Origin of the sequence: Amycolatopsis sp. cmx-11-12, from assembly GCF_046269425.1 — a bacterium.
GTDB lineage: Bacteria > Actinomycetota > Actinomycetes > Mycobacteriales > Pseudonocardiaceae > Amycolatopsis.
Genome location: NZ_JADNQM010000023.1, coordinates 1 through 56,984 on the forward strand (window position 1 = coordinate 1; position 56,984 = coordinate 56,984).

Consider the following 56,984-nt stretch of genomic DNA (forward strand, 5'->3'; position numbering starts at 1 on the left):
TCGCCCGCGACCGAGCCCACGACTCCAAGACCGCCCGATCCTCACCACTGATCACCAAACCCGACGAAGGCATGACCCATCATCGCAAACCCACGACCGTAAACCAACTAACGACGCGCGACACTAGTTGCGATGGCAACTACCGCAACTAGAGGACTACTTGCGTCAGGCCACTCACGACATCCTTCAACTCGGCACGGGACTTCACGCCCAGTTTCGGGAAGATCCGGTGCAGATGCGTGCCGACCGTCCGGTGCGACAGGTAGAGCCGCTGCCCGATCTCCCGGTTCGTCAGGCCCTCCGCGGCCAGTTGCACGATGCTCAGCTCGTGCGGGGTCAGTTTCTCGCGCGCGTCCGGGCCGCGGTTGGGGCTGGACTCCCCCGCGCTCCGCAGCTCACGACGGGCACGTTCGGCCCACGCGGTCATACCGAGCGCGTCGAACGTCTCGCGCGCGGTGCGCAGGTGCGCACGCGAGTCGACAACTCGCCGCTGCCGCCGCAGCCATTCGCCGTAGGCCAGGTGCAGCCGCCCGCGTTCGGCGGGCCATCCGTCCAGTTCCGCTCGCAAGGCGGTCTCGAACAGCTCGTCGCTCGGCTCGAGGACGGCGCGGGCGTAGCGCAAGCCGATGTGCAAGGCGGGCGCCGGGGTTACCAATGCCAGCTGTTCCATCTCCGCGACGACCTCGCGCAGGGCCTCGACCTGTCCCGCCCGGATCGCGGCTTCGGTGAGTTCCGCGACGAAGTAGACGCGCAGGGCCAGCTGGAAGGCGGGATCGGCGGGGTCGAACAGTCGCCGCAGGTCGGCGAACGCGTCGTCGAAACGGCCCTCGCTCGACGCCGCGATACCCCTGGCGAGCTGAACGGTCGCCAGTACCGGACGGGCACCGGCGGCGAGCCCGGCTCGTTCGGCCTCGTCCGCGAGCGCCTTGGCCTGTTTGTGCTCGCCCCGCAGTGCGGCGATCTCGGCCTGGACCGCGGTGGCGAGCCCGTACATGAAGGGCTGCCCGGTCTCCTTGGCGAATTTCGCCGCCTCCGCCGCGACCGGCACGGCCGCCGCGAGGTCACCGAGCCGGACCCGGCTCCACGCCTGGACCGCCAGCGCTCGCGGCAGCAATCCGAGCCTGCCTTGCGCACGCAGCCCCGGTGCCGCCGCCGCGGAGAATCGGGCGGCCAGATCGACCGCCCCGACCTGCAACGACGCGCTGCCGAGAAAGCGGTCGACCTCGGGGTCTGTCCCTGCGGTGGCGGCGAGTTCGCGCAGCTCGCCGAGGACGGACTCGGCCCGTTCGAACGGCGCGACATAAGCGGCGACGGCGACCAGACGAGGGTCCGAGTTCTCGATCGGGAGCCGGTCCGCGACGGCCAGCAGCGTTCGCCTCGTCTCCGGACCGGGTTCGGCCCAGAAGCAGCGCATGGCGGCACCCCACAGGATCCGCATCGCCGGATCGGGCTGCCCGTCCTCCGCGACCGACTCGGCCAGCCGCGCCAGTTCCCCGACCCGGGAGAGGTCTTCGCGTACGCCGTCCTCGAACCCGCTGAGCAACCAGCTCGCGGTCGATCGCTGCCGTGGCGTGAGTTCTCCCGCGCGGGCGTCCCGCACGAACCGTTCCGCCGTCTCGCGGCCGCCGGATTCGACGGCCAGCTCGGCCGCGCGCAGCAGCCGGTCCGCGCGCCGTTCCGGATCGGCGCTCAACCTGGCTGCCTGCTCCAGCGCCGCGACGGCCGCCGACGCTCCCCCACGGTGCCGGGCGCGATCGGCGGCGTTCTCCAGTGCACCCGCCACGTCTTCGTCGGCGCCGGTCGCCGCGGCCGCCTGATGCCAGGCTCGCCGGTCCGGCTGCTCGCGCAGGGTTTCGGCGAGGCTCAGGTGAGCGCGTCGCCGTTCCTCGAGCGGCACCGACGCGGGAATGGCCGAGCGCATCAACGGGTGCCGGAACGAGACCGTCCGGGGTTCGAGATCGATCAACCGGGCCTCGGCGGCGGGCGCCAGTACCTCCGGCTCGACGTCTTCACCCAGCAGCGCGCCGGCCGCCGCGAGCGTCTCGGTGAGCGAACCGGTCTCGTTGAGCGCGGCGACCAGCAGGGTCGTGCGTGCCGGTTCCGGCAGGGCGGTGAACCGGGCACCGAACGCGCGCTCGAGCCGTTCGGTCAGCGGCAGGACGGGATCGGCCGCGTCGGTCACGGCGGACGGCAGCTCGGTCAGCGCCAGCGGGTTCCCGGCCGCCTCGGCGAGCAACCGGGACCGGACCGGGGACGTGAGCCCGGGAGCGACGGAGTCGAGCAACTCGGCCGCGACCTCGCCTGGCAGGCGTTCCAGGTCCATTGAGGACAGTCCCGCCGCACGCAGCGGCGACGGCTCGCCCTCGCGGAGGGTCGCGATCAGGACGATCGGCTCCGTCTCGATGCGCCTGGCGACGAACGCGAGGACGTCGGCGCTCTCGCGGTCCAGCCAGTGCACGTCCTCGGCGACGATCAGCACCGGTTTGGCCGCGGCCTCCTCCGAAAGCAGCGTCAGCGCGGCGAGCCCGACCAGGTACGCGTTGGGTTCCGCCGTCTCGGCGAGCCCCAGCGCCGTCCAGAGCGCGGACCGTTGCGGCGCGGGCAGCGTGTCCGCGCCGGCCCAGACCGGATAGAGCAGTTGGTGCAAGGCGGCGTAGGCGAAGTTCCGCTCGGCCTCGACGCCGGTCGCGCGCAGCACCCGCAGGCCGCCGACCTTCGCCGAAGCGACGGCCTCCGCCACGACGGCGGACTTGCCGACACCGGGTTCGCCCTGGATGAGGACACCGCCGCAGCCCGCGGCCGGTCCGTCGACGAGCTCGCCCAGGTCCTTCAGCTCGGCTTCCCGTCCGAAAAGCGGCATGGCGCGGCATTCCTCCCCTCAGCCAGGGTGGCTGCCCGTCCGACGATACCCAAACGGTCCGGTTAGGACGCTCCGGCGGCGTCCACAGGATGTAGACGGCGTGTCAACACGAACGGCCTAGCTTCGGGAAAGTGATGAGACGCAAGAAGTTGTTCCTGGCGGCGGCACCACTCGCCGCCCTGCTGCCGCTGGTGCTGACCTCGGTCACGCAGACGGCGCCCGCCGAAGCGGCGGCATCGTCCTGTGCGGCGGTCCCCGTTTCGGCGCCCGCGGGCGCGCGGATCGAATCGGTACAGGCGGTGGCGAAACCCGCTCAGGCGGACACACCCACGTACTGCGAAATCACCGTCACCCTGACCCACGGGAAGGCGGGCGACCACGTCAAGGTCGCGGTCGCGCTGCCGCGGACAGGATGGACGGGCAGGCTTCAGGCGGTCGGCGGCAGCGCCTACACCGCCGGTGACTTCGGTGCCGCGCTCGTCCAGGCGGTCAAGGACGGCTACAGCGGCGTGACGACCGACGCCGGCGTCCCCCTGACCTTCCTCGACACCTCGTGGGCGCTCACCCCGAAGGGCGAGATCAACAAGCCGCTGGTGACGAACTTCGCGACACGGTCCGTCCACGAAGCCGCGCTCATCGGGAAGGACGTGACGCGGAAGTTCTACCAGCGTGACGTCACCTTCTCCTATTGGAACGGCTGCTCGACCGGCGGCCGTCAGGGGTACTCCGAAGCGCAGCGGTATCCCGGCGACTTCGACGGTGTCCTGGCGAACGCGCCCGCCGTGCACTGGGCCGAGTTCGCGGTCGCGACCCTCTGGCCGCAGGTCGTGATGAACCAGGACAAGACCTTCCCCGGCACCTGTGTCTTCACCGCGTTCCGGGAAGCCGCGATCAGGGCCTGCGACGGCAGGGACGGCGTCACCAACGGCGTCGTGGACCGGCCGGACGAATGCGGCTACGACCCCCGTTCCCTCATCGGCGCGAAGGTCTTCTGCGGGGGCAAGGAGGTCACCGTCACCGCGGCGGACGCCGAAGTCGTGCGCAAGATCTGGGCCGGGCCGACCGACGAACACGGGCGGCGGCTCTGGCCGGGCCTGCCCAAGGGCGCGGATTTCGCCCCGGTGACCGACGCTCCGGGCTTCCCGGTCGCCTTGGGCTGGGTGCGGACGTTCCTGAAGAAGCAGCCAGGGTTCGACACCTCGACAATCACCTATCGCCAGTTCGCCGACCTGTTCCGCCAGTCGGTGCGGGAATACGATGACGTCATCGGGACCTCCGATCCCGATCTGTCGGACTTCCGCCGGGCGGGCGGCAAGCTGATCACCTTCGTGGGCAGCGACGACCAGTTGATCCCGCCGGGCGGCACGATCCACTACCGCCGCGAGGTGGAACGGGAAATGGGTGGCCCGAGGCTGGTCAACGACTTCTACCGGCTGTTCCTCGCGCCGGGTGTCCAACACTGCGGTGGCGGCGCGGGCGCGGCACCGACGCACGCGTTGGGCGCGCTCGTCGACTGGGTCGAGCACGGCAAGGCGCCGTCGACCCTGCCCGCCGCGAACAGCGACAGGACCCTCACCCGCGATCTCTGCCCGTATCCGCAGGTCTCGCGATACCGGGGCCACGGCGATCCCGCCGTCGCCTCGAGCTACCGCTGCACGGCTCACTGAGGCCGTCCCCACCTGTGCCCGTCGTGCCGGCGCCCCCTCCGGTACGACGGGCACTTCCTCACTCTGTGAGAAGTTGCCGCGTACCCTTTGCCCTACCCCTCAAAAGTACGGTATTGACGACTGGGGCACTACGGCGAACCGAATCGGACACGTCGGACGCCCCTTTGTCCGCGGCGACTGAAACCTTTGCGCGGCAACGGAATTACCCGCAGGATCACCATGACAGACCGTCATATCACCCCACGCTCAAGCCGGGTGATATGACCCAAATGGTATGTACCAGTCACGTGATGCGCCTCGTACGGTCGGGAACGAATCCCCCTCCCCCGCCAGTTTCGAGGAAAGCGTTGACATGAACAAAAAGATCCTCGCCGCCACAGCCGCGGCCATCACCGGGGCGGGCTTGGTCACGGCCATCGCCCTCACCCCGAGTGCGAGTGCCGGTCAACCGGTCACGGCCGCCGACCAGGCACAGTCCGAAATGCTGGCCGCGATGTCCCGCGACCTGAAGATCAGCCCCGAACAGGCCAAGCTCCGGCTCGCGAGCGAACAGCGCGCTGCCATCGCCGACAACACCCTGAAGGCACAGCTCGGCACGTCGTACGCCGGGTCGTGGCTGGACACCACCGGAACCGCGCTCACCGTGGCGGTCACCGACGCCGCACAGGCCGACCTGGTGCGCGCCGCGGGCGCCACCCCGAAGACCGTCTCCCGCAGCGTCATCCAGCTCGACGCGGCGAAGCTGAAGCTGGACGCCAAGTCCACCAAGGCACCGAAGACCGTGCCCGGCTGGTACACCGACGTCATCACCAACTCGGTCGTCGTGCTGGCCAACGCCGGTGGCGAAGCCTCGGCCAAGTCGTGGGCCGCCGAGTCCGGTGTCCAGGCCGACTTGGTCCGGGTCGAGACCAGCACCGAGCAGCCGCGTCCGCTGATCGACATCATCGGTGGTAACGCTTACACCTTCGGCTCGGGCCGGTGCTCCATCGGTTTCGCGGTCGAAGGCGGCTTCGTGACCGCGGGCCACTGCGGCACCACCGGCACCCGCACCTCGAACCCGAGCGGATCCGTCGCCGGCTCCAGCTTCCCCGGCAACGACTACGCCTGGGTCCGCGCCGACGCCGGCAACACCCCGCGTGCGCTGGTCAACCGCTACCCGGGCACCGTGCCGGTGGCCGGTTCGACCGAAGCCGCGGTCAACTCCTCGGTCTGCCGTTCCGGTTCCACCACGGGCTGGCGCTGCGGCACCATCCTGCAGAAGAACACCTCGGTCACCTACCCCGAGGGCACCATCACCGGCCTGACCCGCACGAACGCCTGCGCCGAACCCGGTGACTCTGGCGGTTCGTGGCTCACCGGCGACCAGGCGCAGGGCGTCACCTCCGGTGGCTCCGGCAACTGCACCTCCGGCGGCACGATCTACTTCCAGCCGGTCACGGAGATCCTGAGCGTCTACAACCTGCGCCTGACGGTCACCGGCAACCCGCCGTCCAGCACCACCACGACGCCGACCACGCCCACCACCCCGACCAGCCCGACGACGTCGAACCCGCCGGGCGGCACCTGGGCGCCGTACACCTACTACGGCTCCGGCGCGACCGCCACCTACGGCGGTAGCACCTACCGCGTGATCCAGCCGCACACCTCCATGCCCGGCTGGGAACCGCCGAACGTGCCCGCGCTTTGGGAACTCGCCTGACCTGGACCGCCCCCGGCGAACTCACTTCGCCGGGGGCGGCTCCTTCCCCCGACAACGGCGCGCTGACGGCGGATCTCGAATCCCTCGTCCCCCGCGCCCGCCGCGGTGACCCCGCCGCGACCCAGGAGCTGATGGGTCTCGTCGAGCCGGTCGTCGCGGACTACTGCCGCAGCCGGATGAACGGGACCGACGCGCGGGTGATCGCCGCCGAGGACGTCGCGCAGGAGACCTGCCTCGCCGTGCTCACCGCACTTCCCACCGCCCGGGTCACCGGCGGCTCCTTCCTCGCCGCCGTCCTCCGGATCGCCGCCCGGAAGGTCGCCGCTGCCTTCCGCGGGCGGGCCAGGGACAGGTCCGAACCCACCTCCGACCCGCCCGATCGCGCGACGCCAGAGCCCAACGAACCCGAACGGCAGGCCCTCGCCGCGGACGGCCACGACCGGCTGAACCGGTTGATGAGCACCCTGCCCGGCATCCAGCAGGAGATCCTGCGGTTGCGCATCACCGTCGGCATGTCGGCGCCCGAGACGGGTGCGGTCCTACGGGTGAGCCCTGGCCTGGTCCGGGTCGCCCAACACCGCGCCCTGCACAAACTCCGCACGATCGTCAGCGAGGACGACCTGTGATCAGCCCCCTGATCGGTCCCGGAAACGGACAGACCTGGCCGGTGGAATTCGACGTCCGGCATCTGCGTCTCCTCGACGCGATCGCGTCAGCGGGCAGTCTCGCGAAGGCCGCGGCCGCGCTCGGACTCTCCCAGCCCGCGCTGAGCGCGCAACTCCACCGGGTCGAGCGGACCTTGGACCGGACGGTGTTCGAACGGGACCGGCACGGCGTGCGGCCCACCGCGCTGGGCGAGGTGCTGCTGAGCCACGCACGACGGGTAGTGGCCGCGGCGGACGACCTCGACCGGGCGATCCGGCGGTTCGATCGCGAACCGGCCGACGGCCTGCTGCGGATCGGCGCCCTCCCGACGGTCTTCGCCGAGACGTTGAGCGACGTGGTCGCCGAGGCCGCCCCCGGCCGTCCGGTCGAACTGCGCACGATGACCGGCAGGACGGAGCTGTTCTCCGCGCTTCTCGACGGCACGGTGGAACTGGCGCTGTACGTCGACCATCCGGGCCAGGAGATCGTTCCGCCGGACGGCGTCCACATGCTTCCCGTGGGAACGGAGCCGGTCTTCGTGATCGTGTCGCCAGGACACCCCGCCGCCGGACGCGGCGAGGTGTCCTTGACGGAGCTCGCCGACTCGACCTGGCTGACTTCGGCGGGCGGCGAATTCCACGATCATCTGGCGGACGAGTGCGCCCGTGCCGGGCTCGGTCCGATCAGCGTACGAGAGCTGGAACCGGCGGTACTGCGGCAGACCGTGCAGCGCGACCCTCGCACAGTGGTGCTCGCCCGGTCCCTCGACCCCGGTTCCCCGATACCCGGCACGGTGGTGGCCCTGCGGGGTGTGCCGCTGAGGACGCGGCATCTCCTGCTGTGGCGCGACGGATCGCCGGTCGACGTTCCGGCCGTCCGAAGTGGACTGCTGCGGGCGATCACCGAACTGGCCGCGATCCGGCATCGGCTTCCCGAGTGGGCGGCGGCCAACCCCGGCTGGCTCGGTACCTGACCGGGCTCAGCGCTGGATGCAGTCGAGCCCGAGCACGAATCCGGTCAGCACGTACTGGCAGATGTGGGTCGCGTGCGTTTCGTCGGTTTCCAGGCATGCCACCGGAACTCCCAGCAGGTCGACGGTGCAGGAGGCGTAGAACTTGTTCGGGCTGCCGGGCACCGGGTCCGCGGAGGCCGGCGCCCCCGTCTGATGTCACTGGTATTCCCCGTCCGGCGTGGCCTCACCTGGTGATCACCGGAAAGTGTCACGGTGACTTACACCGATGACGTCATCCGACGGGCGCCGCGGCCCGGCGGCCGACCTAGCGTGAACCCATGCCCGTTCTTGGGAAGCTCGCCCTCACCGTCGCCCTGCTCACCGCCGCGTGCAGCGCTCCCCCACCCGCGCCGACAGCGACCACTCCTCCCGCCGCCGTCGCCGCCGACTGGTCGCCCGCTCCCGTGGTGCCGCTGCCCTCGCAGCCGCCACCCTCGCTGGTCGTCGACGCGCCGTTGCCCGAACAGCTCGCGATGGGCCTCGTCGTGCTGCGGTACCGGGCGGAGAACCTCCGGATCGTCCCGGTCTACGGCCCGGCAGCCCTCGACGTGTCGCCCCGGATCGGCCACATCCACGTGACCGTCGACGACGCGGCGTGGCACTGGGCCGACGGCAGCGGCGAGCCGCTCATCCTCCAGTCCCTGCCGCCGGGACCGCACAAGGTGTGGATCGGGCTCGCCGATCCGACCCACAAGGTCCTGGACGGCAAGACCGTGAACTTCGTCATCCCTGTCCACAGTGGACATCACTGAAACCCTGGAGTTCCTTCCATGACACTGGATCAGTACTACCTGCTCGGCCGGTCCGGCCTGCGCGTCAGCAGGATCGCGCTCGGCACGATGAACTTCGGCACCGGCGGGTTCCATGCCGCGTACGGGAAAACCGAGGACGAGGTCCGCCCGATCTTCCGCGAGTACCTGGAAGCGGGCGGCAACTTCATCGACACCGCGGACTTCTACACCGCCGGTGAGAGCGAGACCATCCTCGGCCGTCTCATCGCCGAGGCGAAGGTGCGCGACCGGGTCGTGCTCACCACCAAGTACACCAACAGCGTCGACCCCGGTGACCCGAACGCGGGCGGCAACGGGCGCAAACACCTGATCCGGGCGCTGGACGCGTCGCTGCGGCGGCTGAACACCGACCACGTCGACCTCTTCCTCCTGCACACGTGGGACCGGATCACGCCGGTGGAAGAGGTGATGCGCACGTTCGACGACCTCGTGCGCGCGGGAAAGATCCGCTACGCCGGGCTTTCCGACGTACCCGCCTGGTTCGCCGCGCGAGCGCAGACCTTCGCCGAAGCGCATGCCCTGACCCCGGTGGTCAACCTCCAGCTGCCCTATTCGCTCGTGGAACGGACGATCGAGACCGAACACGTCCCGATGGGACAGAACCTCGGGCTCGGCGTGACCGCGTGGAGCCCGCTCGCGGGCGGGTTCCTCACCGGCAAGTACCGCCAGACCGGCGAAACGCCCGCCGGTGAGGGCAGGCTCGGGGATCCCGGAAACCCCGGTCGTTCCTGGACGCAACGCGACTGGAACCTGCTGAAGCCACTGGAGGAGGTCGCGGGCAAACTCGGCGTGACGATGGCCCAGGTCGCGATCAACTGGGTCGCGACCCAGCCGGGCGTCGCTTCCGCGATCGTCGGGGCGAGCAGCGCGGACCAGCTGCGCAGAAGCATGGCCGCACTGGACTTCGAACTGCCGTCGGACCTGCGGGCGATCCTCGACGAGGCGAGCGCTGTGCCGCCGGAGTCGGTATACCGGATGTTCACGCCCGAGTACCAGAACTGGGTGATCAGCCCTGGAGTCAAGGTCGGGGACAAACCGGCGGGGTACGCGCCCGCCGTGCGCAACTGGTGACGAGGCGCGGTATAGGGCGTTATACGACCGGGCCCCACCGCAACTAGTCACCTAGTTGCGGTGGGGCCCGGCACGTCAGGCCCGCAGGTGGGCTCGATCCGGCGCGACGGCGTGCTCGAGCGGCTGACCGAGCACGAACCGCCGCAGTTCCCGCGCGACGAGTTCGCCCATCCGCGCGCGCTCGGCTCCCAGTGCGCCCGCGAGATGCGGGGTGAGCACCACGTTCGGCAGCGTGTAGAGCGGCGAGTCCGGCGCGGGCGGTTCGGGCCAGGTGACGTCGAGGATCGCCGTGAGGTCCGGGCGCTCCCCGAGCACGGGGATGACCGACGGCTCGTCGACCACGGCACCGCGGGCGGTGTTGACCAGGGTCGCGCCGATGCTCATCCGGCCGACGAGGTCCCCGTTCACCAGGCCCTCGGTCTCCGGGAGCAGCGGCGCGTGCAGGCTGACCACGGCGCAGGTGGCGAACAGTTCGTCCAGCCCCACCAGCCGGACGCCGAGTTCGGCGGCGGCCGCGGCGTCGACGACGGGGTCGCTCGCGAGGACTTCCACGTCGAAATTCCGCAGATGCGACGCGACGAGAGCACCGATCTCGCCGAGACCGAGCAGTCCGACCCTGGAGCGGTACGCCCCGGCGACCCTCGGATCGGGCGGGTAGGCCCGCCGCTCGCGGATCTCACGGGAGATCCGATGCACCTGCTTGAGTCCTAAGAGGACCTGGGCCAGGGTGAACTCGGCGACGGGAACGGCGTTCGCGGCCGCGGCGGACACGATCGGGATCCCGCGTGCCCAGAACTCCGGCGTGGTCAGCGGACGCACCGATCCGGCGGCGACGAGCACAGCGCGCAGGTCCGGCGCGTGTCCCAGCAATACCGAGTCCAGAACAGGCGATCCCCAGCCCGAGAGCAGTATTTCGACGCCGTCCATGGCCTCCGGGCGCTCCGCCAGCCGCTCCCGGGTGAGCGGCTCGCGCAGGTCCGCCAGCGCACCGATCTCCTTCAGCACCGCCTCGGGGTAAACGTCGTCGCGGCGTCGCTCCTCCATCACGAGAAGCGCTGTCGGGCGGTGTTGCAGCTCGGTCATCCCTACCTCCGCGGCGACCATACATCGGATGCCTGACCCGGTCCACGGGCGGCAAGCCCCATGGATAGGGAACAGCCGCCGATTGAAATTCGTAATCATCGGACCATTGACCGGACACTGTGAAAGCGCTTACCGTCCCTGCGGAGTAGACAGCGTGGTCCACAGTGAACAGGAGAAGCGATGCGGAAATCGCGGTGGATCGGCGTGGGACTCACTGTCTCAGCGCTGGTCATTTCGGGCTGCTCAGCAGGCCCCGCCGGCACGAACGTCGCGCAGGACACCAAGGCACCACTGGAACTGTGGACCCGGACGACTCCCGGCGGCGCCGGCGAGCAGGCCACCAAACGGCTCGCGGAAGCCTTCGAGAAGGCCACCGGGTTCAAGGTGCAGGTGACCGCGATCTTCGACGACTTCGAGACGAAGCTGGCCCAGCGCGCCGCCCAGCGCGACCTGCCGGACATCGTGATGAACGACGTCACGCAGGTCGGCACCCTCAAGAGCCAGGGCCTCGTCCGCGAGGTCGAACAGGGCAAGATCAAGCACGCCTCGGAACTCACCGAGCAGGCTTTGAAGTCGAACCAGACCCCGGACGGCAAGCTGTACGGCCTGCCGTACAGCGCTCAGGCCTCCGCGCTGCTGATCCGCAAGGACTGGCGCGAGAAGCTCGGCAAGAGCGTGCCGCAGAGCTGGCCCGAACTCGTCGACCTCGCCAAGGCGTTCACCACCGGCGACCCCGACGGCAACGGCAAGAACGACACCGCCGGGCTGACCGCGACGCTGTCGACCAAGCGGGGCTACGCCTCCTGGTACTTCTCCAACTTCCTGTGGGCCGCGGGCGGCGACTTCATCACCGAGGCAGGCGGCGGCAAGTACAAGCCGTCGATGAGCACGCCCGAATCCCTGGCCGCGGTGCAGTGGTTCCGCGACCTCGGCTGCAAGGACAACGTGATCCAGCCCGGTTCGGTCACCATGCCGACCCCGGCGACCAACGAGACCTTCGAGGCCGGCAAGGCCGGGATGTACGTCGTCGGCCCGTATCTGCTGCCGCGCTTCGACAAGTCGCTCGGCAAGGACAAGTACGAGGTCGTCCCGATGCCGAAGGGCGCCAAGAACTCGGACGTCCTGGCCGAGGGGCTCTCGATCTACATGATGGCCGGTTCGCCGAACCAGGCCGGGCAGGACGCCTTCGGTGACTTCGCGATCTCGGCCGACGGCCAGAAGATCGGCATGGAGGGCGAATCGGCCTTCATCGTGCAGCTTCCGGTGAACAAGAACATCGACATCACCCAGGTCCGTTCGGACCCGCGCTGGAAGACCTACGCCGAGATCTACGCCAAGTCCGGCCACTACGCGCCGTCCATCCCGAACTGGACGCCGGTCCGCCAGGACACCGCCGACACGGTCAGCGCGCTCGTCGCCGACTGCAAGCTCGACACCAAGGCGGAACTGTCCAAACTCGACACCAAGCTCACCGCGACCTTGCAGCAACAGGGGATCAGCGCGTCATGACCGTAGATCACGCCAAGCCGGCGGCCGTCGGCGCGGACCGTCCCGCCGCCAAGCGGGCGCCCGCGCCGAAGGCCCGCAGGCGCAGCGACCGCGACGGGAAGTGGTGGACGCCGTGGCTGTTCCTGGCCCCCGCCCTGATCCTGTTCGTGTACTTCAAGTTCATCCCAATGATCACGGCGGTGACGATGTCCTTCCAGGACGTCCAGCCGTATCTGGGCAACCAGTGGGTCGGCGGGCAGAACTACAGCACCGTCCTCGGTGACGAGGCGTTCCACTCCGCCATCTGGCACACCATCGTGATCGCGGTCGGCCAGACGGCCGGGTCGATGATCATCGGCCTCGCGCTCGCCCTGCTGATGGAGGGCCAGAGCAAACGGCTGAAGTTCCTGCGGTCGGCGGCGTTCCTGCCGGTGGTCGTGCCGATCGCGGTGGTCGCCGAACTCTGGCGGATCATGTACCACCCGACCGAGGACGGGATGCTGAACGCCATCCTCGGCATGGTCGGGCTGGGGCCGTCGGGCTTCATCAACGATCCCGACTCGTCGATGATCTCGGTCATCATCACCGGCATCTGGCGCGGCGCGCCGTACGACATGATGATCTTCCTGGCAGGCCTGGCCGGGATCGACCGCGGGCTCTACGAAGCGGCCACTGTGGACGGTGCCTCCCGCTGGCGCAAGATCCTCCACGTGACGCTGCCCGGCCTGCGGTCGGTGTTCTCGATCCTGTTCGTCCTCGCGGCGATCCGCGGCCTGCGGGTGTTCACCGAGGTGTTCCTGCTGACCAACGGCGGGCCGAACGGCTCGACGGAAGTCGCGATGACCCTGATCTACAAACTCGGACTGGAACAGAACCGGCTGGGCGTCGGCGCGGCGGGAGCGGTCCTGCTGTTCCTCGCGACGCTCGTGCTGACCCTGTTCGTCCAGGTGCTCCGACGGAGGCGAGACGCATGACCGCGGCCAACGATTCGGCACTCGGCCTCGACGCCGTCAAGTCGCCGGGTGGACGGATCCTGAAGTACGCCGTGTACGCCCTGCTGCTGGTGGTGTTCGCGGGCCCGCTGCTGGCGCTGCTGGTCAGCGCGTTCAGCGACGTGTCCGACCCGACGGCGCTGAGCGTCATCCCGTCGAGCCCCACCCTGGACAACTTCGGCATCGCGTTCGACCACGGCGTCGGGATGTACCTGCTCAACTCGTTCCTGGTGGTCGGCTTCGGCCTGCTGCTGCAGGTCGTCATCTCGGTGCTGGCCGGATACGCGCTGGCACGCAAGAAGTTCCGCTTCATGACCTTCGTGCTGGTCGCGATCCTGGCGACGCTGATGCTGCCGGAGGAGATCCTCGCGATCCCGCTGTCACTGATCCTGTCCGACCTTCCCCTGGTGCACATCAATCTGATCGGCAGCCTGGCCGGGATGATCGTGCCGCTCGGCGCCTGGGCGTTCTCGATCCTGGTGATGACCGAGTTCATGAAGGACGTCCCCCGCGAACTCGAAGAGGCCGCCCGGATCGACGGTGCCGGAGATCTGCGGATCTTCGCGCAGATCATCCTGCCGATGTGCAAGCCCGCGCTCGGCGTGATCGGTGTCTTCGGCTTCACGATGATCTGGGACCAGTACCTGCTGCCGATGCTGGTCTCGTCCGACGCCTCGACCTACACGCTGCCGCTGGCCCTGCGCACTCTGCGCATCGACGCAGACGTGACGCCCGGCGTGATCATGGCGGCGTCGCTGCTGGCGTTGCTGCCCTCGGTCGCCGCGTTCCTGTTCTTCCAGCGTTCGTTCGTCCGCGGCCTCGCCTCGGGCGCGCTGAAGGGCTGACCCACCATCATCATCAAGGAGCGATCCTGAAGTGAGTTCCACCGCCTGGTTCACCCACGACCGGTTCGGGATGTTCGTCCACTGGGGACTGTATTCGCTGGCCGCCCGGCACGAATGGGTGCAGAACCGCGAAAAGCTGACCGACAAGCAGTACCGCGTCTACTTCGACCACTTCGAACCGGACAAGTACGACCCGCGTTCCTGGGCGCGGGCCGCGAAGGACGCGGGCATGACCTACGTCGTGCTCACCACCAAGCACCACGACGGGTTCTGCCTGTGGGACAGCGATCTCACCGACTTCAAGGTGACGAACACGCCCTACGGCAAGGATCTGCTCGGCCCGTTCGTCGACGCCTGCCGTGAGGAAGGCCTGAAGGTCGGCTTCTACCACTCGCTGATCGACTGGCACCATCCCGCGTTCCCTGTCGACGGCACGCATCCCCGCCGTGACGACGCGGAGTACATCGCCGCGCACCAGTACGCCGACATCGCCGAGTACCAGCTCTATCTGCACGGTCAGGTCCGCGAGCTGCTCACCCGCTTCGGGACGATCGACTACCTGTTCTTCGATTTCTCGTACCAGGGCCGCAAGGAATGGTGGGGTGGCAAGGGACCGGACGACTGGGACTCCCCCGGCCTGCTCGACCTGGTCCGCGAACTGCAACCCGGCATCCTGGTCAACGACCGCACCGGCATCCCCGGCGACTTCATCACCCCGGAGCAGTACCAGCCGTCCGGGCCGATGACCCGCGACGGCGTCCCGGTGGTGTGGGAGGCGTGCCAGACCCTCAACGGCAGCTGGGGTTACGACCGCGACAACCTCGACTACAAGAGCCCCGAACTGCTCATCCGGATGCTCGTCGACGGCGTGTCCAAGGACGGCAACCTGCTGCTCAACGTCGGCCCGAACGGCCGGGGCGAGATCGACCCCCGGGCACACGCGGTGCTCGCCGAACTGGGTCGCTGGATGGACCGGCACGAACGCTCCATCCGCGGCTGCGGTCCCGCCGAGTTCACCGCCCCCGCCGACGGCCGCTACACCCAGCGCGGAGACCGGCTGTACCTGCACCTCTTCAGCTGGCCGATGAACCACGTCCACCTGCCGGGGATGGCCGGGCGGGTCCGCTACGCCCAGTTGCTCGACGACGCCTCGGAAATCCGGCAGGTGCACACGGATCCCGGGCAGACCGCGCAGAACACCCAGATGGGCGGGCAGCCGGAAGGCACGCTCACCCTCAAGCTCCCCATCCGGAAACCGGACACCCCGGTCCCGGTGATCGAACTGTTCCTGAGGACAGAAAGCCCCGCCGCCGCCACCCTCCCCACCGATTGAGCACGGAGGCATCATGGATCGCAGAAGGTTCCTCAGCGGCGCCACCCTCGGCGCCGCACTGGTCACCGTCCCGTGGGTCACCGCCGGTACGGCGTCGGCCAAACCCAAGGGGCGGTGCGCCCTGAACGTCAGTTCGCTGACCGAACTGCAGAACGCGATCAACGCGGCCGGTCCCGGCGCGGTCATCACCTTGAACAACGGCACGTACACCGTGCCGTCGGGCAAGCCGATCACCATCAAGGGCAGGCGGGGCACGAAAGACCAGCCGATCACCATCGTCGCCCAGTCGCGCGGCGGAGTGACGCTCAACGGTGAGCAGAGCTTCGTCTTCGACGACTCCACCGGTGTCACGATCAGCGGGTTCAAGTTCCGCCAGAGCACCACGATCGAGATCCCGGCGAACTGTTCGGTGATCCGCCTGACCCGCAACGACTTCCAGCTGGCCGACATCGAAGGCCTCCACTGGGTGATGGTCCGCGCCGACAAGAGCAAGATCGACCGCAACCACTTCCACCACAAGACCACGCTCGGCGTCATGCTCTGCATCGAGGGCGCGGACGAAACCAAGATGGCGGCGGGCGTCGAGGTCTTCCGGAACTACTTCTCCGACCACACCTTCCCCGGCGACAACGGCGGCGAGCCGATCCGGCTCGGCGTCAGCCCGCGTGCGCTGAGCACCGCCGGCGCCAAGATCGAGTTCAACCTGTTCGAACGCGCGAACGGCGACCCGGAGGCGATCTCGGTCAAGTCGTCGGGCAACTTCATCCGCAACAACACCATCCGGAACAGCCTCGGCGGCATCGTGCTGCGCCACGGGAACAAGTCCGTCGTCGAATCCAACTTCATCCTCGGCGGCAAGGAAGGCATCCGGATCTACGGCAACGACCACAAGATCCTCAACAACTACGTCGCCGGAGTGTCCGGCAGCGCGCTGGTCGTCGGCAGCGGCTCCGTTCGGGACCACTTCCCGGGTGAATCAAAGGAATCACGGCGCGGCAACGACGCGGCGGACCGCGTGCTCATCGCGCACAACACGCTGCTGAACAACAGCGGCACGCTCTCCGGCGAGACCAAACGGACGATCGAACCGCGCGACTGCACGATCTCGGACAACCTCTTCGTCGGCAGCAACGGCGACCTGGTCTCGATGAGCACCACGGGCAACTTCACCTGGTCCGGCAACATCCTGTGGGGTTCGGGCGGGGACGGGAACATCCCGGCCGGCACCTTCCGCCGGGTCGACCCGAAGCTCGTGCAGGGCACCGACGGGATCTCGCGGCTCGCCGCGGGCAGCCCGGCGATCGACGCGGCGACCCTGTCGACCGCACCGGTCACGCTGGACATCGACGGCCAGGCTCGCGGCAGCAAGCGTGACGTCGGCGCCGACGAGTACTCGACGGCCGCCATCGCCAACCGGCCGCTCACCCCCGCGGACGTCGGCCCCGCCGCTCCGTAGCGAAACCCGGGCTCACGCCGGTGGCCGTCCTCGCCGGCGTGAGCCCGTACCACCCGAGGAGGAACCATGCCGCAGCGCGCCGCGGGTTCGGTCACCCTGGCCGACGTCGCCCGTGAGGCGGGAGTGTCGCTCGCGACGGCGTCGAGGGCGCTCAACGGCGGCACCAGACAGGTGAGCGGGGACCTGCGGAAATCGGTGCTGGAGGCCGCGGAACGGTTGCAGTACACGGCGAACGTCCCCGCACAGGCGATGGCCCGCGGCCGCGGCAACGTCGTCGGCCTGCTGGTGCACGACATCGTCGACCCGTACTTCTCCTCGATCGCGTCCGGGGTCATGCGCGTGGCCGCCCGGCACGGGCTGACGGTGACCATCGCGAGTACGGAAAACCGTCCGGAGAAAGAACTCGAGTACGTCACGACCTTGCGCGGGCAACGGGCGCGGGCGGTCATCCTCGCCGGGTCGCGCAACGAGGGCGATGCCCTGCAACGGAATCTGACCAAGGAACTCAAGGCGTTCGAGGCCGCCGACGGCCAGGTCGTGGTGATCGGGCAGCGGAAACTGCCGTTCGACACCGTCATGCTGGAGAACCGCGCCGGAGCGGCGGATCTGGCCGAACAGCTCGTCCTGCTCGGACACCGCGACTTCCTCGTCCTCGCGGGGCCACCCGGCCTGATGACCTCGCGGGATCGTGTCCTCGGCTTCCGTGACGGCCTCGCCCGGCAGGGCATCCCGCTGCCCGAGAACGACGTGCTGCGCGCGAAGTTCACCCGCGACGGTGGTTACGCGGCGATGGTGCGAGCGATCGAGAGCGGCTTCCGCGGCTGCGTGTTCGCCGTCAACGACGTGATGGCCGTCGGCGCGATGGCCGCCTGCCGCGACCGCGGTCTGCTGGTCCCCGCGCATATCGCGATCGCGGGATTCGACGACATCATCACCTTGCGCGACATCAGGCCTTCACTGTCCACCGTGCGCGTCCCGATCGAGCGGATGGGCGAGCGGGCGCTCGACTTCATCCTCGACACTCGCGCCGACAACCCTCGCGTCCTGGCGATCACCGGCGAGGTCGTGCTGCGGGAAAGTACTCAACCATGGGAGGGAAAATGATCCGGCCGGGACTGTGCTCGGTGACGCTGCGGCGTCTGGACGCCGACGAGGTCGCCCGCCGCGCCGCGGACGCGGGGCTTCAGGTGATCGAGTGGGGCGCCGACGTCCATGTGCGGCCCGGCGACGACTGGGCGGCCGACCGCGTCCTCGAAGCCATGGCACGGCACGGTCTGACCTGTGATTCCTACGGATCCTACTTCCGCGCCACCCCGATGGAGGCCGGGAAGTTCGGCGACATCGCCGCCACCGCTGTCCGGCTCGGTGCCGCCAGGATCCGGGTGTGGGCCGGCAAAGCGGGTTCCGCGGACGTCGACCCCGAAGAGCGGGAGCAGGTCGTCGCCGGACTCCGCGAAGCCGCCGACGTCGCGGGCGGACACGGTCTGGAAGTCGCGCTGGAGTTCCACGGCGGCACGCTGACCGACACCGCCGAGTCGACCGTCCAGCTGCTCGAAGAAGTCGGCCGCGACAATCTCGGCACCTACTGGCAGCCGCCGCAGGACCTGCCGGACGAGCAGGCGCTGGCGGGGCTGGAACTGGTCCTCGACCGGGTCCGCGCGGTGCACGTCTTCTCGTGGTGGCCCAGTAACGAACGGCATCTGCTCACCGCCAGGACGGACTTGTGGACGCGGGCGTTCGCGCTGCTCGCGAAGACGGAGCGGCCGCTCGACGCGCTGCTGGAGTTCGTCCCGGACAACGATCCCGACCTCATCCCCGGTGAGGCCGATTCGCTGCGGAAGCTGATCGAGGCGGGCGCGTGAGGTTCACCGAAACCGATCGGCTGCTGTTCGCCGGCGACTCCATCACCGACTCCAGCCGTGACCGCGACGATCCGGCGGCGCTGGGCAAGGGCTACGTCCGGCAGATCGCCGACCTCTTGCCCGCCGGCCCGGAAGTGCTCAACAAGGGGCTCAACGGCAACCGGATCTACGACCTGGAAGCCCGCTGGACCACCGACGTCCTCGCGTTCCGTCCCACCGTGCTGACCGTGAAGATCGGCATCAACGACACCTGGCGGACCTTCGACCGCGGCCTGCCGAGCCCGATCGACAAGTTCCGCGCGGCCTACACCCGGCTGCTGGCCAGTGCACGGCAGCACCTCCCGGCCGAGCTGTACGTCATCACGCCGTTCCTCCTGCCGGTCGAACCGGAACAACACGACTGGGTGGCCGATCTGGCACCCCGGATCGAGGTCGCGCTGGAAGTGGCCACCGAGTTCGGCGCTCGCCTGGTTCGCGCGGATCTGCTCATGCCGCGTGCCGCCGAAGAGCACGGGGCGGAGACACTGGCGCCGGACGGCGTCCACCCCAGCCCGCTCGGTCACCGGCTGCTCGCCGAAGCGTGGCTCGCGGCGGCCGGTGTGCCGGTCGAAGAGGCTCCGCTGCGCTAGCCCGTGTCCTGTAAGACTGCGAACAGACTTACAGGACACGGCCTGGCCGATAAAGTCGTCCCCGTGAACCGGACCGCCATCGGATCCGTGTTCCGGCAGAAGGGGGCGGCGTGACACGTGAAGGCGAGCTCGTCGCCGGCCGCTACCGGCTGGAGCGCAAGGTCGGCCGGGGCTCGATGGGCGTGGTGTGGCAGGCACGGGACGAACGGCTCAACCGGACGGTCGCGGTCAAGCAGTTGCTGCCGGACAACTCGCCGGACGACGCCCCGTTCCGGTCGATCGTGCGCGCGATGCGGGAAGCGCGGGTCGCCGCGCGGCTCAAGCATCCGCACGCCGTCACCGTGTACGACGTCGCCGAACAGGACGGGACCCCGTTCCTGGTCATGGAGTTCCTCCCGTCACGGCCGCTGACGGAACTCCTCTCCGGCGACGGCCCGCTCCCGGCGGGCCGGGTGGCGGAACTCGGCGCGCAGGTCGCGTCGGCGCTGACCGCGGCCCACGCGGACGGGATCCTGCACCGGGACGTCACCCCCAACAACGTCCTGATCACCGAGGACGGCCAGGCGAAGATCGCCGACTTCGGCCTGTCCCACGCCACCGGCGAAGGGACCATGACCGGCGGCGGCCTCGTCGTCGGCACTCCGGCGTTCCTCTCCCCCGAGGTCGCGGACGGCGAGGAACCCGGCTACCCGTCGGACGTGTTCTCCCTCGGCGCCACGCTCTACACCGCACTGGAAGGCGCACCGCCGTTCGGCACCGACGGCAACCAGATCGCGCTCCTCAAACGGGTCGCGCGCGGCGAAATCATCGCGCCGCGGACCACCGGCCCGCTCACGGACGTCCTCCTGCGGCTGCTCCGGCGCGATCCCGGCGAACGGCCGGACATGGCCGAGGCGGAACGGCTGCTCACCGCGGTCGCCGACGGCCGCCCGGCGATCCTGTCCGGCACGAAACGGCTTCCCGCGCCGGCCCGCCGTTCACGGTTGCCGTTCGCCATCGCGGGCGGCGCGGTGGTGGCGGGTGGTGTCCTGGCCGGGATCCTGCTGTTCGACGGCGACCCGCCCGCCGCTCCGGTGGCGGATCCACCCGCGAGCACCTTGGCGGAGAAGCCGGTGTGCGAAGCGCGGTACGAGGTGGCCAATCGGTGGCCCGGCGGCTCGGAGATCCGCGTGTCCGTGCGGAACGCCAAGGACACCCGGCTCACCGGCTGGGAGGTCAGCTGGACGATGCCGCCAGGGACGCGGATCGCCAATCTGTGGAACGGTTCCCTGGCGCAGGACGGCGACCGCGTGCGGGTGTCCGAGCTCGACTGGAACGCGGTCCTGCCCGCCGGTGGGACGACGACGTTCGGCTTCATCGCGACCACCGGTGACGAGGTCGGGGACGCGCCGATCGCTGTATGCCGGAGTTCCTAGCGGCTCCTGCCGCAAGTAGTCCCCTACTTGCGGCCGGGTAGCGAGCGGAACGCGGACCCAATGTGGCATTGGGGGGGCACTCAACGCACCCAGCGCCACATTGGGGTCCACTCGCCAGTACCGCGCGGGCAGTTTCGCGTGACTAAGGGGACGGCATGTGTGGATCCGACGGGCGACACGCGCGGCAGGGGTTTCGCCGCGAGTCGTCCACCCGAACACGCGTGTCGTCCGTCGGATCACGTGTGTCGTCCATCCAGTCACGCGAAACCTCCATCCGGGCACGACAAGTACGTACCTGATACACGGCTGGCCCTAACCGTCCTTACCGCAATTAGAGGACTACTTGCGGCAGGTGGATTCCCGCGCGTTCAACCGCACGGGCACCTCGATCCGGCGTGGCCCGCCGTCGGGAGTGCCGCTCTCGATGAGGTCCATCAACGCCGTGGCGGCGCGGCCGCCTACCTCGCGGGGGTGCACGAACATCCCGGTGACCTGCGGAGAAGTGAGCCGAAGCGAACCGCTGTCCACCGCGCTGGCGATCCCGAGTTCACCGGGCACCGCGAGCCGTCGGCGACGGGCCTCGTGGAGAACACCGAGCGCGAGATTCTCCGACGTCGTGAAGACGGCGTCCGGGCATACCCGCCGGTCGAGCAGCCTGCCCAGGGCCTCCGCCGTGCCTTCGGTGGTCGGCGGTTCGTCGATCTCGACCACCACCGGCTCCAGTCCCCGGTCTTCCGCCCAGCCGGTGTACCCCGCGACGAGATCCGCCGCGTAGGAGCGGCTGGTGTCGGTGGTGATCATCGCTGGGCGCTCGTAACCGTTGTCCGCCAAGTGATCCAGCATCAGCCGCGCCGCCGCGACGAGGTCGTTGTCCACGACGACCGGCACGGGGCACGACGACGCCAGTGGGCGACCGACGGTCACCAGCGGGCGGTCACGGCACCAGCCCGTGGCGAAGAACGGCTCGTCGCCACGGGGGTCGACGAGGACGGCGCCATCGACCGCGAACGCGTTGAGCCGGTCGAGGTCCGCGTCCGGCGGCGTCAGCAACAGGCCGTACGACCGTTTCGACGCGGCTTCGGCCGCCCCGTTCAGGACCTCGAGGAAATAGTCCGAGTTCGGCACCAACGCGCAGGCGTTGCTCGCGTCGACCGAGTTCGCGAGCTGGATCGCCAGGGTCCGGCTGCGCCGGGTGACCAGCTGCTGGGCGTGCACACTGGCCTGATAACCGAGTTCGGCCGCCGCCCGCACGACGCGGCGCCGGGTGTCCTCGGAGATCCTGCCCTGCCCGCTGAGCACATGGGACACGGTGGTGATCGAGACCCCCGCGGCCGCGGCGACGTCACGGATGGTCGGCGACAATCAGACCTCCACGGGCGGTCCCCAAACGCGGTTCGGCCGGTCGGTGTCCAGCCGATAGTCGGTGACGTGGGCGTCGCCCAGCCTACGTCCGAGGTCCGCCGCGGCCTCCAGCGGCCGAGCGGGATCGCGCTCCACCTCGCCCCGGCTGTTGCCGACGCCGACCACGATCCCGGCGAGGTCCTGGCGCAGGTACCGGGTGAGTTCCTGGAACTGGGCTTCGAGACCGAGCGTCGCCCCGCGATAGCTCTCCTCACAGGAGATCACCACCGCGGCGCGCTTGTTCATCAACCCTGGCACGACATGGCCGGTGTGCGGCGAACTTCCCGAGGTGTAACAGAAAAGCCGGTCGAAGAACGACTTGAGCAGTCCGGTCATGCCGTACCAGTGCAGCGGGGTCGCGTACACGATCGCGTCGGCCGGGAGCACGTGGTCGAACAGCAGGCGCTCGTAGTCGTCCGCGATCCCACAGGACCGGTCACTCAGACGGCAACCACGGCAGTCCCCCAGTGGCGACTCCACGAAATCGGAGAGACGGACGAAGTCGATCGTGTGACCGGCTTCCTCCGCCCCCTTCGCCAGCGACTGGGCCATCGCCCAGGAATTCCCTTCACGACGCGGGCTCGAATCGAGCACCAAGACCTTCACGCGGCCCTCCCAGAGAGACTGCAAAAACGCTTTTGCAGTCTCTCCGGCGAGGATTCACCTGTCAAGCGACCTTGGCGGCCGCCGCGAGGATGACCTCGGCGACGACGTCCGGCCGCGAGACCGAGACCGCGTGCGAGGCCTCGATCCGGGTGACCTCCGAACCGGCCCGCTCGGACATGAACGCCTGCGCGGCGGCGGGAATCGCGTGGTCCTGCTCGGCGATCAGCGCCCAGGACGGCACGTTCTTCCACGCCGGCTCCCCGTCGAACGGGGTCGCCAGCGCGCGCTCGGTGACCGGACGCTGGGTGACCGCCATGACGTCGGCGGTCTCCATGGGGACGTCCGCCGCGAACACGTCCGAGAAGCTCTCGGGCTTGATCGACAGCTCGCCCTGCGCGGCGAGGACGTTCGTGGTGTCGGGGCCGAGCTTGCCGCCTTCGAAACGGCCGGACAGCTCGAACACACTCTCCCCCGCCTCCGGCTGGAAGGCGGCGATGTAGACGAGCGCCTTAACGTTCGGCGCGGTGGTGGCCGCCCGGCTGATCACGACGCCGCCGTAGGAGTGCCCGGCCAGCACGACGGGACCGTCCACGCCGTTGACGACGTCGGCGACGTAGTCGGCGTCGGACTCGATCCCGCGCAGCGGGTTCGACGCCGCCAGCACCCGGTAGCCCTGCTCACGCAGCTTCGGGACGACGCCGTTCCAGCTGGACGAGTCGGCGAAAGCACCGTGGACCAGGACGATGGTGGGCTTCTGGTTGCTCATGGTTACTCCTTCAGAGCCAGGGAGAACGATCGGTCTTTCTGCCTGAACAATGCCCACCCGTCAGACCTTCCGCACTGTGTCGTGGCGTGAGCCATCTAGTGGAACGACCGTTCTTTCTCTAAACTGCGGAGATGACGACTGCCGACCGGGAGACGCACCCGAAGATCCGGCTGCTCGAGACCGCGTCGCGACTGTTCTACGCCGAAGGCATCCACGCCGTCGGAGTGGAGCGGCTGGTCTCCGAGGCGGCCGTGACCAGGGCGACCTTCTACCGCCACTACCCCACCAAGGACGACCTCGTCGCCGCGTACCTGAGCACCACGAGCGAGCGGATCCGCGCGGGCGTCGGCGCGGCGACCCAGGGCAAACCCGCCCGCGAGGCCCTGCTGGCGGCACTGGGCATCATCGGTGACCGCACGCTCGACGACGACTTCCGCGGCTGCCAGTTCCTCAACGCCGCCGCCGAGTACCCCGACCCCGCGCACCGGGTCCGGCAGGTCATCGACGACCACCGGGACTGGTTCTTCGGCGTACTCCGCGACCTGGCGCGCGATGCCGGTCATGCCGACCCTGAGCACGCCGCTCGCACACTCGTCCTCCTCCGCGACGGCGCACTGCACGGCGGGAACCTCGACGACGCTCAGACCGTGCGGAGCACGCTGCACCGCGCGGTCACCGACGTCGTCGGCTGAGTTTCAGCGCAGGTTCTATGTTCCGTCCGGTTCCGTCGTCACAAGCAGGACATTGCGCCTTCTCGACGGTCGTAACAAGTGCTACCTTCGCGGAAGGGGGCCCGGCCGGACCGAGGAGCGGCGACGATGAGGCTTTCTCCCAGTGCGCACGTCGATCCGTTCTGCCGCGATCGGCTGCCGCCCGCGGACCAGTGGCCACGGCTGGACTTCGACCTCCCCGAGCTGCGGTATCCGGACAGGCTGAACGCCGCGACAGCATTGCTCGACGACACGATCGCGCGCTTCGGGCCAGACCGGCCTTGCCTGCTTTCGCCCACCGGAACGTGGTCGTACGGCGAGGTGCTCGCCCACGCCAACCGGATCGCGCACGTTCTCGTCAGTGACTTCGGTGTGGTGCCGGGAAACCGCGTACTCCTACGGGGCACCAACACGCCGTGGCTCGCCGCGGTCTGGCTGGCTGTGCTCAAGGCGGGCGCGGTGGCGGTCACCACGATGCCGATGCTGCGGCGGGCCGAACTGGACAAGATCGTCGCGCGCGCCGAGCCCACGGTCGCCGTCTGCGACGAGCGCCTGCTGGGCGAACTCCCGCCGGAGCTGCCCGTCGTGTCGTACGGCGCCGACCTCGCCGCCCGCGCGGACCGGCATCCGACCTCCTTCACCGACGTCCCGACAGCGGCCGACGACGTCGCGCTCCTCGCGTTCACCTCCGGCACGACCGGATCCCCGAAGGCGACCATGCACTTCCACCGCGATCTGCTCGCGATCGCCGACACCTTCTCGCGGCACATCGTGCGCCCCGAGGCGGACGACCTCTTCTGCGGCACACCGCCGTTGGCGTTCACCTTCGGCCTCGGCGGACTGCTGGTCTTCCCCCTGCGTGCGGGCGCCGCTTCCCTGCTGGTCGAACGCGCGACGCCGGCGGAACTCGCCGCCATCGTGGCCGGCAACGGTGTCACCGTCCTCTTCACCGCCCCGACCGCGTACCGCGCGATCCTGAACTCCGGCGACGGACGGCTGCTCGCCGGAGTGCGCCGTGCGGTCTCGGCGGGCGAGTCGCTGCCCGCTCCCGTGGCCGAGCAGTACCGGGAAATCGTGGGGCGGCCGCTCATCGACGGGCTCGGCAGCACGGAGATGTTGCATGTCTTCATTTCCGCCGCCGACGAGGAGGCAAGGCCCGGCATGACCGGGAAGGCGGTGCCCGGTTACCAGGCCGCCGTCCTCGACCTCGACGGCTCGCCCGTCTCCGATGGCACGCCCGGGTTTCTCGCCGTGCGAGGCCCTACCGGCTGCCGCTATCTCGAAGACCCGCGCCAGCGCGACTACGTGCGCGACGGTTGGAACATCACCGGCGACACCTACGTCCGCGACGCCGACGGCTACTTCCGGTTCGTCGCGCGGAGCGACGACATGATCATCTCGTCGGGGTACAACATCGCCGCCCCCGAAGTCGAGGAAGTCTTGCTCACACACCCGGACGTCGAGGAATGCGCGGTGATCGGGACGCCGGACCCGGACCGCGGTTCCGTCGTGACGGCGTTCGTAGTGCTCCGGTCCGGCGCCGATCAGAGCCCGGACGTCGCGAGGGCGTTGCAGGACCACGCGAAGGCGACAGCGGCGCCGTACAAGTACCCACGGCGCGTCCGGTTCATCGAGGCACTTCCCCGGAACGCGAGCGGGAAACTTCAGCGGTATCTGCTGCGGGAGCTGTGAACCGGCCAAGCGCGTGGAACAGCGCGGTGGCGAGCACGAGACCTTCACGGGCGATCGGCGCGAGCAGGTGCTCGTCGGGCGCGTGTTGCAGACAACCCGGGTAGGAATGCGGCAGCCACAGGGTCGCGATGCCGAGGATGTCGGTGAACACGTGGTTGGGCAGGCCGCCGCCGAAACTCGGCAGGATCGCCACCGGCCGGTCGGAAACCTCGTCAAGGACGCCCTTCGCCCAGCCCACCCACGGGTTCCCGACCGGGGTGCGGCTGGCCTGAAAACTCGCTTCGGCGTTGACTTCGACCATGGAGAACCCTTGCGCCGCAAGGTGCTTCTTGATCGTGTCCGCCACATCCGAGACGTCGGTCCCGGCAACGTAGCGAAGTTGCAGGACCGCGCGGGCCCTGCCAGGGATGGCGTTGACGGGCCGGTCGACATCCCCGGCTCCCAGCGAAAGGACTTCGAGGGTGTTCCAGCCGTAGAGCCGCTCAGCGGCGGAAAGCCCCGTGTCGCCCCAACTTTCCTCCAGTGCCGGATCTCCCGGGTTGCCGGCGATCCGGATCTCCGCGAGCGCCTCGCGGACGCTGTCAGGGAGTTCAGGCGGCAGGAGCCCGGGCGCCTGGATTCGGCCGTGCCCGTCGACGAGGCAGGCGATCGCCCCGGTGAGGGTGGTGGCGGGGTTGCGCAGCACCCCACCCCAGTTCCCCGAGTGATAGGCGTCGGGGCGCAGGTCGACGTCGAGCGAGATCCGGACGCTGCCGCGCGCGCCGAGGAACACCGTCGGCGTCGCCGCGTCCAGCCGCGGGCCGTCCGAGGCGATGAGGACGTCGGCCCCGAGCGCTTGCGACTGCGCCGCGACGAACTCGCCGAGACCGGGTGAGCCGATCTCCTCTCCGGTCTCGAACAGGAACTTGAGGTTGAACCCCAGCGACCCCGTTTCGGCGAGGAGCAGCCTGAGGGCGGTCAAGTTGATCAGATGCTGCCCCTTGTTGTCCGCCGAGCCGCGGCCGTACCAGCGCTCATCGTCGGCGGTCAGCGTCCACGGGTCCCGGCCCTCGCTCCACCGCCCTTCGTGGCCGCCTACGACGTCGGCGTGGCCGTAGCACAGGACGGTCGGCAGCTCCGGCGACTCGATCCGGGTGCCGATCAGGAAAGGGCCACCGGCCGGGTCGGGGTTGGGATACCGCCGCACCGAGCAGCCGAGCGCCGTCAGTGCCGGAGTCAGCACCTCGTCCAGGTATGCCTTGATGGCAACGCGGCCGTCCGGATGGTCGCTCACGGTCGGGTACCGGACCAGTGTGGCGAGTTCGGCGAAGAAGGCGCCTGAGTCCACGTGTTCTTGGGCCTTCGAAACCAGTTCCGCCGATGTGGGCACGTTCTCTCCCGATTGGTTCGCCGAGTGTCGAGGACGAGCCTAAGCCGGTTCGCCTACACTGACCATTGCCGTTTGCGGCGCCCTGCGTTCTGATTGAAGCAAAGGAAAGCCTCTGTGCGCCTGCTGCCGATCGCGCTGACGTACTTCCTCGAAGTCGCCCGCACCGGTTCGGTGTCCGAAGCGGCGGCCGAGCTGACCGTCGCGCCGTCGGCGATCAGCCGTCAGATCGCGAAGCTCGAGGCCGGGATCGGGGTTCCGCTGTTCGTCCGGCATCCGCGGGGGATGGAGCCGACCGACGCCGGGAACCGGCTGCTCGACCACGTCCGCCGCAGCGAAGCCGAATCGGCCGTCCTCGTCGACGAACTTCGCACCGGGCGGGGGCTTCACGCCCGTTCGCTCACCGTCGCCTGCTCGGAGGGGTTCGCCCGCCGTGTCGTACCCCAGGCGATCGCCGCCTTCCGCCGCGAACACGACGTCACCTTCCACCTCGACGTCGTGAACCGCGAGGAAGCCACCCGGCGCGTGCTCGACGGCGCGGCCGACGTCGCCGTCACGTTCACGACCGGGCCGCAGCACGGCGTGCGCGTCGAAAGCGCAGTCGTCGTCCCGGTGTACGCGATCGTCCCGCTCGGCCATCCGCTGACCGGCCGCGACTCCATCGATCTCACCGAACTGTGCGAACACCCCCTCGCCCTGCCCTCGCAAGGCCAAAGCCTGCGCGACCTGTTCGACATCGCCACTCGGATCGAGAACCTCACGTCTCATCCGGTGCTGGTGTGCGACGAATTGAGCCCCAAGTACGAGTTCGTCCGCTGCGGCGGCGGGCTGGCGCTCGTCGGCGGACTGGGCGACATCCGGCAGGACGCGGCCACCGAAGGGGTAGCCTACGTGCTTCTTGACAACGCCGTGTTCCGCAAGCGCGAAGCACAGGTGCAGACCATGGCGGGTCGGACGTTGTCGTTGGCGGCCATGCGGTTCACCGCGCTACTGACCGCGTTCGTCCGCCCGCCGGTCAGCGGATCAACACCCCGGGATTGAGGATCCCCGCCGGGTCGAGGGCGGTCTTGGCGGCAGTGAGGGCGGCGGCGAACGGATCGGGACGCTGCCGGTCGTACCAGGGACGATGATCGCGGCCGACGGCGTGGTGATGGGTGATCGTGCCGCCGTGACCGGCGATCGCCTCGGACACCGCGGCCTTGATCTCGTCCCATTGTCCGACCGTGCTCCCCCAGCGCCCGGCGGCGTAGATCCCGTAGTAGGGCGCGGGTCCGTCGGGATAGACGTGGGTGAAGCGGCAGGTCACGACACCCGCGCCGCCACACACCTCGTCGATCGCGGCGCGTGCCGCAGAGGTGATCGCGTGGTGCAGTTCGTCGAAGGCTTCCCAGGTGCAAGCGGTCTCGAAGGTCTCGACGATCAGCGACCGGCGGACGAGAGCGTCGCGCTGGTACGGCATCCGCAGGAACGAAGACCGCCACGCCGACGCCGAATCACCTTCCTGACGCGCGGAATCCTTGCTGCGACGGGCTTTCGCCATGCCACCATGACCGACGGCCAGCTCCAGCGCACGGTCAAGCCAGGCGTCGACCGGATGGTCGGCGGATTCGAAACCGACCAGGAGAAGGCCGCCGCCCACACTCGCGCCCGCGTTGATGAAGGCTTCGGCCGGGTCGAGGAGGCGGCAGTTCGACGGGTGGAGCCCGGATTGCGCGATCGCGCGGGTGGCGGCGACCGCGTCCTCCTGCCGCTCGAACGTGATCGACGCGGTGACCTGCCAGACGGGCCTGTCCTGCAAGCGCATCCAGGCTTCGGTGATCACGCCGAGTGTGCCCTCGGAGCCGAGGAACATCCGGTCCGGCGAGGGACCGGTGCCCGAACCCGGCAGCCGTCGCGATTCGCTGATGCCGGCCGGGGTGACGACGCGCAGCGACTCGGTGAGGTCGTCGATGTGGGTGGCGAGCGTGGCGAAATGCCCGCCCGCGCGAGTGGCGAGCCAGCCGCCGAGGGTGGAGTGGGCGAACGACTGCGGGAAATGCCGCAGCGTCAGCCCCAGCGGGCGAAGGCGGTCTTCCAGCGCGGGCCCGAAGATCCCGGCCTGGATCCGGGCCGCGCGGCTGACCGTGTCCACTTCGAGCACCGTGTCGAGGCCGGCCAGATCCATCGAGACCGCGGGCCCGTCGAACCGCGGTTCGATCCCGCCGACCACGGAACTGCCGCCACCGTAAGGAATCAGCGGGACGCCTTCGGCCGAGCACCAGTCGAGCAGGTCGACGACGTCCTGTTCCGAGCGCGGGCGGGCGACCAGGTCCGGAACGTGGTCGGTTTGGCCGAGCAGATTGCGGACGACGTCCCGGAAAGCCTTGCCACGAGCGTGGGACAACCGGTCGGCGGGCTCGTCACCGCACAACGCGGCGAGCGACTCGGGCGGGCGGATCCGCGACGGCGGGACGCCGAGGTCCGCGGGCTTCGGCGGGGCGTGGTCGGTGAAGTCGTGGCCGGGCAGGACCGCCGACGTGCGGGCTACGAGCGCGTCGGACTCTTCATCGGACAGTTCGCCGTCGGTGGTGCCCCAGCCCCACCAGGACCGTTCGTCGGTGGACATCGATGTCTCCGTTCGAGCTGACTCCCCAGTAAGTTACCTATCGGTCAATTGCTGTGTCAACGCGATCTTCCTGGACCTCGACGGTGTCCCCAATGCGGCATTGGGGACGCTGAGCGCCTCCAATGCCACATTGGGGACATCAGCCCACCACTCCTCCACACCCACGAGTTCAGTCGATAAGGCTGCCCCAGCCCGAACCGATCCGCCTCCCCTGACACACAGGACAGCTCCACCACCCAGGACCGATTCGAGGCCTTCGACGCTTTACAACGTTGTATCAACGATGTAAAAAAGTCCTGACGGCTTTCCGTGGCCCCACTCACACCGGTCCCTCGGCCACGGGGGCCGTGGTTTCACGCCTGCACAAGTCCAGCGGGAGGCGCACCTCCGCCGAGGCGGCCGCCCCCGGAGAAGGGTGTCGAGCAGATGTTGTCAACGTTGTCACCTCATCGCCCCCGAAGTTCCAGACGCTTCCGGAAATCACTGGCCACCGCGGTCGCGGTCGTCTCCGCCCTGGCCTTGACGTCGGGGGCCGCGACGGCCGCGGAGAGCGGCTGGAAAATGGGCAAGCCGCGCCTGACCACCCCGTGGACCAACCAGGTCTCGCCGTCCAACGCGTTGCCCGAGTATCCCCGGCCGCAACTGGTGCGCGAGAACTGGCAGAACCTCAACGGGGTCTGGGAGTTCGCCGGCGCCGCGCCGGGTGAAGTCCCGCCGTTCGGCGAGAAGCTCGCCGAGAAGATCCTGGTCCCCTACCCCGTCGAGTCGGCGTTGTCCGGGATCCAGCGCCACGAGGACTACATGTGGTACCGGCGCACGTTCACCGTGCCCAAGAACTGGGGCGTGGGCAAGGACAACACCCTCCGGATCAACTTCGGCGCCGTCGACTACAAGGCGAAGGTCTACGTCAACGGCAAGGAGGTCGCGGCACACCAGGGCGGTTACGGCGCGTTCTCCGCGGACGTGACCTCGGCGCTGAAACCCAAGGGGGAACAGGAAATCATCGTCGGCGTCGAGGACCGCGCCGACGCCACCTGGCAGCCCGTCGGCAAGCAGCGCCTGACCCCGGATCGCGGGATCTTCTACGAAGGCGCGTCCGGCATCTGGCAGACGGTGTGGATGGAGCCGGTCGCGGCCAAGCACGTCGGCACCCTCGGCATGGTCCCCGACCTCAAGTCCTCCACGCTGAAGCTCACCGTCGACACCGGCGGCGCTTCCGGGCTGACCGTCGAGGCCGTGGTCCGCGACGGCCGGAAGGTGGTCAGCCGCAGCAAGGCGTCCGCAGCCGGGACGATCTCCCTGCCGGTGCCCAAGGCGAAGCTCTGGTCGCCCGATTCGCCCTTCCTCTACGACCTCGACGTCGAACTGAAGGACGGACGGCGCACCGTCGACAAGGTGTCGTCCTACTTCGGCATGCGTGAGTTCGGCACGGCGAAGGGCGCCGACGGCAAACTCCGGTTCACTCTCAACGGAAAGATCCTCTTCCTTCAGTCCACTTTGGACCAGGGCTACTGGCCGGACGGCATCTACACCGCGCCGACCGACAAGGCACTGCGCTTCGACCTCGAACAGCACAAGGTCCTCGGCTTCAACACGGTCCGCAAGCACATCAAGACCGAACCCGACCGCTGGTACCACCACGCGGACAAGCTCGGCCTGCTCGTCTGGCAGGACATGCCGTCGATGCGCACCGGTGGCCGTCCGCCCGTCGACGCCCAGCAGCAGTTCAAGGTCGAGTTGAAGGAACTGGTGGAGCAGAAGAAGAACTGGACCTCGATCGTCGGCTACGTGCCGTTCAACGAGGGCTGGGCGGAGTGGTCGCGCGAGGAGACCGGCAAGGTCGCCGAAAGCGTCAAGGCACAGGACCCGACCCGGCTGGTCAACGCGCACAGCGGGGTCAACTGCTGCGACTCCCTCGGCGATTCCGGCAAGGGTGACGTCCTCGACTGGCACGCCTACCCGGGTCCCGCGAAGCCGATGCCCGACAGCAAGCGGATCTCGATCGACGGTGAACACGGCGGTTACGGGCTCGAGGTCAAGGACCACATGTGGTTCGGCGAAGGCCACGCCTACGAGATGGTGAAGGACCAGGCGACCCTGAACAGTCGCTACGTCCAGAACCAGCGCGACGTGCTCGCGGCGGCCCAGAGCTGCGCCATCAGCGGCTCGATCTACACGCAGATCACCGACGTCGAGCACGAGGTCAACGGATTCTTCACCTACGACAGGCAGGTGAAGAAGATGGACTTCGCGCAGGTGCGCGCGGTCAACCAGGCGATCATCCGCAACGCCGACGGCAGCGGTTCCGGCGCGCCCGACCCGGGCCCCGGCACTCCGGGCCTCACCGGCGTCCACGCCTACAAGTTCAACGAGGGCACCGGTTCCAGCGCCGCGGACTCGGTCGGCAACGCGCACGCCGCGCTGACCAACGCCCAGTGGGCAGGCGGTGTCGAGGGCGGTGCGCTGGCCTTCGCCGGGAACGGACAGGCTGACACCGGCTCGAACCTCGTCAACACGGCGAGCAGCTACTCGGTCTCGGCGTGGGCGAAGCTGGACGAGGCGAGTGGCGCGTTCCAGACCGTCGTCAGCCAGGACACCGGCCGCGACAGCGCGTTCTTCCTGCAGTACTCCGGGCAGGACCAGCGGTGGGCGATGAGCTTCGTCGGTCTCCGCGCCCTGTCGCCGGAGAAGCCGGAAGTCGGCCGCTGGTACCACCTGACCGGGGTCCGTGACGCGAAGGCGGGCACATTGTCGCTTTTCGTCGATGGCAAGAAGGTCGCCTCGCAGAACGCCTGCGCCGCTGCGCCGAGCACCGGCCACACGGTGATCGGCCGCGGCCAGTACGGCGGACAGCAGGTCGACTTCCTGCGCGGTGCGGTGGACGACGTCCGGTTCTACGACCGGTCGCTGTCCGACGCCGAGGTCGCGACACTCGCGAAGCGCGACTGAGAACACGCGGCGCCGGGGCCACTCCCGGCGCCGCGTGCTCCGCACGAACGAAGTTCCTCGGCGAGCGCGAACCGAGAAGACTGGGCGTCCAGGTCAGTGATCGTGCGCGTGGAGGGGTCGAGTTGAAGGTCATCGCCATCGAGGAGCATTTCACCCACCCGACCTTGTACAACGAGGAAGGCGAGGGTGAACTGGGCGACCACCCGATCATGGCGGGTATCCGGAAGAAGCTCCGCGACCTCGGCCGTGGCCGGATCGCGGAGATGGACGCGGCCGGGATCGACGTCCAGGTCCTCTCGCACGCCGTCCCCGGCGCGGAAGCGCTGAAGCCGGAGGAAGCGCATCGGGCGAGCCAGGCGAACGACGCGCTGGCCGACGCGATCTCCCATCATCCCGACCGGTTCGCCGGTTTCGCGGCCCTCCCGATGCAGGCACCGGACGCGGCCGCCGACGAACTCCGCCGTGCCGTGACCGAACTCGGGCTCAAGGGCGCGATGCTCAACGGCCTCACCACCGGCCGTTTCCTCGACGACGCCGCGTTCCGGCCGGTGCTCGCCGCCGCGGAATCACTCCGCGTCCCGCTCTACCTGCACCCGGCGCTTCCGCCGCAACCCGTGCTGGACGCGTACTTCTCGGGACTTTCCGACCTGCAAGCCGACAACCTCGCCACCGCGGCCTGGGGCTGGCATTCCGAGACCGCGGTGCACTTGCTGCGGCTCATCGTCTCCGGGGTCCTCGACGAGTACCCGGACCTCCAGATCATCATCGGTCACATGGGCGAGATGATCCCGTTCGCGCTGTCGCGGATCGACGTCGTGCTGACGCCGATAAACGAACACCTGCGCCAGCCGGTCGCGGACTACTTCAAGACCAACGTCCACATCACCACCAGCGGTTACGCGACGTTCCCGCCGTTGCAGTGCGCGCTGGCCGTGCTCGGAGCCGACCGGATCATCTTCTCGGTCGATCATCCGTACACTCCGAACGAGCCCATGGTGAACCTGCTCAAGACCGCGCCCATCGACGAAGCCGACCGCGAGAAGATCGCGCACGGCAACGTCGAAAAGCTACTTCGCCTCTGACTCGATCCATTCCTGGACGATCTCGCCGAGCACGGGCAGCGTCGCGGACGTCGAAGGCCTCGCCGTACCGCGTCTTCCTCAGCGCGGCCGAACGGTACCGCTACGACATCACGCGGCTGTCCGACCATTTCGGCGTCGGCTTCGAGACGATCTGCCACCGGGTTCCACTTCTCCCGGGTCGGCGGTTCGTGTCCACTGTGGAGCCTTCAGCTCCCGGGGCGGGAGTCCTGAAGGGTTCCCAATGTCGCATTTGAGTCCCTGAGCGTCTCCAATGCGACATTGGGAACCCTTCGCTGAGATCCGGGCACGCACCTGAGGTGTACGCCACACCCTCGACCTCGACATAGTCGGACTTCCTACTTTATGGTGTCCACAGGTCTGCAATGCAGGGAAGTACGGCCACTGGCGCGAGCCGGGAGGCCGGAGCCGTCGTAGATCCGGGAGTCGGGATACCGGCCGCAGGCGTGTCGTGTTCGTCCTGCCTGCGCGAAAGACGCCGACCCGCCACACCCTCGGCGCTAGTCGTTCGTACTCCCCTGCCCGGCCACCGATCGTGGTCCTCGGGCGGCTTCCGGTACGGACCGGAGAAGATCGTCCGCGACCTGCGGGTGCGCCAGATCCTGGAAGGGACCATGAAATCATGCGCGTGATCATTTCGCGCCGGATGCTGCAGGAGGCTTCGTGAACGACGTCCAGTTCCTCGTCCACAGTGGAATCGGCCGGATCACCCTGAACCGGCCGCGAGCGCTGAACTCGCTGAACCACGACATGGTGCTCGCCATCACCGAGCACCTCGAAGCCTGGCGTTCCGACGCGGGGGTCCGTGCCGTGCTGATCGACGGCGCCGGTGACCGCGGGCTCTGCGCGGGCGGCGACATCCGGGCCATCTACGAAGACGCGCGCGGCGGCGGCACCGCGTCGCTGCGCTTCTGGGCCGACGAGTACCGGCTGAACGCGCTGATCTCGCGCTACCCCAAGCCCTACCTCGCGCTCATGGACGGACTCGTCATGGGTGGCGGGGTCGGCGTCTCCGCGCACGGCAGCCACCGGATCGTCACCGAACGCTCCCGCGTCGGCATGCCGGAGGTCGGCATCGGCTTCATCCCCGACGTCGGCGGCACCTACCTGCTGTCCCGCGCCCCCGGCGAACTCGGCACACACATCGCCCTCACCGCGGGCTCCATCACCGGACCCGACGCGATCCACTGTGGACTCGCCGACCACTTCGTGCCCAGCGAACGGATCCCGGACCTGCTCGACGCGCTCACGTCGCGCACCCCGGACGCCGCACTGGACCTGTTCGCCGAGCCCGCACCGGCCAGCGGTCTGGCAGCCGACGCGGAATGGATCGACCACTGCTACGCGGCGGACACGGTCGAGGAGATCCTGACCCGGCTCCGCGCCGGAGGCGACGCGGCGGCCACCACCGCCAAGGAGATCGAGGCGAAGTCGCCCACCTCGCTGAAGGTGACCCTGCGGGCTCTCCGCGCCGCCGCCGCGCTGCCCGACCTGGAAGCCGTGCTGGCGCAGGAGTTCCGCGTCTCGACTCGCGCGCTCTCCTCCGCCGAGTTCGCCGAGGGCATCCGGGCGCAGATCATCGACAAGGACCGCTCGCCCCAGTGGGCTCCGGTGACACTGTCCGAAGTGGACGAGTCGTTGGTCGATTCCTACTTCGCTGACCTCGGCGACGCCGAATGGAATGAAGTGGCCCGATGACGATCGTTTTCTCCGGACTCGGCAACATGGGCGGCCCCATGGCCGCCAACCTGGTCGCATCCGGTGAGACCGTCCACGGCTACGACCCGGCTCCCGCCGCTCACTCCACCGACGTGACCAGGTTCGACAGCGCGAGCGCGGCCGTCGCGGCGGCGGACGTCGTCGTCACGATGCTGCCCAGCGGCAAGCACGTCGCCGACGCTCGGCAAGCGGCCGAACTGGTCACCACGGCCGGTCACCACGGCCGGCGACGCGCCCGTGTCCAGCGGTGTGGTCGGCGCCGAAGCCGGAACGCTGACGTTGGCGTCTCGATGATCGCTGTCTCCGAGGCGTTCGCCCTCGGCGAGGAACTCGGCCTCACCCACCAGGCCCTCTTCGGTGTCGCCTCGACCGCGTCCGGCCAGTAAGGAGGGCATGGCCGCGTTCACCGAGAAACGTGAGCCGAAGTTCCTTCACTCCTGACCGGTGAGCACCCGGTAGAGCGGTCGCAGCAGGGCGGTGACCGAGGTTCCGTCCACTGTGGCCTTGAGCGGCGGGACCTCGTCCAGCAGTCCCAGCGGGTCCCCGGCCGGTGGTCGTCGCGTGTTCGTGACGTCCCCGGCTGGGCCCCAGCCGAAGAAGTCGTCCATGACCTCGTCGAGGGCGGGTGTTCCGGCATCGGCCGATGGCGCCGTGACGCGTGCGCCCGCCTGACGTCCGATGTCTTCGAGCAACGTCGTGCGCTCGCGCCCGCGAAGCGCGAAGATCGAGAACGGTTCTGTCTCGGCTTCTTGCTCGAGTGCGATCAGCCCTGCGACAAGGTGGTCGCAGGGAACGCGGGTGCCCGGACACGTGCAATCCAGCGACAGTTCCCATGCTGCCTCGGGGAACAGCGGCACCTGCTCCGCGGCGAAGAAGCGTTCGACATCCTCGGGGACCCGCCCGTCGAGCAGGGTCGCCGTCGTGGCCTCCTCCGCGACGATGGCGGCTGTGACCGCCGTCCACACCTGCTTGCCGAACGTCGGCAGACCGATGCGGACCTCGTAGAACCGTTGGCGCGTCACCCGGACCTCGGCGACGGCCGCGCCGGGTCCGATCGTGAGGGTGTCGACCCGGCAAGGCGGTACAAGTCCTTTGTGGACGCCGAGTTCGTCCAGTGCCCGGCGGAATCCGTCAGTCATCGGCCGCCTCCCGGCCCAGTGCGAAGACCTCGCGCAGCGAATCGGTGGACAGTTCCGTGAGCCAGTCCTCCCCGTCGGTGACGACGAGCCCGGCCAGCGCTTCCTTCTTGGTGATGACGGCGTCGATGCGTTCCTCGATGGTGCCGGGGCAGACGAACTTCCGCACCTGGACGCTCCGCCGCTGGCCGATGCGGAAGGCGCGGTCGGTGGCCTGTTCCTCGACCGCCGGATTCCACCACCGGTCCAGATGCAGGACGTGGGTGGCCGCGGTGAGCGTCAGTCCCGCTCCCCCGGTCTTCAGCGACGCGAGCAGGATCGGCGGGCCGTCGCCCGACTGGAAGTGTTCGACGATCGAGTCGCGGCGCTGCTGGGACAACCCGCCGTGCAGGAAGGCGATCTTCGCGTTCAGCCGGTGCGAAAGGTGCGGCACGAGCAGGTGCCCGAACTCGGCGAACTGCGTGAAGCACAGCGCGCGGTCGCCCGACTCCAGGATCTCCGCGAGGAGTTCTTCGAGCCGGTTGACCTTGCCGGATCGGACTCCGATCGGCGAACCGTCGTGCAGCAGATGTGCGGGATGGTTGCAGATCTGCTTGAGCTTGGTGATCGCGGCCAGGATGTTGCCGCGCCGTTTGACCCCGGCGCTGTCGGCGATCCTGGTCATCATCTCGTCCACGGTCGCGCGGTACAGCGTCACCTGCTCGCGAGTGAGGCGGTATTCCTGGAGTATCTCGATCTTCTCGGGCAGGTCGGCCAGCACGGTCGGGTCGGTTTTGAGGCGGCGCAACAGGAACGGCCGGGTCAGCCGGCGCAGTTCGGTGGCCGCGGTCAGATCGCCCCGGCGCTCGATGGGCACCTCGAAGCGCTCACGGAACTCCTGCCTGCCACCGAGGACGCCGGGGTTGAGCAGATCCGACAGCGACCATAGATCAGCGAGCCGGTTCTCCACCGGCGTCCCGGTCAGCGCGACCCGATGGCCGGCGGGGATTCGGCGCAAAGCCTGTGCCGGGCCGGTGTTCTGGTTCTTGACCGCCTGCGCCTCGTCGAGCACGAGCCGGTGCCACCGGGTGCCCGCGAGTTCGTCGGCATCGCGGGCGGCGGTCGAGTAAGTGGTGACGACGAGATCCGCGCCTTCGATACGCGCGGCCAGCCCGGCCCCGTGCGCTCGGTCAGCGCCGTGGTGGATATGGACACGCAGCTCTGGCGCGAACTTCGCCGCTTCGCGCTGCCACGTCCCGAGCAACGACATCGGGCAGACGAGCAGTGTCGGTCCGGCGTCGTCGCGCGCCCGCTCGATCGCTTCGAGCGCGAGCAACTGGACGGTCTTGCCGAGTCCCATGTCGTCGGCGAGGCAGGCGCCGAGGCCGATCGACGTCATGAACGCAAGCCAGGCGACACCCCGGCTCTGGTACGGCCGCAGGGTCGCCAGGAAGGTCGGCGGTGGCTCGACCGGTTCGATGGTCTTCTGGATCCGCCCGGCGAGGAAATCGTCGATCCAGCCGTCGGTGGTGACCTCGGTGACCGGCAACGGCGCTTCGAAGCCACCGCGGAGCAGGGCCAGCAGGTCCGCTGGGGTGGGCAGTGGCGGTTTCTCCCGGTCCGGGTCGCGGCGCAGGTAGTCGAGACCGGCGCGCAGCAGTTCGGGGTCGACGCTCACCCACCGTCCGCGCAGCCGCACCAGCGACGACTTCGCGGCGGCGAGCCCGGCCAGCTCTTCGTCGGTCAGCGCGTCCTCGCCGACCGCGAGCGCCCAGCGGTAGGAGGCGAGCTGATGGCGGCCGAGGCGATGCACGGCGGCCTGGTCGACGGGCGCGCCGCGGACGGACAGCTTGAGCGCGAGCTTCCGCCTGCCACCCCAGCTCGCCGGGAGCTGGACGTCGAAACCGGCCGCGACCAGCTGTTCCGCCCCGCCGTCGAGGAATTCCACGGTTTCGGCGACGGTGAGGTCGTAGAGACCCGGCTTGTCGGCTTGGACCGCCGGAGCCAGCAATGGCAGCACTCCCGCGGCTCGCTCCAGCTCAGCGGCGAAAAGGCCTTCGGGGTCGGTGAACTTCGCGCCCACCTTGCCGGACCAGACGTCCTCCGCGGGAAGGAGAAGGCTCGGGTCGGCCGTGGAGCGCAGGAGGAAACGCAGCTGCCACTTGGTTCCGTCGCCGGTCTGGTCGTCGGGGTCGTCGACCGGGCCGTACAGGGTGGGGACCTCGTCGAGCCGGAGGCAGACGGTGCCCTCGGTGAGGTCGGTGTCGCCGACGGCGTCCCAGGCCGCGATGCCCTCGGCGACGATCCCCATCCGCCCCGGCGCCTGGCTGATCCGGTCGTCGGCGGTCTTGAGCGCGTGGAGCCACGATCCGAACGGACCTTCGCGCCCGTCGCTTTCCGTGGCGTGGCCGGCGGCGGCCAAACGCTCGCGGACGGCGGTGTCGACGAGAGTGCGGAGCGCGTCGGTGACGAGCGCCGCCGGGTCCGGTCTGGTTTGTTCGGCCCGGCCGACCGGCGGGGTGGCCGCGATCAGCGCCTGAAGCGCGACCGCGTCGCCACCGCGCGCCACCGGCCGCCAGCGCGCTCGCGCCACGATCTCGTTCCGCACGAGGGTGGGCAGCACCCGGCCGCGGCGCACGAGGTCGTCCGCCAGCCGGACGATGGCGCGGAGATGGCGGACGGAAGTGCCGTAGCTGACCGTGTCGGCGAGGTCCCCCAGTTCGGTGGGGTCGATCAGGAGCGCCGGTACCGACCAGGGCTCCAGCGACAGTTCCTGCTGAGGACGGCCGCGAGCACCCAGTTCGGGCGAAGCGACCGGGCCGCCGCGCCGGGACGGCAGCAGCAGCGTGGCCGACGCGGGTTTGCCAGGGTGCAGCGCGGTCAGATCCGCCACCGACGCCGCGAACGGATGCGGCCGGGCCGACATCGACGGCCGCATCGACGTCGTCGCGGGGCGGTCGCCGTGTTCACCCCAAAGCACGATCCCGCGGCCCGGGGACCACAGGCCGTGCACGACGAGCGGCGGCATGCTCCTCCTTCGATGTCTGTGCTCCCCAGCATGCCCGTGCCCGGTCAGCGTCCGATCAGCGCGTCACCGGATAGGCTCGCCCCGGTGGAGGCCTCCCGTGTTCTGGACGCGATCGATCCGCGCGAGGCGCTGACCGTCCTCGGCCCTTCGAAGGGTAAGAACCGAGGCGGGCAGGCCATCGAAACCGAGACGGCCTGGTCGGAGGCGATGCTTCGCGCGCGGGCCGATGTCCTGGCCAGGTCCAAGGTCGACGACGGCGGGCTGCGACCGGCGTGGCTCCGTTACAACGGGAACTTCTACCGGAATGTGGGCAGCGCACTGGGCGAGGCCGCCGCGAACGGGCGGGCGCTGATCCTCAGCGGCGGCTACGGAATCCTGCGCGCCGACGAGCCGATCTCCTACTACGACCGGAAACTCCGGATCGGCGACTGGCCGTCCGGCATGCTCGAACACACGATCATCGACGAAGCCCGCCGCGTCAGTGCCCAGAAAGTGGTGACGTTCGTGTCCGCGAGCGCCGACTACGCGAAGCTCGTCCGGCGAGTTCCCTGGAGTGGAACGGGACTCGGCGCCGTGCTGGTGACGATCGACTTCCACGGCGGCGGCGCGCAGGTCGAGGTGCCGAAGCGGCTGGCCAAGGCGTTCAGCGCGTGGTGGCGCGGGTCGCCGTCGGACTATCCGGCGAGCATGGTCGCGGAGGTACTGGCCTAAGGAACGCACGGGCAGGTCCGCACTACAGCGGATCGCGCTCCCGGCCGTCCCGCAGCAGAGAAGCCGACGCCGCGATCCTCGACGTGGCACTGGACCTGCTGATCGCCGCCCTCGAAGCCGCCTACGGCAATCCGCCTCGGACACCGGAAATCGCCGACCGCGAGCAACTGCTGTCCGGCTGGTCGACCGTCGTCGCCGATCCGCGGCAACGGCGACTCCTCCGGCGCGATCGAGGATCAGCCAGAACTCGCCCGCACCTATCAGGACCTTTTCGGACGGCATCGTGATCAGGCAGCACCTGGCCACCCGCCCGGACACCTGCACCACCGCGGAGACCGAGGACTACCTCCGAGCCGTGCTCCGCCAAGCCGACTATCGACCATTGCCAAAGACCACGTTCACCATCTCTACGCGATCCGCCTGCCCGACCTGCAAGGGCTCGTCGGCGACCTGTTCACCCAGCCTGGGCTGATCCTGCTGCTCGGCGCGATGATGCTCGCGGTGATCGGGCTGCTGCTGACCTACGCCGGCTGGTTCAGACCCGTTCGCTAGCGCTCACGGCCACTGCGCTTCGGACAGCACCCGCGCGGCCTTGAGGAACGCCTTGCGGTCGGCGGCGGACAGCTGGTCGAGCAGTCGTTCCTCCTGCTCCTGGATCCGCGTCTGAGTGGACCGCCGCGCGGCGCGGCCGGCGTCGGTGATCCCCAGCAGGCGGACCCGGCGGTCTGTCGGATCCGGCTCGCGGGTGATCAGGCCGTCCTCCTGGAGTTTGTCGAGGGTGCCGATGATCCGGGTCTTGTCCGCGCCGATCGCCTTGGCGAGCGCGGCCTGTGTGCGGACAGGACTGCCGTCGAGCGCGTTCAGCACCACGTAACCCCACATGGTCAACCCGTGTTCGGCCAGCACCGGCGTCTCGGCGTCCATCAGCCGTCGCATCAGTCCGCCGAGCATCGCCGCGAGATCCGGCCTCCTCTGCTCCGCCATGCGCAGACCATACCGAGCGATCTCACGAAACCGGTTGACGAACTCGTACGCGCATGTAGATGATATGCATATGCCTATCAATGAACTTCGCATGCTCGACGCCATCGCGGTCCGGGCCAGCCTCGACCTCGTCTCCCAGATCACCCCCAGCGACCTGGAAAAACCGACCCCTTGCACCGCCTGGACCCTGCACGGCCTCCTCGCACACATGGCCACCCAGCACTACGGCTTCGCCGCCTCGGCCAACGGAGAGAGCCACCTCGACCACTGGCGCCTGATCCCCTTGGGCGAAGACCCCGTCGCCACCTACCGCGACTCGGTCAACCGAGTCCTGAACGCCTTCGTGCCCCACGACCTCGAATCCCGCAAGTTCTCCCTTCCCGAGTTCTCCACCGAGATCACCTTCACCGCGGAACAGGCCCTGGGCTTCCATTTCGTGGACTACCTGGTGCACTCCTGGGACGTCGCCAAGACGCTCGGCCTGCCGCTCGAGTTCCAGCGAGAGGTACTCGACGCCGGGCTGCGGTTCGCCAAGGAGATCCCGAACGGACAGAGCCGGAAGGCACCGGGTGCCGCGTTCGGCCCGGCCGTCGAAGAGAAGGGACCGTCCGATTTGGACACGATCGTCGCGCTGCTCGGCCGATCCCCCTCCTGGCCGGACGCTAAGCCCCAGGCTTGACCGGCACCACCTCGATCACCCGGGCGGTGACCAGTTCCGGTTTCTCCAGGGACAGTCCGTGAGTGGCCTTCGGTACGACCTCGACGCGAAGGTGCGGGCTCAGTGATTCGAGCCGGGCCGCCACCTCACGGGCGTTGTGGATGACACTGCGTTCGGCGACGACGAGCGCTGAAAAGCAGTGGCCGCACGGTGCGCCACACGTCATCGGAAGATCTCACCGAGACTCCACCAGATGAAACTCCGGCCGATCACCCCGAATCCCGCTGCCTCGAAGGTGATCACTCCGGCGATCCGGTCGGTCGCCGGGGAAGCGAGGTCCAGATCGCGTACTTCGCCGTCGACGTCACCCGCGGAAGCCAGGATCCCGACCAGGAGCCACTGCTGCCTCATCTGATCCGCGCAGTCACCGAACTACTCCGGAAAGCCCAGGCGAAGGGCGACATCCCAGCCCACCTAGACCCGAGCCTGGAGGCCGACGCGCTCGCGACGATGTCCGCCGGCCTCGTCACCGCGATCATGGTCGACGCCTACACCACGGAACGCGCGGCGGAGATCGTCGACTACCGGCTCGACCAGCTCTTCACCGCCTGACGATCAACGCCTCGATGCCGTCGAGGATGCGACCGAGGCCGAACTCGACGTCGTCGTCCTCGATGCCTTCTTCGCCGTATGCCTCGCCGGAGATCACCGCGGCGACGCGCGGATAGCCGCGCCCCTCGAGGTGCGGTCGCAAGAACTCGCTCAGCGCCTGGACGCGCTCGGGAGCGCTCGCGTTCACGTCGCGCAGGAGAGTCGCGGTGCTGCGCACCCAGCCGTCGACCAGCACGACGCAGCCCATCACGTCACGGGTACTGAGCCCCGTGCCGTCCATCCCCTCCAGGAAGTTCTCCAGCCAGCCCAGCAAGTTCGGCGTACTCGGCGCGGTGCGCACCGGCAGGTCGATCAGCCACGGGTGGCGGCGGCTGCGGTCGAGGAGCGCGCGAGCCCAGGCGGTGACGGCGGCGCGCCAGGCACCGGATGACAGCTTCGGCGGCGGTCCCCAGGCCGCCTCGGCGACGAGGACGAGAAGTTCTTCCTTGGAGCTCAGGTAGCGATAGAGCGCGTTCGCGGTGATGCCGAGGCGCTTGGCGATCGACGGCATGGACAGGGCCGCGTAGCCCTCCGCGTCGGCCTGCGCGATGGCCGCGTCGACGATCTGATCGAGGCTGTATCCCGGTTTCGGCCCCCGCCGGGGCGCCGGGGCGTATCCCCAAGCCAGGGCGGTGCCCGGTGGCAGCAACTCGATCTTGGCGTCGTCCATCGGGGCATTGTTGCACCCAAAACCGGTAAAGGCATACACTGTTCATGGCATACACAGTTATGACCGGATTTGGGGGCTCGACCATGACCGAACCGAACAGGCGGAACGTGCTCCGCGGAGCGGCCGCGCTGGCCATCGGCGGTGCCGCCGCGACCTACGGGAGCACCGGGTCCGCCTTCGCCGCGCAAAGTCCGGCGAACGCGGAGTACCCGTTCATCGAAGGCGCGTTCGCGCCGGTGAAGGAGGAGGTGACCGCGTTCGGGCTGCCGGTCACGGGCCGCATTCCGAGGGAGCTCTGCGGGCGGTACCTGCGCACCGGGCCGAACGTCCTCGGGCTCGAGGATCCGCGCGCGCACCACTGGATGCTGGGTGAGGGGATGGTGCACGGCGTCCGGCTCCGTGACGGGAAGGCCGAGTGGTATCGCAACCGCTGGGTGCGCTCGTCCGGTGTCGCGGCGAAACTGGGCGAACGGTACCCGTGGCCGGTGCCCTCGGATGACTTCGCGCCGAACACGCACGTGATCAGCCACCACGGCCGCATCCTCGCCCTGCAGGAGTCCGGCCCCCCGCCGTACGAACTCGACGACGAACTGAACACGTTGGGGCCGTTCGATTTCAGCGGTTCACTGGAGGGTTCCTACACCGCGCACACCAAGTTCGACGCCCACGCCGACGAACTGCACGCGGTGACCTACTACCCGACCTGGGACCACGTTCGGCATCTGATGATCGACCGGACCGGCCGCGTGGTGCGGACCACTCGGATCCCGGTCACCGACAGCCCGATGATGCATGACTTCGGGCTCACCAAGAACTACGTGGTCGTCTTCGATGTGCCCGTCACGTTCGATCCGCGGCCGGGGAAAGTGGTGCCTTACAAGTGGAACACCGAGCACCCGGCCAGGGTCGGGGTCATGAAGCGCGAGGGTGGGCCGCTGCGCTGGTTCGGGGTGGATCCGGTGTTCTACTCGCATACGCTCAACGCCTACGAACAGGGCTCCACGGTAGTGGTGGACCTGACCACGATGCCGGCGCCGTTCGAGGTGGCCGGTAAGCAGGGCTTCGGTGGCCCGTCGGCCTCCGGCCCGCCGGTACTGGAGCGCTGGACGATCGACCTGACACGGGGCCGTGTCCAGCGCCGCGTACTCGACGACCGGCCGCAAGAGTTCCCGCGGGTCAACGAAAGCCTGGTGTCACGACGGCACCGGTACGGCTACTCGGCTTCCCCCGGTGAACTCTTCGACGTCTACCTGGACAAGCCCGCCAACACCTTCGGCAACGCGCTGATCAAGCACGACCTCTCGAGCGCGCGTTCGGAGGTGCACCGCTTCGGCCGGGGCGCCGACGCGAGCGAAGCGGTCTTCGTGCCGTCCTCCCACAGTAAGTCCGAGGACGACGGTTACGCCCTCGCCTACGTCAACAACCCTGACCGCAACGCCTCGGATCTGGTGATCCTCGCGGCACAGGACTTCACCGCGAAACCCTTGGCACGCATCCACCTGCCCAGGCCCGTGCCGCTGGGCTTCCACGGCAGCTGGGTGGCGGACTGACGGTCCGGCGGTCGCCGGTCTCCCCGGCGACCGCCCTCGACATTCACACGCTGGCGAGCACCTCCTCCAGTGCCGCCGCGGAGTCCGGATACCGTTCGAGCAGCGCCAGGCCTGTCGGGGCGGTGCTCCCCCACAGTTCGTCGCAGCCCAGCAGGTTCGCCACCGCGTCGCAGGTCGCCGGATGCGCGGCCAGGAGTGGCAAGCCGCTCCCACCCGGCTTCCTCGATGCGGCAAGGGATTCCGGTTGGCTCTTCCAGGGCGGGACCCATGCGTCGAGCGCCGCGAGACGGCCGGGGAAGACCCGTCCGGCTTCGCGGACGAGCAGCGGAACGAGTTCCGCCCCGCGCGAGCGCAGCGTGGTGATCAACGTCGGCAGCCACGGCAGCAGCAACCTGTCCGGAAGCTCGGCGAAGGCGTTCGACACCGCCTCGACGACGAAGTCAGCCAGCCCCGGCGCCGGTTCCAGCGCATGGACGAAACCACTCAGGTAACGCGGATACGCGGGCAGCACCAACGGATTCGCCAGCAGACCGGCGCACCGCTCCCTCAGTTCCGCCCGGGAGAGCTGGCCGAGCTGTACCTGGGCCGCCCACAGCAGCGCCACCTTCGACGGCTCCTGCGGATGCGATCCGGCGATCGCCAGCTCCAGCTGGGTACGGTCGCACCCCAGCGACAGAGCGAGCGCCTCCATGCTGAACAGGAAGCCCAGCATCGCGGCGACCTGCTCGACACCGGCCTCCTCGTCGGTGAAGGCCGCCGGAAGCAGGGTGCAGTAATGCGCGTACCCCGCCTTGACGAAGTCCTCGATCCACCGGGGCAGTACCGGCTCGCTGGTCCGGTAATGCGCCAGCAGCCTTCGCACCCGCCGCAAGACCTCCGGCGCTCCGTCGACGGTGCGTTCGGTGGCCAGGACCTCCAGGGCACGCGTGCCCAGCTCCCCCGCCAGCCGGGTGCTGCGCAGATAGAGCGTCGCGTCCTCAACGGCTCCGAGCACCTTCGCCGCGGTGACCTGCGGGTGGTAAGCGGCCCGCCGGAGCCGTTGTTCCAGCACCTGTTCGATGCTGACACCCTCGTACCCCAGCTCGATGAGCGCCCGCTGGTGGGTGCCCAGCGCCAGATCCCATGACTCCTGGATCGGCCGTTCGCCGAGCCGCCGCTCCCCCATGATCGGTCGCACCGCGCCGTGCGGCATCAGGTACCGGAGCATCCACAACAGATCGGAGCAGGGTTCCAGCTCCGGCTTCGACGCGATGTCGAGCAGCGCCCGCTGCACACCGCGTTGCTGCAACTTGAGGTTCAGCGGTTCGAGCCTGTCGTGCACGTCGCGCGCCAGCGGCGGCAACGCGTCGTAGCCGACCTGGCCGATCCGGTCGCCGCCCATCATGATCTCGACGATGCGGCGCACGTCGCGCCTGCCCGGCACGACGTCCTTCTCGATGCAGGTGACCGCCGCGTCCTGGAAGTCGTACGGCGTGGGTTTCGCCCGATCGCGCAGGCCTGCCAGCAGAATCGAGGTCTCGAACACCGCGATGGCGTCGGCCGTCGACGACAGATACCCGTTGCGTCGCGCCGCCCGCACGACCTCGACCGACCAGCCCAGCAACTCGGCCTCGTCCAGCCGGTCCAGGACCGGAGGTCGTTGCAGGAAGCCGGAAAGATGATCCGACGACACCGGATCCGGCATGGGCGCGGACAGTTCCGCGGCCTTCTTTCGCTTCGGCCCGCCCACCTGCCCGTCCAGCTGGAACTGTTTGACCTTGGTGCGCTTGAGGTTCTTCGCCCATTCGGTCGCGGCGATCGACACCGATCCCCCGGCAAGGCCGAACTGCGCCTCGATCGACGCGTGGCTCGACGGGATCAGCCCGTACTGCCAACTGCTCGCGCTGCGCGGGCTGATCACGAATCCGTCCGTGTCCTCGACACCGAACTCCGCGACCCGGCTGGCCGCGTGGAACGCGCCGCAGACGTAGAGGCAGTCCGCGGGATCGGCGCCCGAAGCGGCAAGGTGTTCGCGCATCCGTGTCCACATATAGCGCTCGCGGTCCTCGTCCACCCGTACGCGGCGGGTGTCGCCGGGAGCGAGCCTGCGGAACAGGCTGCCGATCAGGAACATGACCTGGCGATAGGTGTCGTGGTCACCGTCGCCGAGCGGCAGTTCGACGTACTGGTGCCACCACTCCGACCAGTGCCGCACCCGCCCGTGACGCAGCAGGTGTTCCTCGAGTTCGGCGAAGCGAGGCCGCAGGTCACCGATCTCGACGCCGATCGCGTCACCGTGCAACGCAGCCTCTTCCTCGGCGGGCGGTGTATCCGAATCCGCTTGGGGCACGCGCTCGTCCCACTGGAAGACGTGGTCGGCCGAGCGATCGACGAGGACGAGTTCGACACCCGGGGTGTCGAGGGCGTACGCGATCGCCTGGTATTCGGCCGAAGCCTCGGTGATCGGCGCGACCACCGACAGCGGCGCCCACTCGGCGGGGAATCCCTTCACGTCCGTCGCGAAAGCCTGCACGGCCACCGGAAGACGGCAGTTGCGCAGCTCGGTCAGCAGCGGCGCCATGTCCTCGCACAGTTCGAGGTAGACCACCTTCGGCTGCTTCTCCCGCAGCCGCCGTGCCATCGCCACGGCCGAAGCCGGGGAATGGTGGCAGACCGGGAAGATCTCCAGTGGCTCCCGCACCGCGCGGTCGACGTCGTCGACGAGCCCGAGCAGGATGCCCTCCAGAGCACCGGGTCCGTCGGCGAAGGCGGCCGCGGCCTCCTGTAACTGGCCGCGCAGCGCCTCGAAGGCGCCGCTCACGAGAGCGTGGCGATCGCGTCGCGGCCGCCGTCGAGGAACTCCGGCCAGTCCCCGCCCTCGTCCTTGCTGCGCGGCTCGACGACGCCGTGCAGGTACTTGTTGAGGATCGCCAGGTCCTCCGGCTCACGACGGGCGAGCGAGCCGACGAGTGAGGACGCCAGCGCACGGGCCGTCAGCGCGCGTTCTCCGAAGAAGTTGCTGTGCAGTACCGCGTCTTCGAGAACGCCGATCTGTTCGGCGGTCGACAACGCGGACTCCAGCTTCTCGTCGTCGCTGCCCGCCGACGCCGCCGCGGCACGCAGGTCCCCGAAGCTGCGCAGGAGCACGTCGAGCAGTGTCGGCGGCACGTCCAGCTCGATCTGGTGGCGGCGCAGGAGTTCCTCGGTGCGGAAGCGGACGATCTCCGCCTCGCTCTTCTTGTTCGTCACCACCGGGATGCGGACGAAGTTGAACCGGCGCTTGAGCGCGGACGACAGGTCGTTGACGCCGCGGTCGCGGCTGTTGGCGGTGGCGATCACGGAGAAACCGGGCTTGGCGAAGACGATGCCGTCGCTGTCCAGTTCCGGGACCGAGATGTACTTCTCCGACAGGATCGAGATCAACGCGTCCTGCACGTCGCTGGTGGAACGGGTCAGTTCCTCGAAGCGGCCGATCGAGCCCGCCTCCATCGCGGTCATGATCGGCGACGGGATCATCGAGTCACGGGACTGGCCCTTGGCGATGACCATGGAGACGTTCCACGAGTACTTGATGTGGTCCTCGGTGGTACCGGCGGTCCCCTGCACGACGAGCGTGGAGTTGCGGGAAATCCCGGCGGCCAGGAGTTCGGCGAGCCAGCTCTTGCCGGTACCGGGGTCGCCGATGAGTAGCAGTCCTCGGTCGGAGGCGAGTGTGACGATGGCTCGCTCGACGATGCTCCGGTCGCCGAACCACTTCTGCGAGACCTCGCGGTCGAGGCCGTCGGAGCGCTCGGAACCGAGGACGAACAGGCGCAGCATCTTCGGGGACAGGCGCCAGGCGAACGGTTTGGGGCTGTCGTCGACCGACTCCAGCCAGTCCAGCTCTTCGGCGTATTTGAGTTCGGCAGGGGCGCGCAAGACGTCGGACATGTCGTGCCTTTCGAGAAGTTCAGGAGGTGAGGAAGGTCTTGAGTTCGTGGACGAGCTTGGTGATGTGGCCGGAGATCACCGGGGTGCCGAGGTCCTTGAAGCGCTCGCGGAACCACGGGTTCACGCTGCCCCGGCCGGCACTGGTGACCGAGCCGACCGGGATGAACTTCGCCCCGGATCGGTGGATCGCGGCCATGCTTTCGAAGAGCTGCTCGACGCGGGTCTCGTAGAAGTCGGAGATCCACACCACCACGGTGTTGGCGGGTTCGGCGATCTTCGGCTGGGTGAGCGCCATCGCGACCATGCCGTCGTTGCCGCCGCCGAGGTTGGTGCGCAGCAGGGTTTCGAAGGGATCGTGCACCCACGGCGTGAGGTCGAGTGCCTGGGTGTCGTAGGCGATCAGATGAACGTCCACTTTGGGCAGTCCGGCGAAGATCGAGGCCAGCACGGCGCAGTTGACCATCGAGTCGACCATGGAACCGGACTGGTCGACGACCGCGATGAGCCGCTGCGGCGTGGTCTTCTTCGCGGTCTGCTTGTAGTAGAGGCGATCGACGTAGAGCCGTTCCTCTTCCGGACTCCAGTTGGTGAGGTTCTTCCAGATGGTGCGATCGAGGTCGAGGTTGCGGAACACGCGCTTGGGCGGGACCGAGCGGTCCACCTTGCCCGTCGAGGCCTTCTCGACCTGGGTCCGCAGGACTTCCGCGATCTCGTCGACGTAGCGGCGGATTAGCGACTTGGCGTTGGCCAACGCCACTCCGGACAGGTTGTCCTTGTCCCGCAGCAACTGTTCGATGAGCGACATGCTCGGGCTCAGCTTCGCCGCGAGCGCCGGATCGGCGAGGACCTCACGCAGATGCATCCGCTTGACGAGGTCCGCCTCGATGGCGCCGAGTTCCGGGCCGATCGCCGGGAGCAGCGTGCTCAAGTCGGGCGCCCCGCCCCCGCCGGTGCCGCCGAGCCCGGTCGGTGCTCCGCCGGGACGACCGCCGCGCAGTTCACCCGGACGGCACCCCAGCGAGCGCTCGAGCCAGCCCGCGTCGGCCTGCCAGGAGGACAGCTGCCCCGCCGTCACCGTATGGGGTGCGGCGGCGAAGACGTTGAGGAGCACCTTCGACACCAGCGCCGCGCGCCGTACTTCCGCGGCCTTGTCCCGGCTGTCCTCCGCTTCGGGAACCATCAGCCCATCGAACTCGGCGGCCAGCTCAGGATGACGCTGGACGATCGAGCCGACGGCGACGTTCGGGTCCAGCAACGCGGACGGCAGGCCGATGTCCTCGACCACGGCCACACTCGCCGATTCGAGCGCGGCCTGCTCGTCGTTGTCGAAGAGCCGGGCGAGCAGCCGCCAGTACAGGACCTGGCGGCGGTTGTCCTCGGGTTCGGTCATTTCCGCAACAGCCTTCCGGCACGCTCGCGCAGCACGGCCGCGGCGTCGGTGGCCGCCTTCTCGGCTTTCACCCCGACCTTGTCCGTGGTGCCCCCGGCCCACGCCCCGGCATGCACGCCGGTGGTCTTCTTGCGCACGGTGGTCTCCACGGCGAGCGGCTGGAGCCGGAAACCGCCGTCCCATCGGAGCAGGCCGACACACGCACTGGAACTCGCGACCGCCTTCGGGGTCAGCGGACCGGCGGCAGGGATGCGATCCGTCTCGACAGCGAGGTGGTTCCCGGCAAAGGTGAACGTGAGCGCGTCTTCGTCGCCTTCAGTGCTGTAGCCCTCCAGGAAGACGGGGACGGCGATACGCGCCGGATGGCGGTCCAGGGGCGCGACCGGCGGTGTGATGGCCTTCGGCAGGACGACACGCGCGGTGGCGAAAGCGTCCGCGGGCTCGCCAAGACGGGCGAGCTCGTCCTGCCAGAGAAGGTCGCCTTCCGCGGTCACCGGCATGTCGACGAGGTCCATCGAGCGCCCCTCGCCGACCGCCGCGAGCAGGGACAGATGCGGGCGCAGCAGTTGCCAGATCCCGGCCCCGATGATCGTGTCCGGCTTCGGCACGGTCACGCTCGCGCGCACGAGACGTGGCGAGGTGCCGTCGTCCGGTTCGAACACCGCGTGGACCTGCGCCTGCGCGGCCGTCGCATGTTCCAGCAGGTCGACCCCGAGCGGCAGCAGGCGGCCGGTAAGAGTGCCGATCGCGGGCGTCGCCACCACGCCGGGCACGGTCAGCAGCATCCCGCGCGACCACAGGTCACCCCAGCGCCGGACGGGGACGCGCTCCAGCGCCGCACCAGGACAGGACGCCGCGAGCTCGGCCGCGAAGCCGTCGAGAAGGACCGCCAGCCGGCGCAGACCCGGTTCCGCGAGCAGCGCGGAGATCACCGGCGCCGAGGCCGAAATCAGGTCGTGGTCGATACCCTGCCATCCGGCACGGGCCAGATCGGACAGCCACGAACGAGCGGCGGCCAGCAGATTCGGCGATTCCGTCTCGGCGGCTCTTTGGACGGCTTCCTCTCCATACGACCGACCAGTGGCCTCGCCGGCCCGGGCGACAAGGGCGTCGTGCACCGAGCCGAACACCGCGATCCTCACTGCGGCAAGGGAAACGAAGTGTTCCTCCCCCGCCGCCCCGGCCGCGGTCTTCTCCGCGGCCTCGGCGACCCGCGCCGCCAGCGGCGACCCCGCGACAGCGTCAGTCAGCTCGGTCAAACCGGTGATCTGCTGGGGACGAAGCAGTCCCGAGACAAGTACTTGGTCGAAGGCGTCGACGGCCGCCAACGCCTCGTCGAGCCCGGCGATGGGGTCGGTGAGCAGGTCGGTGCGCATCACGCCACCGTCCTGGTCGGCGGGAACCACTGCAGTTCCGGCACCGGAGCGGTCGACGGCTCGAACTCCAGGTATGCCAGGTGCCGCAGGAATTGGCTGAACACGGACGCCGCGGCGGTGTTGTCCCCTTGCGACGGCCGGGTCGCGCTCATGGTCTGCGAAATGGCCTGGCCCGTCAGTTCGTCAGGCTCAACGCGCAAATAGCGCGCGACACGCTCGGCGCCGTACTGAAGGACGGATTCGTTGAGCAAGGCGAGGATGTGGTTACAGAACATGCCCCGCGCCCCGCCGCAGGGCCGGTTGTTGTTGGTACTACAGGCGAACTCATACGTGCTCGCCGCGACCGACGAGACGTACACCCGCCCGATGTCCGATCCGCTGGACACCACGCCCTGCACCCGTCCGTCGGCCAGTTCGACGAACGGGACCTTCGCGAGCTTGCGCGGGCGGGCAGGTGGCAACACCCGGGCCGTACTCGCTCTTTCCCAGTCTGACAACGCATCTTCTCCTTGCGAGGGTGCCTCGGTGGGGACTGGGAAGAACCTAGCGGGAGGCACCGACAGTTCTGATCACATTCGATGTTTTGCGAGCTGAACGGCCAGATCGGCGAGGCCGTCGGCATAGAAGTCGAACCGGTCGGTCGCCGATGGAGGGTCCCCGGCGGGCCTGGCGACGTAAGCGGTCCGGAGACCGACGCTCTGCGCTCCCCTCAGGTCCCACGCGTGGGCGGCGACCATCAGCAGCCGCTCCGGCGGTGCGCCGGACACCTTGACGGCCAGTTCGTAGACGGCCGGATCCGGCTTGTAGCTCTGCACCTCCTCGGCCGAGAGCGCCTGATGCCAGCGGAGGCCCGCGTGGGCGTTCATCCGGAGCAGGGTCGTCCGGCTGGCGTTGGAGAGGCCGATGAGCGGGTACTGATCGGCAAGCCTCGTTAGTCCTTCGACCGTGTCAGGCCAGGGCGGCATCCTTCGGCCCGCTGTCGCGAGCGCGTCTGTTAGGGCTGCTTCGCGGTCGAGGACGTCACTCGCGACGTACGGCCTCTCCCCTGCGACGATGCGCTGCTGCTCGGTTGCGACGTGGCCCAGCCATCGGTCGACCAACTCATCCGCGTCGGCGTCCGGTGCGGCTTGCCGGACCGCCGCACGAATCCCAGCGGGCTCGTCGACGAGCGTGCCGAGTATGTCGAACACCAACGCGTCGATCTCCACGAGCAACCTCCAGGTAAGGGTTAAAGTAGCGTTTAGCCATGAACGTACGAGAGGTTGGTAAGGGATGCAAGTAGTGTTGGACGATTACGTCTGGGCGGCGGGCGTCGCTACTGAGCTGGTCAACACCGCGCCGGAGGTCTGGCACGGCGAAGACCACCTACCCGATCTCGCGTCTCTCGCCGCCTTCGCCGACCTTCACTCTCTGCCCGAGCCCGCCCGGCCCGGTGATCTGCGGGCCGTCCATCGGCTGCGCGCCACGGTGCGGAACTTGATCGATCACCCGGACCAGAAGCACGTCATCCCCGACGCATCCGCTCTCACCTCGCAGGCCGCTCAAGTCACCCTGACCGACAGCGCACGGTGGGCCGTTTCGCTTCGCCCTCGCGCGACAGTCACGGATGCACTGTCCCTGATCTGCGGCGTCGGCATCCTCGGCGTCGTCCAGACTCTCGGCACGGAACGGTTCCGCGCGTGTGCAGCACCTACCTGTCAAGGCGCGTTCATCGACACCACGCGGCCTGGGCGGAGGCGATACTGCATGCCGGGGTTATGCGGGAACCGCGTCAACGTGGCCAACCACCGGGCACGCATCAAGCGTCACGACGCTTGAGGCGACCACTCCGGCGGTCAGCGCGACAGGGCGAAGTACGAGCTCATCGTCAGCACCGCACCGATCGACGAAAGAACGTATGCGTCGTTCGTCCCTGTCAGCTGGGGCGGCAGATTCGACGGCATGAACGAGGCGACGTGTTCTCCGGGCGGTGACGGGAGAAAGTGCGCGCAAATCGGGATCGCCAGCAGGACGGCACCGAGGGTGACCAGGATTCCCGTCGTCGAGCGAAGGAGCAGGCCGAGGCCCAGTGCGATAAGAGCGGCGACGACAACGGCGACGCCGGTCGCCACCACGGACGGGATGGCGTCACCCACCGACTTCCACGGATTGAAGGGCCGCGGCCGGTCACCGAGGATGCGATGACACTCGAGGGCACCCATGCAGAGCAGCCTATGGACGGGAACGTGTCGTCACGCGAACCCGTCGACACGTGTCGCGGCCGCAGACCACCCGAATGCGACCTTTACTGTCTATCTGACAGTAAGTATGGTCAGGGGCATGCCAGATGACGATTGGACTCCCCCGCCGGTGCTGTTGGCCGTCGACCTGGTGATCTTCACCCTGCGGGAATCGGTACTCCACGTGCTGCTCATCGAACGGGGAATCGAGCCTTTTCGGGGTGCTTGGGCACTGCCAGGCGGATTCTTGGAAAACGACCGCGAAGACGTGCTCGCCGCAGCCCATCGCGAGCTACGAGAAGAGGCGAATCTCGATGCGTCGCACCTGCATTTGGAACAACTGGGCGCCTATGGAACACCGGAGCGGGATCCTCGCGGACGTGTGATTTCAGTGGCGTACCTGGCCATTGCTCCCGGTCTCCCGGAACCGCTGGCAGGCACTGACGCCGCCCACGCGGCATGGACGCCGGTGCCGGACATCCTGAGTGGGCGAGTTCGGCTGGCGTTCGACCACGGCGAGATCCTCGCTGACGGACTGGAACGAGCCGGGTCGAAACTCGAACACTCGGCACTCGCAACGGCTTTTTGCCAGGAGACCTTCACCATCCACGAACTGCAGCAGGTCTACGAAGCCGTATGGGGATACCCGCTCGACCTGCGGAACTTCTACCGAAAAGTCCAGGCCGTCACTGGCTTCATTGTGCCTGCCGGCGCCGAACGCCGTGTCGGCAAAGGACGTCCCGCCCGACTCTTCAAAGCCGGCGATCGCGCGACACTTCACCCACCGCTGGCACGACCCAGTACGACGACAATACGAGAGGGGACCACATGACCGACGACCTGGTGGTGATGCTGACCGCCTTGAATCCTGAGTACGAGGCGGTTCGGAACCGGTTGGAAGACCTGCGACCGGACCGGCACGAACGCGGTACCCATTTCGAAGTCGGCACCGTTCGCGGTACATCGTGCCGCGTCGCGCTAGGCCTTACCGGTAAAGGAAACCACTCTGCCGCAGTACTGGCCGAACGCGCCATCTCCCACTTCTCCCCGACTGCACTGATGTTCGTCGGTGTCGCCGGCGCCCTGTGGGGCACCCCACTCGGCGACGTCGTCTTCGCGACCCACGTCTACGCATACCACGGCGGCACAAGCCAGGACGACGGCCTCAAGGCACGCCCCAGGACGTGGGAAACCTCGCACGAGGTGGCCCAGATCGCACAGCACGTCGGGCGTGCCGGCACGTGGAAACGGGACGTCCCTGACGGCACGAACGCCCATTTCGGTCTGATCGCCGCCGGTGAGATCGTTCACAACTCGACCATCTCCACCGAGGCACGATGGATTCGTGACCACTTCAACGACGCACTCGCGATCGAGATGGAGGCCGCAGGCGTCGCGCAGGCCGGACACCTCAGCGGCACCCAGGTCGCGATCGTGCGCGGCATCAGTGACCAGGCTGACGGAACGAAGAACTCCACGGCGGACCAGAACTGGCAGCCACGGGCCGCCGCGAACGCCGCTGCGTTCGCGACCCACCTCGCCACCGAACTGACCAGAGAAGGAGAACGCCTCACTATGCGCAACTCGAACGCCTCAAGCGGGCAACGCACCGTCCATATCACTGGGTCCGGCACGATCGGGATGCAGGCCGGAAGCATCACCGGGAGCACAGTGGTGCAGAACGTATCCTCTCACCCTGAGAATGCTCCCGACTTCGCGACCGAGTTGTCGCGCCTGCGCCGCGATCTCGATTGGGAGCACTCACAAGGACAGCTCGACGACGACACTTACGAAGACGCCCGGAGTCAGCTCGACATCGCCGACAAGGCGCTCGCGTCCGACACTCCAGAGGGCAAGAAGACTTTCATGCTGGCGCTCAAGCGGCTCGGCGGGCTGATCGCCGACCTTGCCGGGCCCGCAGCGAAGATCGCCGCGCTCGTAGCCGCGGCGAAGGGATTGCTGTGATCCCACCAGAACACTCCACGTTCACAGCTGAAACCGGCTCGACGGTCGGCATGCAAGCCGGCGAAATCCACGACTCGAACGTCTACCTGATGCAACCCGACGCTTCGCCCGAGGAGAAGTACAAGATCGGTATCGCATATCTGCGGGACGGCGTCCCGACTCGCGCTCGCGAACTCATCGACGAAGCACGCGCCCACGGATACGACAACGTCGAAGTCCGCTTCCACTGGGTACTAGCGATGCTCAGCAAGCGGTCCTATCGTGACCTCAGCACGGACGAACGTGAGCGTCTGGCATCCGAAACACAGCGAATTACAGATGCTTCAGTCAGCGAGTGGGCGCAGTCGCTCACGGCATTACACGCTCTGCTCGAATACCTAGGAGACACCGAGAAGAACCCTGAACGGGCACTCACGCAACTGTCGAACCTGCCGACACCACGACGTGAGCAAATCACCCACCACTTGGATCTGGTGCTCACCGGCAGCATGCGAGACCTCTTCTGGGCAGACATCCTCCGGCAGGCTGAAGAAACACGCACAAGCTTCGACCGATCGAATCGCGTTTGGGCCTACTTTGAGCCGTACCCGAGCGGGCCTCGGACCCGACAACCGAGGCCCGCCTCGACCACGAGACGCGATCGCGTCATCACCGGGTTCGCCACCGTAGCGGTGGCCATCGGCGCAGGCCACCTGGCGAAAGTGGTCATCTTGACCGGTCGACCGCTGCCGATGCTGACATATCTACTCGCGATGGCCGTAGTGTGCCTTGCGATCCGAAGCGGGTTCCAGTGGCGCTACCTTCGTGGGCGCCTCGCCGAACACGACCTGCGATACGCGGGACGGAGCGGGAACACGGAATCCATGGACAAAGGCTTCGCCGCCAGCGTGACCAGGCAATTCGAGTACTACTTCGATCGATACCCGCCCAAGGACATGGACCCTGTCACCTGGACGAGAACAACCGCGGGTATCCGGTCGTGGCTCCGTAACGAGA

At 68.6% G+C, this 56,984-nt stretch carries 51 protein-coding genes and 1 pseudogene (1 of these 52 running past the window's edge); 31 read left to right on the plus strand and 21 right to left on the minus strand.

Features of this window, described 5'->3' with window-relative positions; genetic code table 11:
* Positions 1–148 precede the first annotated feature (148 nt).
* Positions 149–2,860: a helix-turn-helix transcriptional regulator gene (locus ACLARN_RS27590; RefSeq protein WP_409494372.1), complete on the minus strand. Its 2,712-nt coding sequence runs from the start codon at positions 2,858–2,860 to the stop codon at positions 149–151.
* A gap of 134 nt (positions 2,861–2,994) precedes the next feature.
* Here ACLARN_RS27590 and ACLARN_RS27595 point away from each other — a divergent pair, with 134 nt between their 5' ends.
* The 4 genes from ACLARN_RS27595 (at position 2,995) to ACLARN_RS27610 (ending at position 7,844) form a co-directional block, all read left to right on the plus strand.
* Positions 2,995–4,527 (plus strand): tannase/feruloyl esterase family alpha/beta hydrolase, encoded by a 1,533-nt coding sequence (locus ACLARN_RS27595; RefSeq protein WP_409494373.1) that lies wholly within the window; start codon positions 2,995–2,997, stop codon positions 4,525–4,527.
* Between the two features lie 352 nt (positions 4,528–4,879).
* Entirely contained in the window at positions 4,880–6,226 is a 1,347-nt protein-coding gene (locus tag ACLARN_RS27600) for an alpha-lytic protease prodomain-containing protein (protein ID WP_409494374.1), read from the plus strand.
* Positions 6,211–6,852 carry a sigma-70 family RNA polymerase sigma factor gene (locus tag ACLARN_RS27605; protein ID WP_409494375.1) on the plus strand — a complete coding sequence of 214 codons (642 nt, stop codon included), beginning with the start codon at positions 6,211–6,213 and terminating at the stop codon, positions 6,850–6,852. The genes ACLARN_RS27600 and ACLARN_RS27605 overlap by 16 nt, the downstream gene beginning before the upstream one ends.
* Complete coding sequence (locus ACLARN_RS27610) at positions 6,849–7,844, plus strand: LysR family transcriptional regulator (RefSeq protein WP_409494376.1); 996 nt, start codon at positions 6,849–6,851, stop codon at positions 7,842–7,844. The genes ACLARN_RS27605 and ACLARN_RS27610 overlap by 4 nt, the downstream gene beginning before the upstream one ends.
* 6 nt (positions 7,845–7,850) lie before the next feature.
* Here ACLARN_RS27610 and ACLARN_RS27615 read toward each other — a convergent pair whose 3' ends face one another.
* Positions 7,851–8,006: a hypothetical protein gene (locus ACLARN_RS27615; RefSeq protein ID WP_409494377.1), complete on the minus strand. Its 156-nt coding sequence runs from the start codon at positions 8,004–8,006 to the stop codon at positions 7,851–7,853.
* A 155-nt stretch (positions 8,007–8,161) separates the two neighbouring features.
* Between ACLARN_RS27615 and ACLARN_RS27620 the strand changes: the two genes are divergently transcribed.
* Positions 8,162–8,635: a DUF6130 family protein gene (locus ACLARN_RS27620; RefSeq protein WP_409494378.1), complete on the plus strand. Its 474-nt coding sequence runs from the start codon at positions 8,162–8,164 to the stop codon at positions 8,633–8,635.
* Between the two features lie 18 nt (positions 8,636–8,653).
* On the plus strand, positions 8,654–9,745 hold the full coding sequence (locus ACLARN_RS27625; protein ID WP_409494379.1) for an aldo/keto reductase: 1,092 nt from the start codon (positions 8,654–8,656) through the stop codon (positions 9,743–9,745).
* Between the two features lie 75 nt (positions 9,746–9,820).
* Here the strand turns inward: ACLARN_RS27625 and ACLARN_RS27630 are convergent, their stop codons facing one another.
* Positions 9,821–10,828 (minus strand): hydroxyacid dehydrogenase, encoded by a 1,008-nt coding sequence (locus tag ACLARN_RS27630; RefSeq protein ID WP_409494380.1) that lies wholly within the window; start codon positions 10,826–10,828, stop codon positions 9,821–9,823.
* A 180-nt stretch (positions 10,829–11,008) separates the two neighbouring features.
* On the opposite strand from ACLARN_RS27630, the gene ACLARN_RS27635 reads away from it, so the two are divergent.
* The 9 genes from ACLARN_RS27635 to ACLARN_RS27675 all read left to right on the plus strand — a co-directional run bounded on the left by ACLARN_RS27635 (position 11,009) and on the right by ACLARN_RS27675 (position 20,848).
* Complete coding sequence (locus ACLARN_RS27635) at positions 11,009–12,337, plus strand: extracellular solute-binding protein (protein WP_409494381.1); 1,329 nt, start codon at positions 11,009–11,011, stop codon at positions 12,335–12,337.
* A complete protein-coding gene (locus ACLARN_RS27640) occupies positions 12,334–13,290 on the plus strand; it encodes a carbohydrate ABC transporter permease (protein WP_409494382.1) in 957 nt (318 codons plus the stop codon). The genes ACLARN_RS27635 and ACLARN_RS27640 overlap by 4 nt, the downstream gene beginning before the upstream one ends.
* On the plus strand, positions 13,287–14,153 hold the full coding sequence (locus ACLARN_RS27645) for a carbohydrate ABC transporter permease (protein ID WP_409494383.1): 867 nt from the start codon (positions 13,287–13,289) through the stop codon (positions 14,151–14,153). The genes ACLARN_RS27640 and ACLARN_RS27645 overlap by 4 nt, the downstream gene beginning before the upstream one ends.
* A gap of 31 nt (positions 14,154–14,184) precedes the next feature.
* A complete protein-coding gene (locus tag ACLARN_RS27650; RefSeq protein WP_409494384.1) occupies positions 14,185–15,486 on the plus strand; it encodes an alpha-L-fucosidase in 1,302 nt (433 codons plus the stop codon).
* A 13-nt stretch (positions 15,487–15,499) separates the two neighbouring features.
* Positions 15,500–16,942, plus strand: a complete 1,443-nt coding sequence (locus ACLARN_RS27655) for a chondroitinase-B domain-containing protein (RefSeq protein WP_409494385.1) — start codon at positions 15,500–15,502, stop codon at positions 16,940–16,942.
* Positions 16,943–17,008: 66 nt separating this feature from the next.
* Positions 17,009–18,046, plus strand: a complete 1,038-nt coding sequence (locus ACLARN_RS27660) for a LacI family DNA-binding transcriptional regulator (protein WP_409494386.1) — start codon at positions 17,009–17,011, stop codon at positions 18,044–18,046.
* On the plus strand, positions 18,043–18,804 hold the full coding sequence (locus tag ACLARN_RS27665; RefSeq protein ID WP_409494387.1) for a sugar phosphate isomerase/epimerase family protein: 762 nt from the start codon (positions 18,043–18,045) through the stop codon (positions 18,802–18,804). The genes ACLARN_RS27660 and ACLARN_RS27665 overlap by 4 nt, the downstream gene beginning before the upstream one ends.
* Positions 18,801–19,433, plus strand: coding sequence for an SGNH/GDSL hydrolase family protein (locus ACLARN_RS27670; protein ID WP_409494388.1), 633 nt, complete (start codon positions 18,801–18,803; stop codon positions 19,431–19,433). Before ACLARN_RS27665 ends, ACLARN_RS27670 begins: the two co-directional genes overlap by 4 nt.
* A 110-nt stretch (positions 19,434–19,543) precedes the next feature.
* A complete protein-coding gene (locus ACLARN_RS27675; protein WP_409494389.1) occupies positions 19,544–20,848 on the plus strand; it encodes a protein kinase domain-containing protein in 1,305 nt (434 codons plus the stop codon).
* A 339-nt stretch (positions 20,849–21,187) separates the two neighbouring features.
* Here ACLARN_RS27675 and ACLARN_RS27680 read toward each other — a convergent pair whose 3' ends face one another.
* The 3 genes from ACLARN_RS27680 to ACLARN_RS27690 form a co-directional block, all read right to left on the minus strand.
* Positions 21,188–22,210 (minus strand): LacI family DNA-binding transcriptional regulator, encoded by a 1,023-nt coding sequence (locus tag ACLARN_RS27680; protein ID WP_409494390.1) that lies wholly within the window; start codon positions 22,208–22,210, stop codon positions 21,188–21,190.
* Positions 22,211–22,855 (minus strand): flavodoxin family protein, encoded by a 645-nt coding sequence (locus ACLARN_RS27685; RefSeq protein ID WP_409494391.1) that lies wholly within the window; start codon positions 22,853–22,855, stop codon positions 22,211–22,213.
* 61 nt (positions 22,856–22,916) lie between these two features.
* Positions 22,917–23,621, minus strand: a complete 705-nt coding sequence (locus tag ACLARN_RS27690) for an alpha/beta fold hydrolase (protein ID WP_409494392.1) — start codon at positions 23,619–23,621, stop codon at positions 22,917–22,919.
* Positions 23,622–23,752: 131 nt separating this feature from the next.
* Here ACLARN_RS27690 and ACLARN_RS27695 point away from each other — a divergent pair, with 131 nt between their 5' ends.
* Both ACLARN_RS27695 and ACLARN_RS27700 read left to right on the plus strand, forming a co-directional pair.
* Complete coding sequence (locus ACLARN_RS27695; protein ID WP_409494393.1) at positions 23,753–24,313, plus strand: TetR/AcrR family transcriptional regulator; 561 nt, start codon at positions 23,753–23,755, stop codon at positions 24,311–24,313.
* Between the two features lie 126 nt (positions 24,314–24,439).
* A complete protein-coding gene (locus ACLARN_RS27700; RefSeq protein ID WP_409494394.1) occupies positions 24,440–26,023 on the plus strand; it encodes an AMP-binding protein in 1,584 nt (527 codons plus the stop codon).
* Here ACLARN_RS27700 and ACLARN_RS27705 read toward each other — a convergent pair.
* On the minus strand, positions 25,959–27,392 hold the full coding sequence (locus ACLARN_RS27705; protein ID WP_409494395.1) for a M20 family metallopeptidase: 1,434 nt from the start codon (positions 27,390–27,392) through the stop codon (positions 25,959–25,961). The genes ACLARN_RS27700 and ACLARN_RS27705 overlap by 65 nt on opposite strands.
* A gap of 114 nt (positions 27,393–27,506) precedes the next feature.
* Between ACLARN_RS27705 and ACLARN_RS27710 the strand changes: the two genes are divergently transcribed.
* Complete coding sequence (locus tag ACLARN_RS27710) at positions 27,507–28,430, plus strand: LysR family transcriptional regulator (protein WP_409494396.1); 924 nt, start codon at positions 27,507–27,509, stop codon at positions 28,428–28,430.
* On the opposite strand, the gene ACLARN_RS27715 is transcribed toward ACLARN_RS27710, so the two are convergent.
* A complete protein-coding gene (locus ACLARN_RS27715) occupies positions 28,405–29,994 on the minus strand; it encodes an FAD-binding oxidoreductase (RefSeq protein WP_409494397.1) in 1,590 nt (529 codons plus the stop codon). The genes ACLARN_RS27710 and ACLARN_RS27715 overlap by 26 nt on opposite strands.
* 426 nt (positions 29,995–30,420) lie before the next feature.
* Here ACLARN_RS27715 and ACLARN_RS27720 point away from each other — a divergent pair, with 426 nt between their 5' ends.
* The 5 genes and pseudogenes from ACLARN_RS27720 (at position 30,421) to ACLARN_RS27740 (ending at position 36,148) form a co-directional block, all read left to right on the plus strand.
* Entirely contained in the window at positions 30,421–32,943 is a 2,523-nt protein-coding gene (locus ACLARN_RS27720; protein WP_409494398.1) for a LamG-like jellyroll fold domain-containing protein, read from the plus strand.
* Between the two features lie 122 nt (positions 32,944–33,065).
* On the plus strand, positions 33,066–34,025 hold the full coding sequence (locus ACLARN_RS27725; protein ID WP_409494399.1) for an amidohydrolase family protein: 960 nt from the start codon (positions 33,066–33,068) through the stop codon (positions 34,023–34,025).
* Positions 34,026–34,087: 62 nt separating this feature from the next.
* Positions 34,088–34,232 (plus strand): annotated as a pseudogene (locus ACLARN_RS27730) (ImmA/IrrE family metallo-endopeptidase); the annotation flags it as partial.
* Positions 34,233–34,706: 474 nt separating this feature from the next.
* Positions 34,707–35,741, plus strand: a complete 1,035-nt coding sequence (locus ACLARN_RS27735; RefSeq protein WP_409494400.1) for an enoyl-CoA hydratase/isomerase family protein — start codon at positions 34,707–34,709, stop codon at positions 35,739–35,741.
* Entirely contained in the window at positions 35,738–36,148 is a 411-nt protein-coding gene (locus ACLARN_RS27740; protein WP_409494401.1) for an NAD(P)-binding domain-containing protein, read from the plus strand. Before ACLARN_RS27735 ends, ACLARN_RS27740 begins: the two co-directional genes overlap by 4 nt.
* A 45-nt stretch (positions 36,149–36,193) precedes the next feature.
* Here the strand turns inward: ACLARN_RS27740 and ACLARN_RS27745 are convergent, their stop codons facing one another.
* Both ACLARN_RS27745 and ACLARN_RS27750 read right to left on the minus strand, forming a co-directional pair.
* Positions 36,194–36,901, minus strand: a complete 708-nt coding sequence (locus tag ACLARN_RS27745; RefSeq protein ID WP_409494402.1) for a hypothetical protein — start codon at positions 36,899–36,901, stop codon at positions 36,194–36,196.
* The gene (locus ACLARN_RS27750; RefSeq protein WP_409494403.1) at positions 36,894–39,905 is read right to left on the minus strand and encodes a DEAD/DEAH box helicase; all 3,012 of its coding nucleotides are present in this window, start codon (positions 39,903–39,905) and stop codon (positions 36,894–36,896) included. Before ACLARN_RS27750 ends, ACLARN_RS27745 begins: the two co-directional genes overlap by 8 nt.
* Before the next feature lie 12 nt (positions 39,906–39,917).
* Between ACLARN_RS27750 and ACLARN_RS27755 the strand changes: the two genes are divergently transcribed.
* Entirely contained in the window at positions 39,918–40,616 is a 699-nt protein-coding gene (locus ACLARN_RS27755; protein WP_409494404.1) for a hypothetical protein, read from the plus strand.
* 555 nt (positions 40,617–41,171) lie between these two features.
* On the opposite strand, the gene ACLARN_RS27760 is transcribed toward ACLARN_RS27755, so the two are convergent.
* Positions 41,172–41,600, minus strand: a complete 429-nt coding sequence (locus ACLARN_RS27760) for a MarR family winged helix-turn-helix transcriptional regulator (protein WP_409494405.1) — start codon at positions 41,598–41,600, stop codon at positions 41,172–41,174.
* Between the two features lie 70 nt (positions 41,601–41,670).
* Here ACLARN_RS27760 and ACLARN_RS27765 point away from each other — a divergent pair, with 70 nt between their 5' ends.
* Positions 41,671–42,279, plus strand: a complete 609-nt coding sequence (locus tag ACLARN_RS27765; RefSeq protein ID WP_409494406.1) for a TIGR03086 family metal-binding protein — start codon at positions 41,671–41,673, stop codon at positions 42,277–42,279.
* On the opposite strand, the gene ACLARN_RS27770 is transcribed toward ACLARN_RS27765, so the two are convergent.
* Entirely contained in the window at positions 42,263–42,484 is a 222-nt protein-coding gene (locus tag ACLARN_RS27770) for an alpha/beta fold hydrolase (protein ID WP_409494407.1), read from the minus strand. The genes ACLARN_RS27765 and ACLARN_RS27770 overlap by 17 nt on opposite strands.
* Entirely contained in the window at positions 42,481–42,669 is a 189-nt protein-coding gene (locus ACLARN_RS27775) for a hypothetical protein (protein ID WP_409494497.1), read from the minus strand. Before ACLARN_RS27775 ends, ACLARN_RS27770 begins: the two co-directional genes overlap by 4 nt.
* Before the next feature lie 51 nt (positions 42,670–42,720).
* On the opposite strand from ACLARN_RS27775, the gene ACLARN_RS27780 reads away from it, so the two are divergent.
* Positions 42,721–42,870, plus strand: a complete 150-nt coding sequence (locus ACLARN_RS27780) for a hypothetical protein (protein ID WP_409494493.1) — start codon at positions 42,721–42,723, stop codon at positions 42,868–42,870.
* Here ACLARN_RS27780 and ACLARN_RS27785 read toward each other — a convergent pair.
* Entirely contained in the window at positions 42,860–43,579 is a 720-nt protein-coding gene (locus tag ACLARN_RS27785; protein ID WP_409494408.1) for a TetR/AcrR family transcriptional regulator, read from the minus strand. The two genes, ACLARN_RS27780 and ACLARN_RS27785, sit on opposite strands and share 11 nt — an antisense overlap.
* A gap of 83 nt (positions 43,580–43,662) precedes the next feature.
* On the opposite strand from ACLARN_RS27785, the gene ACLARN_RS27790 reads away from it, so the two are divergent.
* Positions 43,663–45,129 (plus strand): carotenoid oxygenase family protein, encoded by a 1,467-nt coding sequence (locus ACLARN_RS27790; RefSeq protein ID WP_409494409.1) that lies wholly within the window; start codon positions 43,663–43,665, stop codon positions 45,127–45,129.
* A 43-nt stretch (positions 45,130–45,172) separates the two neighbouring features.
* Here ACLARN_RS27790 and ACLARN_RS27795 read toward each other — a convergent pair whose 3' ends face one another.
* From ACLARN_RS27795 to ACLARN_RS27820, 6 genes are all read right to left on the minus strand, one after another.
* Positions 45,173–47,929 (minus strand): DUF5682 family protein, encoded by a 2,757-nt coding sequence (locus ACLARN_RS27795; protein WP_409494410.1) that lies wholly within the window; start codon positions 47,927–47,929, stop codon positions 45,173–45,175.
* Positions 47,926–49,038 (minus strand): ATP-binding protein, encoded by a 1,113-nt coding sequence (locus ACLARN_RS27800; protein ID WP_409494411.1) that lies wholly within the window; start codon positions 49,036–49,038, stop codon positions 47,926–47,928. Before ACLARN_RS27800 ends, ACLARN_RS27795 begins: the two co-directional genes overlap by 4 nt.
* Positions 49,039–49,057: 19 nt before the next feature.
* On the minus strand, positions 49,058–50,428 hold the full coding sequence (locus ACLARN_RS27805) for a VWA domain-containing protein (protein WP_409494412.1): 1,371 nt from the start codon (positions 50,426–50,428) through the stop codon (positions 49,058–49,060).
* Complete coding sequence (locus tag ACLARN_RS27810) at positions 50,425–51,804, minus strand: hypothetical protein (RefSeq protein WP_409494413.1); 1,380 nt, start codon at positions 51,802–51,804, stop codon at positions 50,425–50,427. The genes ACLARN_RS27805 and ACLARN_RS27810 overlap by 4 nt, the downstream gene beginning before the upstream one ends.
* Positions 51,804–52,301 (minus strand): hypothetical protein, encoded by a 498-nt coding sequence (locus ACLARN_RS27815; protein ID WP_409494414.1) that lies wholly within the window; start codon positions 52,299–52,301, stop codon positions 51,804–51,806. Before ACLARN_RS27815 ends, ACLARN_RS27810 begins: the two co-directional genes overlap by 1 nt.
* A 72-nt stretch (positions 52,302–52,373) precedes the next feature.
* A complete protein-coding gene (locus ACLARN_RS27820; protein WP_409494415.1) occupies positions 52,374–53,012 on the minus strand; it encodes a haloacid dehalogenase type II in 639 nt (212 codons plus the stop codon).
* 64 nt (positions 53,013–53,076) lie between these two features.
* Here ACLARN_RS27820 and ACLARN_RS27825 point away from each other — a divergent pair, with 64 nt between their 5' ends.
* Positions 53,077–53,622 (plus strand): CGNR zinc finger domain-containing protein, encoded by a 546-nt coding sequence (locus ACLARN_RS27825; protein WP_409494416.1) that lies wholly within the window; start codon positions 53,077–53,079, stop codon positions 53,620–53,622.
* A gap of 17 nt (positions 53,623–53,639) precedes the next feature.
* Here ACLARN_RS27825 and ACLARN_RS27830 read toward each other — a convergent pair whose 3' ends face one another.
* Complete coding sequence (locus tag ACLARN_RS27830) at positions 53,640–54,005, minus strand: hypothetical protein (protein WP_409494417.1); 366 nt, start codon at positions 54,003–54,005, stop codon at positions 53,640–53,642.
* A gap of 118 nt (positions 54,006–54,123) precedes the next feature.
* Here ACLARN_RS27830 and ACLARN_RS27835 point away from each other — a divergent pair, with 118 nt between their 5' ends.
* The 3 genes in view from ACLARN_RS27835 to ACLARN_RS27845 are tightly spaced (each overlapping or abutting the next) and all read left to right on the plus strand, a layout consistent with a single transcriptional unit that may run on beyond the window.
* Entirely contained in the window at positions 54,124–54,855 is a 732-nt protein-coding gene (locus ACLARN_RS27835; RefSeq protein WP_409494494.1) for an NUDIX hydrolase, read from the plus strand.
* The gene (locus ACLARN_RS27840) at positions 54,852–55,988 is read left to right on the plus strand and encodes a purine phosphorylase (RefSeq protein WP_409494418.1); all 1,137 of its coding nucleotides are present in this window, start codon (positions 54,852–54,854) and stop codon (positions 55,986–55,988) included. The genes ACLARN_RS27835 and ACLARN_RS27840 overlap by 4 nt, the downstream gene beginning before the upstream one ends.
* Positions 55,985–56,984, plus strand: partial view of a hypothetical protein gene (locus ACLARN_RS27845; protein ID WP_409494419.1) — the start only. 1,001 nt of this gene lie beyond the right edge of the window; only the first 1,000 of its 2,001 coding nucleotides appear in the window; the start codon lies at positions 55,985–55,987; the stop codon falls past the right edge of the window. Before ACLARN_RS27840 ends, ACLARN_RS27845 begins: the two co-directional genes overlap by 4 nt.

Bases quoted from the DNA above. Each gene is read 5' to 3' on its own strand.
- ACLARN_RS27590 (WP_409494372.1), bottom strand. From the start codon at position 2,860: ATGCCGCTTTTCGGACGGGAAGCCGAGCTGAAGGACCTGGGCGAGCTC.
- ACLARN_RS27595 (WP_409494373.1), top strand. From the start codon at position 2,995: ATGAGACGCAAGAAGTTGTTCCTGGCGGCGGCACCACTCGCCGCCCTG.
- ACLARN_RS27600 (WP_409494374.1), top strand. From the start codon at position 4,880: ATGAACAAAAAGATCCTCGCCGCCACAGCCGCGGCCATCACCGGGGCG.
- ACLARN_RS27620 (WP_409494378.1), top strand. From the start codon at position 8,162: ATGCCCGTTCTTGGGAAGCTCGCCCTCACCGTCGCCCTGCTCACCGCC.
- ACLARN_RS27625 (WP_409494379.1), top strand. From the start codon at position 8,654: ATGACACTGGATCAGTACTACCTGCTCGGCCGGTCCGGCCTGCGCGTC.
- ACLARN_RS27630 (WP_409494380.1), bottom strand. From the start codon at position 10,828: ATGACCGAGCTGCAACACCGCCCGACAGCGCTTCTCGTGATGGAGGAG.
- ACLARN_RS27635 (WP_409494381.1), top strand. From the start codon at position 11,009: ATGCGGAAATCGCGGTGGATCGGCGTGGGACTCACTGTCTCAGCGCTG.
- ACLARN_RS27640 (WP_409494382.1), top strand. From the start codon at position 12,334: ATGACCGTAGATCACGCCAAGCCGGCGGCCGTCGGCGCGGACCGTCCC.
- ACLARN_RS27645 (WP_409494383.1), top strand. From the start codon at position 13,287: ATGACCGCGGCCAACGATTCGGCACTCGGCCTCGACGCCGTCAAGTCG.
- ACLARN_RS27655 (WP_409494385.1), top strand. From the start codon at position 15,500: ATGGATCGCAGAAGGTTCCTCAGCGGCGCCACCCTCGGCGCCGCACTG.
- ACLARN_RS27660 (WP_409494386.1), top strand. From the start codon at position 17,009: ATGCCGCAGCGCGCCGCGGGTTCGGTCACCCTGGCCGACGTCGCCCGT.
- ACLARN_RS27665 (WP_409494387.1), top strand. From the start codon at position 18,043: ATGATCCGGCCGGGACTGTGCTCGGTGACGCTGCGGCGTCTGGACGCC.
- ACLARN_RS27690 (WP_409494392.1), bottom strand. From the start codon at position 23,621: ATGAGCAACCAGAAGCCCACCATCGTCCTGGTCCACGGTGCTTTCGCC.
- ACLARN_RS27695 (WP_409494393.1), top strand. From the start codon at position 23,753: ATGACGACTGCCGACCGGGAGACGCACCCGAAGATCCGGCTGCTCGAG.
- ACLARN_RS27700 (WP_409494394.1), top strand. From the start codon at position 24,440: ATGAGGCTTTCTCCCAGTGCGCACGTCGATCCGTTCTGCCGCGATCGG.
- ACLARN_RS27715 (WP_409494397.1), bottom strand. From the start codon at position 29,994: ATGTCCACCGACGAACGGTCCTGGTGGGGCTGGGGCACCACCGACGGC.
- ACLARN_RS27720 (WP_409494398.1), top strand. From the start codon at position 30,421: ATGTTGTCAACGTTGTCACCTCATCGCCCCCGAAGTTCCAGACGCTTC.
- ACLARN_RS27740 (WP_409494401.1), top strand. From the start codon at position 35,738: ATGACGATCGTTTTCTCCGGACTCGGCAACATGGGCGGCCCCATGGCC.
- ACLARN_RS27745 (WP_409494402.1), bottom strand. From the start codon at position 36,901: ATGACTGACGGATTCCGCCGGGCACTGGACGAACTCGGCGTCCACAAA.
- ACLARN_RS27750 (WP_409494403.1), bottom strand. From the start codon at position 39,905: ATGCCGCCGCTCGTCGTGCACGGCCTGTGGTCCCCGGGCCGCGGGATC.
- ACLARN_RS27755 (WP_409494404.1), top strand. From the start codon at position 39,918: ATGTCTGTGCTCCCCAGCATGCCCGTGCCCGGTCAGCGTCCGATCAGC.
- ACLARN_RS27760 (WP_409494405.1), bottom strand. From the start codon at position 41,600: ATGGCGGAGCAGAGGAGGCCGGATCTCGCGGCGATGCTCGGCGGACTG.
- ACLARN_RS27765 (WP_409494406.1), top strand. From the start codon at position 41,671: ATGCCTATCAATGAACTTCGCATGCTCGACGCCATCGCGGTCCGGGCC.
- ACLARN_RS27770 (WP_409494407.1), bottom strand. From the start codon at position 42,484: ATGACGTGTGGCGCACCGTGCGGCCACTGCTTTTCAGCGCTCGTCGTC.
- ACLARN_RS27775 (WP_409494497.1), bottom strand. From the start codon at position 42,669: ATGAGGCAGCAGTGGCTCCTGGTCGGGATCCTGGCTTCCGCGGGTGAC.
- ACLARN_RS27785 (WP_409494408.1), bottom strand. From the start codon at position 43,579: ATGGACGACGCCAAGATCGAGTTGCTGCCACCGGGCACCGCCCTGGCT.
- ACLARN_RS27790 (WP_409494409.1), top strand. From the start codon at position 43,663: ATGACCGAACCGAACAGGCGGAACGTGCTCCGCGGAGCGGCCGCGCTG.
- ACLARN_RS27800 (WP_409494411.1), bottom strand. From the start codon at position 49,038: ATGTCCGACGTCTTGCGCGCCCCTGCCGAACTCAAATACGCCGAAGAG.
- ACLARN_RS27805 (WP_409494412.1), bottom strand. From the start codon at position 50,428: ATGACCGAACCCGAGGACAACCGCCGCCAGGTCCTGTACTGGCGGCTG.
- ACLARN_RS27810 (WP_409494413.1), bottom strand. From the start codon at position 51,804: ATGCGCACCGACCTGCTCACCGACCCCATCGCCGGGCTCGACGAGGCG.
- ACLARN_RS27825 (WP_409494416.1), top strand. From the start codon at position 53,077: ATGCAAGTAGTGTTGGACGATTACGTCTGGGCGGCGGGCGTCGCTACT.
- ACLARN_RS27830 (WP_409494417.1), bottom strand. From the start codon at position 54,005: ATGGGTGCCCTCGAGTGTCATCGCATCCTCGGTGACCGGCCGCGGCCC.
- ACLARN_RS27835 (WP_409494494.1), top strand. From the start codon at position 54,124: ATGCCAGATGACGATTGGACTCCCCCGCCGGTGCTGTTGGCCGTCGAC.
- ACLARN_RS27840 (WP_409494418.1), top strand. From the start codon at position 54,852: ATGACCGACGACCTGGTGGTGATGCTGACCGCCTTGAATCCTGAGTAC.